The sequence below is a fragment of the Noviherbaspirillum agri genome, assembly GCF_054780595.1.
Map to the genome: position 1 here is coordinate 1 of NZ_BAAGWA010000002.1, position 57671 is coordinate 57671.

The following is a 57671-nucleotide window of genomic DNA, read 5'->3' on the forward strand; positions in this document are numbered from 1 at the left end:
AACCGCGTCAGGCCGCATTCCAGCTTGAACTACGAAACCCCGGAAGCGTTCAGCAAGAAAGCAGCAACAACTTTATCAACCGGAGCTATCCCAAGTTAGCGTGGTCCGAAAAAACCGGGCAGGTCACTTCCTCAAGAGCCCGTGTCAGCCAATCCTTCAAATTTCCAATGCATCCAACGGTTTTCATTAAAAAATACTCGACGTGATCGACCAGACCATCCTCTTTTTGAAGTGGAATGGCTTCAAGCAATGACGCGACGGCATCGTGAAATGATGTTCCATATTCTGTGCCGTCGAAAAGGTCCTCTGGCAGATATCTCGAAAAGTGAAAAATTTCTGTCCGCCGAATCAGCTGGCCATTAAATTCCTGAATCTTTAAAAGGTCATATGCACCGCAAAGAAGCATCGGGAGACCAAAATCATTAGCAGCGGATTTAAGCAGCTCGAATTGCAAGAGATATTTGTCCTTGGACGACGATGAAAATAGACTAGACGCTTCATCAAGCAACATAACTTTTGTTCGCCGGTGATGCACACAGTTTCGCACTGCTCTTCGCAAATCGGACCGTACTAAACCGCCAATGTTCGTGAGCACATCACCATCGAGTTCAACCTGCTGTTTTGGTATTACTTTTCGGCGGATTAATGGTTCACAAAACTGTTCAAGAATTCGGATAAAGCCGTCTCTCCAATCAAAGTCGCCGCTTATACCCGTTGGCATTGCCAATTGAATCGCTGGTACGAAACTGAGATCGCTTTTCATCTCCTCCCAGTATTCCTGATTAAATAGTCGAAAGAAATAGCTGAGCGCCGTCGATTTACCAGAACCAGCTGGCCCCACTAAGACAATCACCTTCCCTTTATATGAGGGCAGTTCGATGAAACTCATTTCCTCGATGAGTTCTCTTAACTTCAAGTGCATCACCCTCTTCTTCGCAAAGGCTTCAACAATTGCTAACTCTTCTGCAGAAAGATTATTCTTCATCAAATGACTCCAGTATTTTCGGCACGTATTTTTTCTTTAGCTCGGCATTAGCAGCCGAATCCTTTTTATCGTTTCTTATATCCTGATCGATAGACGATGCATCCAAAGGAGCTGCCGATGCTTTTCTGACCACCTGTGCTTCGCCATCGTGTAGACGTTGTAAATCCAGCACTTCGTCGGCCTTGGTAGACATAAGAAATTCCGCAAGGCGCTGTGCCGTCATTTCGCTTTTTTTTCCTGCTTCTCTGTCACGGAGGCGTAGAAACTCTGACGCAATAATGATTTGACGCTCCGTATGTGACTTAAAAATGGAGTGGTATTCGGAAATTACTTCTTCCCATCGCCCATTCACATATACCATCGCAGTTCCCAAGTCATATGGGTCATACCTCACTGGCAACGATTTACCCCGTAGGGACAAACTGGCGAGTACCGGCGAGGTGTGATACCGATACAAAATTTTTACCCCTCGGTTTGTAACTGTGGCATCTCCCTTTTTAGTCCCAGGCATAGTCATGATTAGAAAATCCCTGTCGTATGGTATGAAGACATGAGAGCGCAGCCCTGACTGCTCTATGCTTTCCAAATACTTTTGCTGGGGAGTACATCCGAGCGTCGTATGAAAGTTGTTGTGATAGACGTTGTCGAAGTACTGATCAAGACGTGTATGGATACGCTCATAGGTCCAGATTGCAAACTTGGTTGGGTTTACCGACGAAGAGACTTTTCTCCAATTTTTCTCCGCTTGCGTATTCCCGAGAAGGTTGTATATAAAGGCTTCCTGTGTGGTGTTAAACACTCTTTCAATCGGCGATCCGCTCCTTGGACGTGACGCTGGCCGTTCCTTCTTATTGGATTTGAAGCGAGCAAGAAGCGTCTCGTAGTAAACCGATCCGAACTCTGGCCCTTGGTCGGAGACTATGAATTGAGGTAGTCGCCCATGTCTCCTTACGCAGTCGCGAATGACCATCATATTGCTCCGGTACGATGGTTTATCGAACGTGAGGTAAAAGGCGAGAATTTTTCTTGTAAATGCGTCGATGAGTAACGTTAACCATAGAGACTTCACTACACGGCTAAGTGACTTGTCGAGAAGTTTCAAGTCTAGCGGCGTGCTATCAATGTGAGCGATGTGGAAAGCGTGCGTACCATGCACCGGGGTCGTTTGCTCTATCCACCAATGCTGAATAGACTCCTCTTCGTATGCCATCCTTGCCCCAAGGCGTTCTTTAAGCTTTCCTATGTCGTTTCGTCTATTCAACTCTTTGATAAACGTTTTCCGACGAGGCACAGTTAGACCGTTCTCCTCACACCGAGACATCAAAGTCCCGTACAGGCTTGTCAAAGTGGCTTGCCTCGGATCCGGCCAATCTGTATCAATGATCTCGTGCATCAAGTTAATGACAGCTGGATCAAGCTTGCGTTGTTTATTACCCTGCGTCTTGTCCGGATTCGAGAATAATCCAATGAATCCATAACCCTTGGTTAGCTCACATTTCTTCCATTCAGCCAACCAATACTTTTGCGCGCGAATCGATCTTGACTGTAATGGGTTATCTTTTTCAGGGCTACCAAACAACACTTGGTAACGCCAAACGGCTATCTGTAATTCTTCGGCGGAGTACCGAGAAAGATCGCACCACACATTAGTAAGCGAGACATCCGTTGTACGAGTAGGCACGATCTTGCCTGCGCGAGCAAGGCCGGACACATGTTCATGTGGTAGCTCAATAATTGAGGGGCCAAGTTTTGGGGCGCTATTTAGTGACCTAGCTGCAATCGCTCTATCGCCGGTATTTAAGACTTCCCACGGCTGCCCGTCCCACTGAAATCTAGCACCGGGTTGAAGTGAGAGCGAAGCACATGAAAATCGATCATCTGCTCGAGAGTTAACAAACAGCCTATAGGCAACGCTCGCATCGTGATCCCGAAAAACTCCGGAGCTTTCCACGTCTGTCAGACGGTCCCGCGTTAGGTCAAAGTAAACTTCATTTTGCGTAATCGCGGCATACAACGTATCGGGATTAATTTTTTCCGAATGAAGTAACTCGTCGATGGATATCCACGCTCGCTCCGTGAGTATTTCTCTAAGTCGGTTGAGCTCGGCTGCGTCGATGTTACTTCGGACGATTAGATAGTCTCGTAGAAACTCGTAGTTTTCGATCAGAGTCCAATTATTTTGCGTGGAAGACCGTAATACGAATTCACAACCCAGTTCAGCTGCGGCAGCTTCAGCTGGTGGCGATCGCCAGTTTCCATTGGCATCAACGCTGTATCTCGTCGCATGTTTTTGGGCCAGTTCGTGAAGATCCTCTTCTAGCTTGCACTCCACGAATTGAAATCCCTTCCGACTAATGCGGAAAAAATCAGGTGTACTGTAATAGGCACGAGATGTTCCCTTTTTATCTCGCCAACGGATCAGCAGTTTCGTAGGCTGTGGATAATATTCAAATGTGTCGTCGTCATATTCCCATGTGACTGCAGCCGCATACTCCGTATGGCTGGCCTCCAAATCCAATACAAAGCCCATTTTCGTGCTGCAGTAACGCACCTTCACGCTCTTTGAGCCACCGTTTGTCATTCGAACAGGCAAGCCGCTTCGGATCGCTTTTATGCGCGCTCTTCCCGTATGCGGGATGTTGAATGACTCAAACATCTCCATTAGCTCTTGGTCCGTTAGCACAACGAGCCTCCGAGATGAAGTACTCGGCGGCGCTTACGCTTGAAGGTCAAAGCGAATAAATTCGGTTCGGCTTTGAAATAATCAAAGGAATTTGAATTACGACTGTTCCTCGCGCTCTTAAGAACACATGCCATTTTTTCTCCCGTTAAAGGCGATAGGAGGCCGCTGCTCCATTAGGGGCTGCCAGACTTTTAAAAAGGGATTGGTGGGAGCGTTGCGGGTCAGCAGAATTGAAAGGCAGAAGTTATCCCTGCCTTTCGCGTTGGACGTTGACATCCCGCGGGAAAGCATTAAAATGGTTCCATCCGGTCAGCACTGGATAGAATCAAGAAAGGCCTCTGTGTTAGCGCACTGAGGCCTTTCAGCTTTTTACGCTCACGATTCGTGTAGCAGCTACTTCATTTATCACCTCTCTTTTTGTCGCGTGCAAAGCTCGCAAGCCATGTGGCGACATCGACTGTGTACGCAAATTTCCCACGACGATTTGGGATATCAAATACCGGAACCGGTACTGTCCCTCTCGAGTGGGCCTGCCGAAAAGCAGAACTGTTTGGATAAGCTAACGCTTTAACCAATGCGCCGCCGCCAATAAGATGGCCATACTTCTCTTGTAGTGAGCGAGCAATCGATGAATATTTGGCTTCATGAGCATGCGGTGGTAAATCATTCTGCGAACGCATCTTTAGTCACACTTGGTTATAACTTTGTGAACCGGATAGTAATGTCGACTTGCAATCCGCGTCAATTTAATTTCTACATTAAGTGTTTGATTTTATTGTATATTTTTATCATACAGAAACGTTCGAAACAACGTTAAGTTATTGTTTTACGCGCGAATTTTGTTTATGAGAACGTGTTCTGCCGAACACTTTGTGTTGAGACCATTCCGGGGTTATGCGATTACTTCCTTTCATTCGTATCGGGTAATCGCACTGAAAGCGGTTCGGAATAAAAACAAATTATTCGAAGATTTCGGTAATCGCACCGATGTGGAGTCGCGTAGTCCGCGCTGGTGGATTCGAGGGGAGCAGCTAATGGGCTGCGTGAAGAAATTAAGTGCAGCGATATCGCGACCGGATAAATAAAGTGCAGTTATTTCAGTCTGAATCGAGACAAAGTATTAACGCAATATGGGCATAACTGCCTGCTGATATGCAACTTTATGATGCGCATTCGATGCAAAGATATGTATCCGGTCTCACACCATTCAGCACAGATCAACGCCGAGCACGCGCATCTCCTGATTGCCGGTCTGCAATGCAACGGCCGTCGTTTCTTCCGTTTTACTCGCCAAGCCGGTCCATTTCCCATAGTTGTCCGTCCGACGTGATCAAGGCGGCGCGGACGGCCTTTCCGGGAAAGACCTGCTGAGCCACCTGGCTATAGCGGGACAACTGCGCACGATAAGCCGCGCGTTCGCTTTCAAGCAGATCGCGCTTGTAGTCGAGGATCCAAACCTCGTCGCTGAAAACGACCGTGCGATCGAAACGCATCACGTCTTTTCCACCGCTGTTGGCAACCACTTCCATTTCGTTGCAGGCGTAATGGAAGTGCACGGGATTAAAGAAACGCTCCAGCTCTGGCTGGAAGAGAATCTGTAAAGCGCGCTCGCGTATCGTCTCCACCATGTCGGGCGCGCACCGCAACCACCGTGCAATCTGCGTCGCATCCGGCACGCTGACCGGCCACATCGGCATCTGCGTCAATCGCTCCAGCAAGGTGTGGAGTGCAACACCTTCGTCAACAGCAGTCGTGTGAAGTTCAGCCGGCACCCGTTCCGCATTACCGAACACAGGCGGATTGAATATCGGGATACTGAATTCCGCAATGGCTTCCGCCGCACGAACCGCCGTTTCGACCACATCTATCCCCTCCAATTCCGGGACAACATGCAACCGGTGATACCAGCTTCCCTCGATCGTGCCGTCTGCCTGCGCGCCGCGCGTCCCCGCAACGCCGCTGACGACGAGTATTTCCTTCGCACGTGTGGCGGCAACGTACAGCAGGTTCCAGTCTTCCTGCTCCCGGAACCGATCCTCTGCTGCAAATAGCGTGTCGCGCGCAGCACCGCGCTCCTGTTTTCGGCCGAAACACGAGAAGTGAGTGGGCGCATCCGCGTCCTGCGGCCAGTCGCACAGGATGCCACAGTCGTCACGCGCAGGCTCGCTGTGATTGGCGTCCACCAGTACGACGATGGGCGCTTCGAGTCCCTTTGCACTGTGGATGGTCAGGATACGAACCGTGTCCACCGAGGCGTCCACGGCGGCTTCGTCCGGCGCTTCGTTGTCGGCCCCCTTCTTTAGCGTTCGCAATGCGTCAATGAATTTGGGCAGGCTCGGATAACGCCCCGCATCGAGGTTCAATGCCAGTTCGGTAAAGGCATCAATATTGCCAAGGACCTGCGCCCGCACCACCGGCTGCGCCACCTGCGCATAACGCGCAACAAGCTGTCCCTGGTGCAGGATGCGGTCAAGAAGATCGTGCACCGGCAAGCGGGGTGCCACGTCCAGCCAGTCCTGCAACAAGACGGCGGCACGCCGAATTGCAGCCGAGGCGCCATCGGCGGCACTGGCCAGCATCCGCAACCACCATGTCGGCTCCGTGCGGCGCGCGAGCGCAATCAGATCGTTGTCGTCGGCGCCGATGATGGGGGACTTCAGTACATGGGCAAGCGAACGATTGTCGCCCGGTGTGATGAGGAAGTTCAGTAACGCAATCAGGTCGGCGACTTCCAGCGATTCCAGCAGTCCGCCACGCTTGTCTGAAATGAAGGGAATGCCAGCGTCACGCAACGCACTTTCATAAGCAGACAGATACTTGCGCTTCTTTACCAGCAGCATCACATCAGACCATGCGGCTTCGCGTCCATTTCGTGTGGACAGTTCACGCATCGCTTTCAATATAGCCTGCGCGACGGCGCGGCCCTCGTCGACTCGCCGTGCGTCTTCCTTTTCCTCGCGCGGGGTAGTCAGCGGATCACGCAAGGCGAAGCCGTCAGTTGCCACCTTTTCTTCCTGCTCGCTGCGGATCAAAGGCAAGCGCCAGACGACGCCGCCCTCCGAGCCGAGCGTCGTCTGTGGCGCAAAGATCGGGTTTCCGATGAAGCTTTGATTGAGTGCCCCGACAATTGCCGCGGCATTGCGTCGCGTCTGATTTGTGCGCAACACATCGGCACCAAGTCCGGCCAGCATTTCGCGGGCAGCTTCAAACACCCTGGGCTCGGCCCGGCGGAATCGATAGATTGATTGCTTCGGATCGCCCACTACGAACACACTGGGTTTTTGCGCGTCGTCGCCGTAGGCATTGAGCCACGCGCGCACGATGCTCCACTGAAGCGGATTGGTGTCCTGGAATTCGTCGAGCAGGATGTGCTTGTAGCGTGCGTCCAGCCGGCTTTGCAGATACGCCGCATGGTTCTCGTCGGTCAGCAGGCGGTATGCGTGCCATTCGAGATCGCTGAAGTCGAACACACGCTGCTCGGCTTTGACGGCCTGGTACTGCTCCAGCAGTGCCGAGCCGGCCTTGAACAAGGCTTCATTGAGCGCGAGCACCTGAGGTTCATAGCTGCGGGCCTGCAGAAGTAGAAGCTCCTCGCCGAGGGCAGAAAACTCGTCTTCGAAGATCGTTATACCCTGCGCACCATGCTGCTTTTCGATCGCGGCGAGCAGCTTCCCGCGCCGGTGGTCGTTACCCTTCGGTGCGCCTTTGTCGTCTCGGAACTGCGTGAGCAATGCCTCGAACTGATCAATCCCGGGACCAGCCGTGATCGCGCTCTCAATAGCAACGGCGCGTTCCTGGTTTCGCTTTGCCCCTTGGCCGAGCAGTGCTGCCATGTTTAACAAACGTTCGCGCAGCGCCTTATCGTCCCACAATGAGAGCCGTGCATCGACGATGCCATCCTCCCCGCAAAGCTGGTGCAGCGCTTCGAGTGGCACTTCACTGCCTTGCATCGTTGCTGCCCACCATTCCGCACGCTTGTCGACAAACGCATTGAGCAGCTTCTTTGTGTTCGAATCGCCGACCATTTCATACAGCAGCGAAAGTGCGTCCCTTGCGTCGCGTCCCTCTTCTTCATTCAGCAACTGCATGAAACGGCTATATGCCTCCATGGCCAGTTCGCCGGCCGACTCTGTGAGGGAATAACCGTGCGGCACCCCCGACGTCAAAGGGGCGATCTGCACCAGGCGGGCGAACCAGCTATGGAAGGTATCGATCGAGAGGCCTTGCGAACTTGCAAGAACGCGCTCATACAACCTGCGTGCAGCAGGCAGCATGCGTGGCAGTTCTTGCTCGCTGATGCCGCGCTCGAGCAAGAGATTGCGGACAGCCTCTTCCGGCTGCAATGCCAGGTCGTGCAACAAGTGAAGCAAGCGCTCGCGCATTTCCTGCGCCGCCTTGCGGGTGAACGTAATTGCCAGCATTTCGGCAGGCTCGGCACCCGCGAGCAACAGGCGCAGCATGCGTGCGACCAGCAGCCAGGTCTTGCCGCTGCCCGCGCAGGCCTCGACGACGACCGAACGGGCCGGGTCGCAGGCAAGCCGGGTAAATTGCATCGCGTCGACCGCTTCGCCGTTCGCCTCGTAGGCTCTTGCAGAAAGCTGCTGCATTACCACGCTCCCTTACGGCACAGCCCGCGCACTTCGCAATAGACACAGATCGCCTCGATGCCCGTCGCGGGCAGCGGCGCCCCTTGTCCAATTGCGCGAATGTTGTTCACGATTTGCTGCTCCAGCATTTGCTGCCATGCGGTGTAGTTCTTCGCTTCGGCATCGCCCGTCTGCTCTCGGCTGGCCTCTAGCGCAACGAAATGTCCGGCAGTGACAGGCAAGTCGGAGAGCACACCATAAAAGGCGAGCTGATGATCTTCGGCTTCCTTCAGCTTGTCGCGTAAGGCTTGAAGTGGCTTGGTCTTGTAGTCAAGCACCGCGCGTTCCCCGGCATCGTTTTCGTCAATGCGGTCGACACAGCCGTGCAGCGTGATCTGTCCGCCGGGCCACGACAAGGTCTTTTCAAACCATTGTTCACCGTATGTGAACTTCCAGCCTTTGCTTTCGCGCTCGTTGGCCCATGCGAGATAAGCGGGAATCACCTTTTGCCACCGGGCGTAATAACCCAGTGCCGCTGCGCTCTGGTCCAGCGTCTTGCGGAAAACCTTCTCCGAGATCTCGCGCAGGAGACTCTCGCGACGCTCCAACCCAATTTTCTGGTCGCGCACCGCTTCGTGATACGTCTTCAGGATAGCGTGGAGCCAATCACCGTAATCACGTTTTTCCGGCATGTCGGACAGCTCGTCCAGCCCATCCAGTCCCAGCATGCGCGTTGCAAAGAATTGATAGGGGCAGGCGACGAGACTGTTGTAACCGCTCGCGGAGAGTCGACGCGGCAAAAGATGCGGTGCCGACGGCGAAGGCATTGCAAGTGACTCCTGGCGCAGCGACTGCAACGCAATGTCGACCCGATGCTCCGGCATTACCGGCTGCCCCGCTCGCTCGAGCGTCAGTTGCAGTCGTTGTATCCATGTGCTGACGGGGTTGGGCTCGCCATCCTTGTGTGCCTGCCATGACAACACCACTTCCGCATTGGCCGTCAGGAGCTCTGTGAAATCCCGCATCTGCGTGCGCTGGCTCGTCTCGCGGGTTGCCAGGCCGAGCTCTCGCCGTACGGCATTCGCAAAGAACAGCGTTTCGGTTGATTGCGAAGGTAAATGGTCAGCATCCGCGCCGACCATCAGCACCGCATCGAAACTGCGCAACCGCGCACCATTCAGTTGCAGCATCACCACCCGCCGGTCAGCCTCTTCCGGCACGAATGGCGTCAACTCCAGTTGCAGGCTGAGGAATGCACGCCACTCAGGGAATGAAAACGGCTGCGACATTCCGTCGCAGTCCTGCATCAGCATGTCGAGCAGCTTCGTGACCTGCACACCGGCAGCGTCAGCCTCCAGCGCGGCGCGCATCCCAAGCGCCTCCAGCGCTGCGTTGGTCACTGCACCCCACTCCGGCAGCGTTTTACGTCCGGTAAAGAGTTTCGCCTGCCCGGCAACCAGGCGCAAAAAGTCACGGGCAAGCGGCGCGTCCGACAAGGCAGCTTCCGCAGCCTCCCAACCACCGAGGACATTGAAGCGCCGCAGCGCATGTTCGATTTCCATCACGCGCATGTCCTTGTCAGGCACATGCGCACAAAGGAAGGGGGATTTCAGCAAGTCGAGCAAGACGATGGTATCGGCGCGTGTGCCCACCACATCGAGCAATGCAGCGATTGCAGCAGCCGTGCGTGTCGTGGAGAGCTTCCAGCCAGTTTCATCCGCGACAAATACCTGCGCGCGCTCCAGCAATGCGCGGATACGGCGCGCCACGACCCGGTCCTGGGCGATGATGGCGACGCGCGTCTTGCCCCCTTGGAGCCAGTCGATCACTGTTTGCGCGCCGTGCTGTGCCTCCTCTTCAAGACTGCCGGCGGCGCGCAGCGACAAGCCGTTTGGCAAGGCGACGTCAAGCGGCGCATGGGCAAAGTAGGCGTCGCGTCCGTCCTCATCGAGCATTTCCGTCCAGGCGCTGGCAAAGATTCCGACAACCGACGGCGCATGCCAGTCGAGCGTGACGGGCACTACCTCCTGTTGTTCCCCATAAGCTTTCAGGAAGGCTGCTTCCAATGCTGTCGCCTCTACTGGAGTGACCCAGATCAATGGAGCGTCCGCCCTCTCGGCAAGGTGCATCATTTGCGCGAAGCGGGTAACGACCGGATCATTCTTCCCGAGCTGGCTCTTCCAGAGCGACCAGACCAGCTGAGCCTCGTCGGAAAGTAGTGTGCGCACTGGCGGGGGTAACTGTTCTAGCGCCGCCTGCCAGCGCTCCTCGGCTGCGCCTGGAGAAAGCTGCATCGTAGGCAACAACGCCTCTGTCAGCTCATCGAACAGCGTCAGCAGTACCTGGGCCAAAGGTAGCAGATCGGTATTGCGGCGCGCGGAAAAGAGCTTTTTCAGCCAGGGATGCTGCCGCAACTCCGCATACAGGGACATCATGCGCTCGCTGTGCGAGGTGAATGTTGCGTCTTCTGGCGGCAGCATTGCCAGCCATGCCGGCAGCGTCGTGATCCTCGGCGGGATGAATGCCTTGCGCAGTTGTGAAGAGATCGCCGTTTTCAGATGTTGAGCATGAGTAAAACTTGGCACAACGACACGCACGCCGGAAAAGTTCTGCAAGGCCGGGTCGGCGCGCTCAAGCGGACCGGCTTCGAGCATGGCGCGCGCCACTTCGTCCCAGAGTGCGGCAGATGGCGGAATCAATAAGGGACTGTGCAGCATGAGGACTCAAAAGACGGGATGATTCAGGCAGGGAAATATAGCGTAAAGCCGTTCGTTCCTGATTTGTCAGGCATTTTATGCGAGCTGGGGCAAAAAAAAGGCTTGCCGACTACACTTTTCATGAAAATCGGTTATGATTTACCAACATCCCGCCGCACTGCGTCTTGCCGCCCCCGCAATATCCTTGAACTCGCGCACGACGTCTCCACTTGCTTACTGCAATCCCGGACAGCCTTTCCGAAGGATTGAGCAAGACTTAGCAAGTCTGCAGGCGCTTTAAACCAGATTCCTTTTTATACCCCTCTCGCAGAGGAAACCATGAGCGAAAATATTAAATACATCACTGATGCCTCCTTTGATTCGGACGTTCTGAAATCCGACAAGCCTGTTCTGGTCGACTTCTGGGCAGAATGGTGCGGCCCGTGCAAAATGATCGCTCCCATCCTCGAAGAGGTTGCCAAGGAATATGACGGCAAACTGCAGGTCGCGAAAATGGATGTCGACGCCAACCAGGCGATTCCGGCCAAGTTCGGCATCCGCGGCATCCCGACGCTGATCCTGTTCAAGAATGGCGTTCCGGCAGCCCAGAAAGTCGGCGCAATGGCAAAAGGCCAGCTAACCTCGTTCATTGACAGCAATATCTAATAGCAGCGCGGCGGTGCACTCGTACCGCCGCTTTTACATTTCACTTTTTCCATCCTCGTAGTTCCCTCCCCCACCTGACTATTCCCATCACGGGACACTCACTATGCATTTATCTGAACTCAAGCAGCTCCATGTTTCTGCACTGCTCGACATGGCCATCAGCCTCGAGATCGACAACGCCGCCCGCCTGCGCAAGCAGGAACTGATGTTTGCGATCCTGAAGAAACGCGCCAAGGCCGGTGAACAGATCTTCGGCGACGGCGCCCTCGAAGTACTGCCGGACGGCTTCGGTTTCCTGCGGTCGCCGGATGCGAGCTACATGGCGTCCACCGATGACATTTATATTTCGCCCTCGCAAATCCGCCGCTTCAACCTGCACACCGGCGATTCGATCGAAGGCGAAGTCCGTACGCCAAAGGATGGAGAACGCTACTTTGCATTAGTGAAGGTCGACAAGGTCAACGGGGAACCGCCGGAGGCGTCGAAGCACCGCATCCTGTTCGAAAACCTGACGCCGCTGCACCCGAACAAGCTGCTGCACCTCGAGCGCGAAATGCGCGGCGAAGAAAACATCACCGGCCGCATTATCGACATGATCGCGCCGATCGGCCGCGGACAGCGCGGCCTCCTGGTTGCATCTCCGAAATCAGGTAAATCGGTGATGCTGCAGCATATTGCGCATGCAATCACGACCAATCATCCGGATACCACACTGATCGTCCTGCTGATCGATGAGCGCCCGGAAGAAGTGACCGAAATGCAGCGATCGGTACGTGGTGAAGTCGTCGCATCGACCTTCGACGAGCCGGCAACCCGCCATGTGCAAGTCGCGGAAATGGTGCTCGAAAAGGCCAAGCGTCTGGTCGAAATGAAACGCGACGTCGTGATCCTGCTGGACTCGATTACGCGCCTGGCACGTGCTTACAACACCGTGATTCCCGCCTCCGGCAAGGTGCTGACCGGCGGTGTGGATGCAAATGCGTTGCAACGTCCGAAGCGCTTCTTCGGTGCCGCGCGCAATGTGGAAGAAGGCGGATCGCTGACCATTATTGCGACTGCACTGATCGAAACCGGCAGTCGCATGGATGACGTGATTTACGAAGAATTCAAGGGCACCGGCAATATGGAAGTGCACCTGGAACGTCGCTTGGCCGAAAAACGTGTGTATCCGGCAATCAACCTCAACAAGTCGGGCACGCGCCGCGAAGAATTGCTGATCAAGCCGGACCAGCTCCAAAAGATCTGGATCCTGCGCAAGCTCTTGTACGGCATGGACGAGATCGAAGCGATGGAGTTCATCCTCGACAAGATGAAGTCTACAAAGAACAATGCCGAGTTCTTTGAGTTGATGCGACGTGGTGGTAGTTAATACTTTCCGACAACAAGCGAAAGCTGAAAAAGGCGCACTCCGGTGCGCCTTTTTGCGTTCATCGCAACGTTGGCGCAAGCCGCTGATTTTCTTGTATAATTTTGCGTTTTCACCGGCAAGTGACCGGCAATCGGGTCAAGAAGCGGTTGGACCGACGAAGTGCCGATTGGCTACCAAACTATCAAGAGGAAAATATGAAAGAAGGCATTCACCCCGATTATCGCGAAGTCGTGTTTCAGGACATGTCCAACGACTTCAAATTCATCAGCCGTTCCACGATCCAGACCCGCGAAACCATCAATTTCGAAGGCAAGGACTATCCGCTGGTGAAGCTGGAAGTGACCGCTGAATCGCATCCGTTCTACACCGGCAAGCACAAGATCGTTGACACTGCCGGCCGAGTGGAGAAATTCCGCCAGAAGTTCGGCACCCGTGGTTCCAAGACCTCGGCAGCAGGCTGATTCTGTCGCACTGTTTCAAAAAGGCAGCTTCGGCTGCCTTTTTTATTTCCGCCATCGGCGTGCCAGATGCTTTTCCGGCACAATATCGCCGAACTCAATAAGAACAAATCCTGTCCCACCCCCGACATGAAGCCCGTCCGACTTCCTGCCTCCGCAACGCATGCGCTTCCACGCTGGGTGTTATTTGCGCTCTGCCTGTTGTATATCCTCCCCGGCCTGTTCGGTCGCGATCCTTGGAAGCCTGATGATGCTGCCGGCTTCGGCATCATGTGGACGATGGCAAATGGCAGTCTGGATGACTGGCTGTGGCCACACATCGTCGGATTGCCAACCGCCGACGAAGGGCCGCTCGCCTTCTGGATTGGCGCGATTTGCATCAAGCTGTTCGGATGGCTGTTGGGCGAACCGTTGGCTGCGCGGATTGCAACCGCCGCCTTCTTCCTGCTCGGGTCAATGTCGGTCTGGTACACCACTTACCTTCTGGGTCGCAGGCCGGAGGTACAACCCCTGCGATTGGCATTTGGGGGCCAGCCGGAGGTGAGCGACTATGGCCGTACTTTGGCTGACGGTGCCCTCCTGATCTATCTCGGCAGCCTTGGCCTGCTTCTTCACAGCCACAGTACGAGTGCGGAAGCGCTCCATGTGTCGCTTGTTGCCTTCTCGCTCTATGCAGCGACACGCCTGTTCGAGTCGCACTCCTGGCGCTCCGCCGCCCTGCTTGGCCTGGCTCTCGGCTTGCAGATCCTGACGCGTGGCTGGGTTGTTCCGCTCGCATTGCTTTTTGGCTTGCTGGTGCTGTCACTGTTACTCGCACGCCCTCTTGCGGCGCGGCTTATATTGATCGCCCTGCCGGTTGCACTGATCATTGCCAGCACATGGCTATTGGCGAATCGTATGGTTCGCCCGTTCAACAGTTCACCGTTTGACGCATGGATGCTGTGGAACTATCGCCAGCTGGATGTCCCCTCCGGGACGTCCCTGAAACACCTGTTAAAGAACGGCATCTGGTTTACCTGGCCGGCATGGCCGTTTGCCGGTTGGGCGGTCTACGCATGGCGCCGCCAGTTCCAGGAGCCGCATGTCACCCTGCCACTCACCTTTGCCGTCGTGGGCACGTTGCTGGCACTCTTCCACGCAAGAACCGATGAAGCGGTACTGTTGCCGCTGCTTCCGGCACTCGCGATCCTGGCGGCATTCGGTCTGCCGACGATGAAACGCGGTGCGATCAATGGTGTCGACTGGTTCTCGGTGATGACGCTCACATCCACCGCCGCATTCATCTGGCTCGGATGGATTGCGAAACAGACAGGCTGGCCGACAAAACTCGCAAAGAATGCATTCAAGCTTGCCCCCGGGTTCAAGCCTGAATTCAGCCTGATTGCGTTTGGAATAGCGGTTTTTGCCACTGTCGGCTGGGTGGCGCTGGTGCATTGGCGCGTCTCGCGCCGGCCGACCGTCCTGTGGCGCGCGGTCGTGCTCTCGTCGGGCGGGGTCATTCTATGCTGGGTACTTCTGATGACGCTTTGGCTGCCATGGATTAATTATGGAAAGAGCTACGCCGGTGTCGCGCGACAACTTGCCCAGAAGCTTCCAGAGGGGCAATACTGCGTTGATACCAACGTTGCCCCGGCACAGAGGGCATCGTTTGCGTATTTCGGCGGTGTGCCGTTTTCACGATTCGACGGCGGGAAGTGTGATTTCCTGTTACTACAAGACAATCGGCGCGGCAGGGATGATTCTGAAGTGCTTCGACAATCCAAGGAAAAATGGCGCCTGCTGTGGGAAGGACGCCGTCCCTCGGATCGTCACGAACGATATCGCCTTTACCAGCGGCTGAATTGAACGATTCTCCCAGGCACACATTACAGATTGCAGCACTGGCTTGGCCGATCCTGATCGGCCAGCTGGCCGTCATCGCCAACGGCGTGATCGATACCGCGATGACTTCGCGTTTCTCCGCTACCGACCTTGCCGCACTCGCGCTGGGCTCGTCGATCTATATCAGCATCTTCGTTGGCCTGAACGGCGTACTGGCTGCGCTCGGCCCCATCATCGGCCAGATGTATGGCGCAGAGCGTTATGGCGAGATTGGTGCAGAACTCAAGCAGGGAACATGGCTGGCGCTGTTCCTGACGATTGCCGGCTGCCTTGTCCTGCTCTTTCCGCAGCCACTGCTGTCGCTTGCACATGCCTCGCCTGAATTGAATCAGAAGGCAACGCTATATCTGCGCACCTTGGGCCTGGCGCTTCCTGCCACGCTGGGGTTTCGCATCTACGCATCGCTCAATACAGCCATCGGACGGCCGAAGATGGTAATGATGCTGCAGATTACGGCGCTCCTCCTGAAGCTACCGTTGAATGCTCTTTTTATCTTCGGCGGATTCGGCATCCCTGCAATGGGAGGGCCAGGTTGTGCGGTCGCAACGTCGATGATCGCCTGGATCATGCTGATCACCAGTGCGGTCATTCTTCGCAAGGATTTGTCTTATCGGAGATTCCGCTTGTTCGGCAGCGGTTTTGCCGCTCCGAAATGGGCGTCGCTGCGAGACCTGCTCAAGCTGGGCGTCCCCATGGGAATGAGCTATCTCATCGAAGTAACCGCATTTGCATTCATGGCGATCTTCATTGCGCGGCTTGGCGATACGGCCGTTGCGGGACACCAAATCACAGCCAACTTTGGCACCGTGCTCTACATGCTGCCGCTGGCAATTGCGAGCGCGACCGCTACGCTCGTCGCTCAGTCCATCGGCGCACAACAGTGGGAAACGGCCAGGCGGATCGGGTTTGCCGGTATCCGGCTGGCGGCGATCCTCTCCGTCACGATCGGCTGCGTCGTATGGCTTCTGCGGGAATACATCGTGCGCGCTTATACGCCAAACGGCGAGATTATCGCTGCTGCTTTGCCGTTGTTCGTTTTTATCGCGTTCTACCAGCTGTTCGATTCAATCCAGGTAACAACGGCATTCGTGTTACGTGCATATAAGGTCGCCGTCGTGCCGACCCTCATGTATGCCGTCGCACTGTGGGGCATCGGCCTGGGTGGGGGATATATCCTGGGGCTTGATCCATTCGGCATCAGCCCGCCGTTATTCCAGGGTGCGGCAGGCTTCTGGATGGGGAATAGCGCCAGCCTGGGCTTGGTTGCCGCCAGTCTGCTCTGGTATCTGCGTATCGTGCAGCGGCATGCGACCCGCGACATCTGACATATGCGCCGCGGGTGACGGTCTCCGCCTATCAAGCTGAAGCGATCAGCTTCCCGCAAAGCCTGCCGATATTGGCGATCGCCTGCTCCACCTTTGCTGTCCACTGGCGGCCGATACAGATACGAAAGGTCGTATTGGCGCTGCCTGACGCAAAAAAGATGGGGCCGGGTGCGATCGAAATCCCCTCTGCCAACGCCGCAGAATACAGCGCCGCAATGCTGATCGGGGACGAGAGCTCGATCCAATATACGAAGCCGCCTTCCGGATGACTGACACGCGTCCCCTTGGGAAAGTGCTTCCTGATCAATGCATCCACTTTCGACGGGTACAAAGCGAACATGTCCCGTAATTTCGCGGTGTGGCGCTCGTAATAATCCTTGCGCAGGAATTCTGCCAGGACAAGTTGCGGCAGGCTGCTGATCGAGAGATTGCGCCCGAGGAAATCGGTCATCATCTGTCGGCGATAACGGCCCGGCAGGCACCAGCCTACACGATACCCCGGCGTCAGCACCTTGGAAAAGGATGAACAGTACAGCACCATCCCGTCCTTGTCGAAACGTTTCATCGCACCGACCTGACGTTTTCCCGCATGCAGGTCATGGAACACATCATCCTCAATCAGCGGCACACGAGCTTTGGCAAGCATTTCCACCACGCACTCGCGGTGTACAGCCGGCATGGTAAAGCCGAGCGGATTCTGCAAGGTCGGATTGAGCAGCACGGCAGCGATCTTCTGCGATTGCACGGCAAGCTCCAGCTGCTCGACGTCGATCCCGGTCGCGGGATCAGTCGGGATCTCCACCGCCTTCATTCCTGCTGCTTCGATCGCCTGCAGGATACCGAAATAAGTCGGCGTTTCGATCGCAATGTTGTCGCCCGGACGGGCAACAACGCGCAGTGCGCATTCAATGGCCGCGCTGTCGCCGGCGGTGATGATGATGTCATCAGGTCCGCAGAGCACGCCACGGTCTCCCATGAGACGCGCAATGCCGCATCGCAGCTCGAACAGGCCGGGAGGCGGCGTATAGCATGCACTCCTGTCGCCATCGCGTTTGGCAATCGACATCAGGATGCGGCTCAATTGACTCTGGGGGATGAGCAGACGATCAAGGACAGCCGAGCCGAGCGGCAGGATGTTTGCTGCCGCAGAGGTCTCCAGCATGTCCACCACAAGGTGGTTGATGGCAACCGGCACGCCATCGAAGCGGCGCTCCACCGTCTCACATGTCGGCGTCCAGGCAGCCTCTGAATTGCGCGGCCGGACGAAATAGCCGGAACGATGACGCGCATACGCCCGGCCGTTCTCTTCCAACGCACGGAACACGCGCAGTGCCGTGGTGACGCTGACGTTCTCACGCTGCATGAGATTGCGCACGGAAGGCAGGCGCTCATCAGGAAGGAACACACCGGCATCAATCTGGGACGTCAGTCTGGCTGCGATTTCCTTGTATCGGCTGGTGCGGCGTCCTTCAGAAACACTCATGTATGTAGTCCGGTGTGAATGGCAAAAACTGTATCGCAAAAATCGAAACGATCTGTATATTTGCCGGCGGACATTGTAATGCTACCTTGACAACGCTTTCAAGGCACTCATCTTTACATGGGCTATGCGTGACATGATCTATAAAACTCCGCTCGAACTGACCTTCGGTGACATCTTCCTGGAAGTCGCCGACCTGCTCCCGAAAAACAAGGTATTCGTCAAACTCGAAGGCCTGTCGATCACAGGCTCCATCAAGATCAAACCAGCCTTGCGCATGCTGCGCCGGATGGAACTAGAAGGCACGCTCAAGCGCGGCATGACCGTCATTGAAAGCTCTTCAGGGAATCTCGGCCTGGCACTCAGCATGGCGTGTGCGGTGAAAGGCTATCCCTTTATCTGCATTACCGATCCCAACATCTCGCCACAGACCGCTCGGCTCATCGAGGCTTACGGCACACGACTCATTACCGTGCGTGAGCGAGACGCCAATGGCGGATTTCTCGGCACACGCATTGGACTGATCAAGTCGATGCTGGAAGCCGATTGCCGACTGGTGTGGACCAACCAGTACGAGAACATCAACAACGTCGAAGCGCATTACATCACCACCGGAGCAGAAATCCTGCGCCAGTTTGCGCAACCGGATTACGTCTTCGTCGGTGCCGGGACCACTGGCACCTTGGGCGGCATAAGTCGTTACCTGCGAGAGCATTCTCCTGCCACGCGCATTATTGCGGTCGACAGCGTCGGCTCCGTCACTTTCGGTTTCCCCTCCGGGAAGCGGCATATACCGGGACTCGGCACCAGCCAGGCTCCCGTCATCCGCAAGCATTCGGACTTCGACGACATCATCATGGTGGAAGAAAACAAGGCGGTCGCCATGTGCCGCTCTCTCGCCCGGCGCGGCATCCTTCTCGGCGGCTCTTCCGGCACGGTCCTCGCCGGCGTCGCCCACATGGCAAACATCATCCCGGAGGGCGCCTGCGTCGTCGCGGTGTCACCGGACATGGGTGACCGCTACATCGACACGGTCTATGACGACACATGGGTCGAGCAACGCTTTCCTGGCGTCGCTACACAAAGACCCACACCACTTAACGATGCGCCACTAGCAGACGCACTCGCGTGAATCGCGGCCCTTCCCGACTTCCATTGTTAGCCGCGTGCGGCAGCAAGGCCCCCATGTCTCTTGAATTCGAATACACATCATGAAAATTCCCAGCTTCAAAGTAATAGGCGCATCCGTCATCAAGGAGTGGATGGACAAGCATCCGCAGAAAATTTTCGAACTGGTAAAGAACACCTATGTGCTTCATTCGACGGCACAAGCAATCAATCCGGACAGTTATTTCCTTCGGTTTCCAAATGAGCAGAAAAATCGCATCATCGCGCTGCCTGCCTCACTTGAAGACCAGGCTCCTGTCGCCGGCATCAAGTGGATTGCCAGCTTCCCGGACAATATTGCAGACGGCCTCGACCGTGCGTCGGCAGTACTGATCATCAACGATCGCAAAACCGGCTATCCGCGCGCTTGCCTGGAGGGTTCCCTCATCAGCGCCGGCAGGACCGCCGCATCAGCGGCGGTAGGCGCGCAGTACCTGCATCCGACGCCCGGCCGCATCAACCGTTTGTGCGTTGTCGGATGCGGGCTGATCGCCTATCAAAGTATCGAGCTCCTCGTACGACTTGGCTGGAAAATTGGCTGCCTGAGCGTCATCGACACGTCTGAACAGCGCGGCGCATTGTTTGCCATAAAATGCCAAAAGGCACTCAAGATCGAAGCCGACACGGACTTGCTGGGTAGGGCGATCCCCCAATCGGACATGGTGCTGTTCGCCACATCGGCTGGTACGCCGCACATTCGGGATCCCCTCATGTTCCGGCATGCGCCGACAGTGCTGCACATGTCATTGCGCGACTTGTCGCCGGAAGTCATTCTCGCCGCGCAGAACGTCGTCGATGATGTCGATCATTGCCTCAAGGCGCAGACATCCCTGCATCTGACAGAGCAGGAGGTCGGATCGAGAAATTTTGTAGCGGGAAATGCCGCCGACCTGATCGAAGGCCGCCTGCTGCCGGACAGGACTCGCACACGCGTCTTTTCACCGTTCGGAATGGGGATACTCGATCTCGCTGTAGCACGCGCCATCCTTGATGACATCAGCGAATCACAAGGCAATGCCATTCCCGATTTCTTTCCGGTTCCTTATGCCGCGTGAGGCCACCCTCACTTCACCTGTACGCCCATGACAAACATGAAAACACTCCGAGACGATTTCTCGGCATCGGCCCTTATCGCGGGGCTGATTGCCGTCACCGTATCGTATGCCGGTCCGCTGGTGATCGTTTTCCAGGCTGCGAAGACGGGACTTCTGTCGCCGGCGCAGATTTCGTCCTGGATATGGGCAATTTCCATCGGAAGCGGGGTCACAGGACTCATCCTCAGCCTTCGCTTCCGCACGCCGGTGATCACCGCCTGGTCAACACCTGGTGCAGCGCTCCTGGTGAGCGGGCTGACGCAGTACACCTACGCGGAAGCCATTGGTGCCTATCTGTTCTCCGCCGTGCTGATCACGCTGCTCGGCGTCAGCGGCCTGTTTTCGAAGATCATGGAACGTCTGCCAACCGGTGTGATTGCAGCCATGCTGGCAGGGATATTGTTTCGCTTCGGCGTTGGCGTATTTTCTTCGCTTGAGCAGGTTCCGGCATTAGTGCTGCCGATGTTCCTCGCCTATCTGGTCGGTCGCCGGTGGTTGCCGCGCTATGCAATCGTGATCACGCTCCTCGTCGGATTCAGTGCAGCACTCGGCCTGCATCAATTCGACCTTCGCGGCTTCTCTGCGACGCTCGCAACACCTTTGCTGACCACGCCGCAGTTCTCCTTGTCGGCATTGATCGGTCTTGGCATTCCACTTTGCTTCGTGACGATGGCTTCCCAGAATGCGCCGGGCATTGCCGTACTCCGCACCGCGGGCTACGCAACGCCGACCAATCCTCTGATTACCACGACCGGGCTCGCGTCCTTGCTGCTTGCACCATTCGGCGCACACGGTATCAATCTCGCAGCGATTACCGCTGCAATATGCACCGGCCCGGAGGCGCATCCCGAGCCGAGGCGCCGCTATGTCGCGGGCGCATCGTGTGCAGCTTTCTATCTGCTGGTTGGCTCCTTCGGCGCAACGATTGCCAGCCTGTTCTCTGCACTGCCCGCTGCACTGATTGCATCCCTCGCCGGCCTGGCCCTGTTCGGCTCGCTCGCCACGGGACTGGGAACAGCAATGTCGAACGACAGTAAGCGCGAACCTGCATTGATCGCGTTCCTGGTAACCGCATCCGGCATCTCCTTTCTCGGGATCGGCGCCGCTTTCTGGGGCCTTGGCGCAGGCGTGCTGGCCGACTGGTTGCTGTTCGGCGCGATGACCAGACGCCGGCTCTCTCCCACAGCGAGCTGATTAGTTCATCTTCACAATGCAGGGCATAAAAAAATGGTTAAGAAGTGTGATTTTGTTGTTGTCGGCGCCGGGATCGCGGGCACATCGGCGGCCTATGAACTTGCTGCAGAAGGAGATGTCGTCCTGCTGGAGCGCGAGATGCATCCCGGCTATCACTCGACCGGACGTTCCGCCGCTATTTTTCTCGAAACATACGGAAGCGCGACCGTACGAGCGCTCACGCGTGGCAGCCGCGCGTTTTTCGAGAACCCACCTGAGGGCTTTTCCGAGCACACATTAGTCAGCCCGCGTGGCGCACTATTTGTCTCCACGCAGGCAACGCTGCCCAAACTCGCTGCGCATTTCATCGCTGTATCGAAACTTGTCGACACGGTCACCTGGTTTGATGGCGACGACCTGCAAAAACTGCTGCCTTGCCTGACCAAGGACACCTGGGTCGCCGGCGTCCTCGAGCCGCATGCACAGGATCTCGATGTGCACGCCATTCATCAGGGATATCTTCGCGGCTTCCGGCAGCGCTCCGGAGAATTGGTCGTAAATGCCGAAGTGATGTCGGCCACTTATCAGGCAGGCGCATGGCGCGTACAGACGACTAACGGCGTGTTCGAGGCGCCGTATCTCATCAACGCCGCCGGCGCTTGGGCGGATGAACTGGCCAGCCTCGCAGGCGTCAGGCCGATCGGCCTGCTCCCGCAGCGGCGCACAGCGGTGATGCTTGACGCGCCCAAAGAAGCGCAATCGTGGCCGTACTTCGGCGACATTGGCGAGTCGTTTTACGTCAAGCCGGACGCCGGCCGCCTGCTCGCATCTCCATGCGACGAAGTGACCGTGCCTCCGTCTGATGTTGCCCCGGAAGAGTATGACGTCGCCGTCATCGCGAATCGCATTGAGACCATGACGACCCTGCCGGTCAATCGCATTCTCAGCAAATGGGCTGGGATCCGCACCTTTGCACCGGACCGCACGCCCGTCGTCGGCTGGGCACCCGGAGCAAAAGGTTTCTTCTGGCTGGCCGGACAGGGTGGTTATGGCATCCAGACCGCGCCCGCAATGGCACGCTGCTGTCATTCGCTCATTACAGAGAAAAGGATACCGCAGGCGCTCGCCGACCTCGGCGTCACATCCGAGGCCCTGTCTCCGGTGCGATTCACATCACATGTGACTGCACCGGGCAACGCACTCGACATTGGCAATCTTCTTACACCAACCCGTTGAGCAGTTTCGAAAGGAGTCACTCATGCAAAAAATCCAGATCCATACCGATAAGGCGCCCAAGGCAATCGGTACTTACTCCCAGGCGATTCGTTCCGGACAAACCGTCTACCTTTCCGCACAAGCGCCGCTGGTGCCGGAAACTATGGATGTGGCCCCGGGCGGCATTGAAGCGGAAATCGCACAAGTCTTCGACAATCTGAATGCTGTCGCCACCGCAGCGGGCGGCAGCCTCGACAATATCGTCAAACTGACCGTCTACCTGACGGACCTGGCGCACTTCCCCCTTGTCAATCGAATCATGGAGCGCCGCTTCAACGTCCCCTATCCGGCACGCGCAGCAGTCGGCGCTGCTGCCTTGCCCCGCTCTACCAATGTAGCCGTTGAAGCAATCATGGTGCCTCCGGGTTAGCAACGATGTCGAGCTCCCCTTCCCTTCGCCGGCGCATGCCGCTTCCCTCGCTTCCCGAGCATGTTCTCGGTCTGCGCTGTCTCATTTGCGGGACGACGCATGCCCCGGATGAGCAGGCTTATGTCTGCCCAAAGCATGGCAATGAAGGCGTTCTGGACGTTGTCTATGACTATGACTTCATGCGGGAGCGGATCCGGCATGACCTCGCCAGCACCGCAGAGCCGGGCATGTGGCGGTTCAAGTCCTTGCTGCCATTGCCGGCAACCGCGAGCGTACCGGCGCTGCAGGTGGGCGGCACTCCGTTGTATCGGGCGCAACGTCTCGCGCGTGACCTGCGGCTTGCCGAGTTATGGATAAAGGACGAAGGCAGGCAACCGACTGGCTCACTGAAAGACCGGGCAAGCGCCCTGGCAGTGGCAATGGCGGGCTCGGCCGGCATCCGCACCATTGCAACGGCCAGCACCGGCAATGCCGCCGCCGCGCTGGCCGGCATGTGTGCAGCATCCGACGCAAAGCCGGTCATCTTTGTGCCGGCGACCGTATTGCCGGCCAAGATCGCGCAGTTGCTTGTCTACGGTGCAAAGGTCGTGCTGGTGGATGGCAGCTACGACGATGCTTTCGAACTCTGCCTCTCGGCCAGCGCACATTTCGGCTGGTACAACCGGAGCACCGGCTACAACCCTTTCATGACAGAAGGGAAGAAGACCGTCGCATACGAAATCGTCGAGCACCTCGCCAACGAAAACGAAGCAGTTGACGCAGTTATTGTTCCTGTGGGCGACGGCTGCATCCTGGGTGCCGTGCACAAGGGCTTCCGGGATATGCAGGCATTGGGATGGGTACATCGCATCCCAAGGCTGATCGGCGTGCAAGCCGCAGGCAGCGACTACTTGTATCGCGTATGGAAGGAAGGCGGCGACGTCGTCACGGCCCCACCGATTCGCACCAGCGGCATTGCAGACAGCTTGATGGCAGGGCTGCCGCGAGATCGCATCAAAGCCATGGCCGCGGTCCGGTCAACCGACGGTGCGTTCACCAGAGTAAGCGATGCGGAGATTCTTGCGGCCATTCCCGGCCTTGCACGAGGCAGCGGCGTCTTTGCCGAACCTGCGGCAGCCGCTGCGTACGCCGGCTTGCTCCGGGCACTGGACGAGGGACTGATCCGGCGCGGCGAGCGCGTGGCGATCATTTCTACCGGGACTGGATTGAAGGACTTCGCGAGCGCGATCAAATCGGTTGCTCACGAATCCGGCGCGGTCGTACGGTGCAGCCCGAATCTGGAAAGCCTGCAGCAGGCATGGACGTAACTTGACGCCTGCCCAACGGTGCACACACTCCCAGTGACGCCGTTGGGGCGGGGATACAAGGGTTCAAACCTTCATCGGCAAAATGACCATCTGCAGGCTCTCGAAGTGCAGGCGCCGCTGAATCGCCAACGCTGCCTGGTTGTGCAGCAATCGGGTGAACCAGTTGTCGTGTTCAAAGATCAGCTTACTGGTAAAGAAGATCGAATTCGGATATTCCTTGCTGACGGTTTCGCACAACTTGGTCACCTCGACCACAACGTCGGTGCCGAACCCGAGGTAGGCCGCGGATGCCATGCCATGGCTGTGGCAAAAATCGACAAAGAACTTGAGCGTCGCATTTGCCTCCGCGCGCATCTGCTCGACGGCGCCCTCACCGCCGTAGGCATGCGAGTCGACGGTGCGTGCATTGACGAAAATGAAGTTCTTGAAATGGCCGGGGAACATCCTTTGCACCCACAGCAAAGCATGCAAACCACCGCCGCGAGACGAACCGACGATGAATACTGCTGTCTGGTCATTTGAATCTGGTTCGACCGGGCCGACATGCGGGCCAAATGGCTGATTCGCGAAGACCTGGTCTACCGCGTGGATGGCATCTTTTGCGTCCCGGTAGTGGTTACGAATGTAGATGCACAGGCAGGCAATTGCGCCAATGATCACCGCTGCCGCCCAGCCGCCATGCGCAAACTTATTTACCAGCAGAACCGCAAGAATCCCTGCGCAGGTTATAAATCCCAGCATCGACAACGTGAAGCGGCGCAACCAGCGCGCTTGTTTATGCCGATTGCGCCACCAATAGAGGCAGAGGCCGAACAGCGAAATGGCGAATGTCAGGAATACGGACACGGAATACAGCACGACCAGCAAGGTTACGCTGCCCTGAGTCCAGTACAGGATGCCGAGCGCCGCAATACCCATCACGAGGATGCCGTTCTGTGTGACCAGCCGGGTGGACAGATAACGGAATTTGTGTGGCACCCACGAATCTGCGGCCATATTTGACAGTACGGCCGGACCGCCGAGAAAGCCCGTATTGGCGGCAACAAAGAGCAGTCCGGCTTCGAAGGCCAGCACGAAGGTCAGTACGATCTTGTTGCCCAAGGCACTACCGAAATCGAAGTTGTCGATGATGGCCCTGAAGGTCGATGCATTGAGTGTCTGCCCCTCAACAGGGCTTGCATCCCACAGCAGGTACAGCAGGATGATGCCGCTGGCTGTGAAGGCCAGTGACAGCGCCATCAAAGTCATCGTCAGCTTGCCGGTGCGCACCCGCGGCTCGGCAAGGATGTTGACGTTGTTGGATACCGCTTCCAGGCCGGTGTAAGTACCGCCGCCTTGCGAATAGGCGAGCAACAGCATGCCGGCGACGCCGATCCAGCCGATGTCATCGGCCAAGGTACTGGTTGCATCCAGCGTATGCGGCACCAGATCGGGAAGGTACGAGGCGTGTGCAAAAATGCCGTAGACGATCAGCAAGAAGTGCGTGATGACAAAGCCGAGGAAGATCGGCAACAGGACGCGGATTGCCTCTTTCATCCCGCGCAAGTTCAGGATGATGAGCAAGCCGATGAACACGACTTCTGCAGCCAGTTTGTAGGGATGAAATCCCAGTGGCAACAGCGAGGCGAGCGCCTCGACACCGGCCGCGACCGAGATCGCGATGGTCAGTACATAATCGAGCACCAGCGCGCAGCCGGCGATCAGCCCCATATACGGCCCCACCAACCGTGATGCCACCCGATACCCGCCGCCGCCTGTTGGAAAAAGCTCAATGACCTGGTTATAGGCCATTGCAATAATGAACACGGTGACTGCTGTCGCAAGCGCCAGATACAAACCCAGTTCCGTGTGCCCGCCCAGCGCGCGGAATGTTTCTTCCGGACCGTAAGCTGAAGACGACAACCCGTCCGCACCCAGCCCCACCCAAGCGAAGAAGGTAATCAGCGCCAAAGAGTGGCGTGTCTCGGTCTTCAGCGGATCAAGCGCCTTGCCGATGACGATCTCGCGGATTTTGGCGTACTTCATTGTTGTGCGGCGTTTAAATCAAAGTAGGCGATGATACGCCTTTCGATTCCCCCATGACAATTTGGATTGGGACGAGTCTGTTGCTCGAACGCCCTAAATCGGTGATAATGCGCGCTTGTGCCGCCGAGATGGCGGAATAGGTAGACGCGCGGGACTCAAAATTATTGCAGTCCCGTCTCAATATTGCCCGGGTGGTGAAATTGGTAGACGCGCCGGACTCAAAATCCGGTTCCGAAAGGAGTGCCGGTTCGATTCCGGCCCCGGGCACCAATAGCGGCACAACTCAGAGACGGACCCATTCAGCGCACCCATTGTGGTGCGTTTTTCTTTTCAGCATGATCGCTTCGCGCTTCAAGCGCACCTTTCCCGGCTCGGCTTATACTGTGCGCACTTTTGCAAAGCCGCTGTCCTGAGCCAGGTTCGGCCCCGTGACTCTTCCGTACCGCGCGATCAACTACGCTATGCCTTTTTCCCTGGATAACCTGCTTGTTGTCGGCATTTCTTCGCGTGCCTTGTTCGACCTGGAAGCGGAGGAAGCAATTTATCGCACGCAAGGCCTGGATGCCTATCGCAAGCACCAGATCGATAATGAAGACGAAGTCCTGAAACCCGGGGCCGGATTTGCGTTGGTTCGAGCGTTGCTGAAACTGAATGCACTCGTTCATAACCAGCGTTTCGTCGAGGTGGTGATCATGTCACGCAACTCCTCCGAAACGTCGATGCGCATCTTTAACTCCATCAAGCATTTCGACCTCGACATCACGCGGGCCGTGCTTTCAGGCGGCGCTTCGCTGACGCCGTATCTGCGTGCTTTTAATGTCAGCCTGTTTCTATCCCTGCATGAGGATGATGTGCAGGCGGCGGTCGATTCCGGTGTGGCAGCCGCCCTGCTGTACCAAAAGCCGGACAACGCCTTTGAAGACCTCGACCAGATCCGGATCGCATTCGACGGCGACGCCGTAATTTTTTCCGATGAGTCCGAGCGCATCTTCCAGAGCCAAGGCATTGAAGCATTTGAACACCACGAACGCGAGAATGCGCTGAAGCCCTTGCCGGAGGGGCCGTTCGCGCGGCTGCTGAAGGCCCTCTCCTACATCCAGAACAACTTCAAGTCCGCAGACGGCAAGGCCGCGCCAATCCGTACAGCCCTGGTAACGGCACGCTCATCGCCTGCGCACGAACGCGTGATCCGGACCCTGCGCGCGTGGGACGTCGCCATTGATGAGACGTTCTTCATGGGCGGCGTCGCAAAGTCGGATGTGCTGGCCGCGTTCAAGCCGCATATCTTCTTCGACGACCAACCGGGGCATTGCGACCGGGCAGCGCCGCTGGTACAGACTGGCCTGGTCCCGGTCAAGAACCTGCTTCCGCAGGTCGACCAAGGCAAATAAGAAATTCACCAACAACAAAAAGCCGTCCTCCTTTTACGGAGAACGGCTTTTTTGTTGATGCAGTAACGGCGCGTTATCGCTCTGCCACGGCGTCCATGACGCACAATGCCGTCATGTTCACGATGCGCCGCACAGTCGCCGACGGGGTGAGGATATGAACCGGCCTGGCGCAGCCGAGCAGGATCGGTCCGATCGCAATGCCGTTGCCCGCAGCGTTCTTGAGCAGGTTGTACGAGATATTGGCGGCATCGATATTCGGCAGGATCAGCAGGTTGGCATCCCGCTTGAGCGTCGAATCCGGCATGATCGTTTTCAGGAGCATCGGATCAAGCGCTGCATCGCCGTGCATCTCGCCGTCGATTTCCAGTTCGGGTGCGCGCTGGCGAACGATGTCGAGCACCGCACGCATCTTCCTCGCCGACTCGCTGTTGCTGGTGCCGAAGTTGGAGTGCGACAGCAGCGCTGCACGCGGCTCCAGGCCGAAACGGCGCATTTCATCTGCAGCAAGAAGCGTGATCTCCGCGAGCTGTTCCGCGGTCGGATTTTCGTTGACGTGCGTGTCCACGAGTGCCACCTGGCGATCCGGCAGGATCAGCACGTTCATCGCCGCATTGACGTTGACACCCGGCCGTTTGCCAAGCACCTGGTCGACGTAATGCAGATGGAGCGGCACGGTGCCGAAGGTGCCGCAGATCATGCCGTCCGCATTGCCCTTGTGGATCATCATCGCGCCAATCAGCGTATGGCGACGACGCATTTCCAGCTTTGCCCACTGTTCGGTGACGCCCTTGCGGCGGGTCATCGACAGGTATTCCTGCCAGTACTCGCGGTAACGCTCGTCGTATTCCGGATTGATCGTCTCGAAGTCGACCTCGGGGCGCATGCGCAGGCCAAACTTCTGAATGCGCTGGGCCAGTACCGACGGACGGCCGACCAGGATCGGCTTGGCCAGCTTTTCATCGATCACGATCTGCACTGCCCGCAGGATGCGCTCTTCCTCACCCTCGGCGAACACGATGCGCTTCTTGCCGGCCGGTGCCTTCTTCGCAATCTGGAAGATCGGCTTCATGAAGGTGCCGCTGCGATAGACGAAACGCTCGAGGCTGGCGACATAGGCTTGCATGTCGGGAATCGGGCGCGTCGCTACCCCCGAGTCCTCCGCCGCACGTGCGACAGCCGGTGCGATCTTCATCATCAGGCGCGGGTCGAACGGCTTCGGGATCACATAGTCCGGGCCGAACGACAACTCGCTGTTGCCGTAGGCCGTGGCAACGATATCCGACTGCTCCACTTGCGCCAGGTCAGCAATCGCGTGCACGACCGCAATCTCCATCTGGCGTGTGATGGTCGTTGCGCCGCAATCGAGCGCGCCGCGGAAGATGTACGGGAAGCACAGGACATTGTTGACCTGGTTCGGATAGTCGGAGCGGCCGGTGGCGATCACGGCATCGTCGCGTACTGCCTTCACTTCTTCCGGCAGGATTTCCGGCGTCGGGTTCGCCAGCGCCAAGATCAGCGGCTTGGCATTCATCTGCTTGACCATCTCCGGCTTCAGGACGCCGCCGGCGGACAGGCCGAGGAAAATGTCTGCGCCCGGGATCACTTCCGACAAGGTGCGTGCGCTGGTGTCCTGCGCAAAGCGTTCCTTGTCTGGGTCCATCAGTTCGGTGCGGCCTTTGTAAACCACACCTGCCAGGTCGGTGACGTAGATGTTTTCGATCGGGAAGCCCAGGTCGACGATCAGGTCAAGGCAGGCGAGTGCCGCTGCGCCTGCACCGGAAACAACCAGTTTGCAATCGGTGATCTTCTTGCCGACGACTTTGAGGCCGTTGAGGATCGCTGCGCCGACGATGATTGCCGTGCCATGCTGGTCGTCGTGGAAGACCGGGATCTTCATCCGTTCGCGCAGCTTGCGCTCGATATAGAAGCACTCCGGCGCCTTGATGTCTTCCAGGTTGATGCCGCCGAAGGTTGGCTCCAGCGCCGCGATCACATCGCACAGCTTGTCCGGGTCGTTTTCGTTGATTTCGATATCAAACACATCGATGCCGGCAAACTTCTTGAACAGGACGCCCTTGCCTTCCATCACTGGCTTGGAGGCGAGCGGACCGATGTTGCCAAGCCCGAGCACTGCGGTGCCGTTGGTGATCACGGCCACCAGGTTGCCGCGTGCCGTGTACTTGAAGGCATTGGCCGGATCGATGACGATTTCTTCGCAGGCGGCCGCTACACCTGGGGAATACGCCAGCGCAAGGTCGCGCTGGTTGGTCAGCTGCTTGGTCGGGGTAACACTGATTTTTCCGGGCGTGGGGAATTCATGGTATTCGAGCGCCGCCTGACGTAATTGCTGGCGGAGCTGCTCTTTGGGGTCAATGGGCGATTCCATGATGCGGCGTTCCTTTTAGCTTACGGAAAACTTACGATTTTATCAGAGGGAATCCTCTAGATTTATACGTATTTGCCCCAAGTACCTTTGCGGCAAGAAAACTGTCTCAAGAAGCACGGATGAGCACGCAAAGGGCATTATCGTTTATATAAATCGCAGATTTCTTTATTGGTAAATTTCATCTATTGATTTCACCATGTCGATTGCATGATGTGACTCCCTACCGATAGTTGTGCCGTCGCAAGCCGACGCTGCCGCGCATGGTGTCTGGCGAGACGTGCCGCCAGGCGAACCGTGGAAGCATGGCGTTGAACTCAGCCTGATTTGCCCTCTCCCATGCGCAACAACGCTGCGACGATGCACCATTCGGTACAATCGCGACATGTTGTCCGAATTCGACCTGATTGCGCAGTATTTCACCCGCCCGATTCGAAACACCCAGCGTATACCATTGGGCGTGGGAGATGACTGCGCGCTCCTTTCACCCACGTCCGGCATGCAGCTCGCGATCTCCACTGACATGCTGGTCGAGGGGCGTCATTTCTTTCCCGACCCCGATCCCTTTTCACTGGGCCATAAATGCCTGGCCGTCAACCTGTCCGACCTGGCCGCCATGGGCGCAGAGCCAGTCGGATTTTCACTGGCGCTGGCCCTGCCGGATGCACGCCCCGAGTGGCTCGCTCCCTTTGCAGAGGGAATGCTCACGCTCGCCGATCTGCATCGCTGCGAGTTGATCGGGGGCGACACCACCAAGGGGCCGCTCAATATCTGCATCACCGTGTTCGGCGAGGTTCCGCCAGGACAGGCATTGCGGCGCGACGGTGCACGCGCCGGTGACGACATATGGATTTCCGGAACGCTGGGCGATGCACGACTGGCACTTGCCGCGTGCAACAGGGAAGTGATGCTCGATGCCCCGCAATTCGAACAGGCATCCGCCCGCCTGCATGCTCCAACACCGAGAGTGCCCCTGGGCATTGCGCTGCGAGGCATTGCCAACGCAGCGATCGACCTTTCCGACGGACTGGTCGGCGACCTCGGTCACATCCTTGAGCGTTCCCAGGCAGGCGCAACACTGGCCGTGGATGCGCTGCCCTTCGGGCCTGTGCTGTCGCAACAGACGCAGGACATGCGCCGTCATTTCGCGCTTGCCGGTGGCGACGATTACGAGCTGTGTTTTACGGTACCACAGGCACGACGCGATGCAGTGCTTGCGGCTGCACAACGCGCCGGCGTTGCGGTGACACGGGTGGGAAGTATTGACGCCGCTCCCGGGTTACGGCTGGTTGACGGTACCGGCGCCCTGCTGGACCTCCGATTGCATTCCTTCGATCATTTCGCTTCCCCATGACCACACTGGAATCCGGCCAAACGGCCTACGTCACAAAGCCCGACGCCCGTTTCATGCTGTCCCATCCGGCACATGTCCTTGCACAAGGCTTCGGTAGCGGCCTGTCGCCCATCGTTCCGGGAACCTCCGGCACCCTGTTTGGCTGGCTCTCCTTCGCCGTTCTCTCCGCAAGGTGGCCTGAGATATTTACGCCGCTGAACTGGACGATCATCATCGCTGTCGGTTTCGTACTCGGCATCTGGGCCTGCCACCGCACCGGGCGCGACATGGGCGTCGCCGATCACGGCAGCATGGTGTGGGATGAAATCATTGCCTTCTGGCTGGTGCTGCTGATCCTGACGCCGGCCAGCTTTGCTACGCAGTTCTGGGCCTTCTTGTGGTTTCGCTTTTTCGACATGGTGAAGCCGGCGCCGATTGCCTACTTCGATCGTCGCTTCAAAGGCGGTTTCGGTGTGATGTGGGATGACCTTGTCGCAGCGTTTTATACATTGCTGCTGTTTGCGGTGTGGCGCACGATCTGAGACTGGCAAAAAAAACGCGGTCATTGGGGATGACCGCGCCAAGCTCGAAACTTCACGCCGCTGCTTGCTCGCACCGTCAAACCGTTGGATTTGACGTCTGCTGAAAACCATTCTGCTGCAGGTGTGCCAATAGTCTGTTGAGAAAAGTCATAAAACAATGTACGCCTGCTTCCGGGCGACCGGGCGACCATGCGCAATCACGCAGCCCATACACAGTATGTCAGCCAGCAAGGAGAATCGTCGCATGAACAACATCATCGATCTCGCAACACGCGTCGGACACGCGCTCCAGCAACAGGGACTGCTGCTGACCACTGCAGAATCCTGCACCGGCGGTGGCGTTGCTCAAGCGATCACTGAAATTGCGGGCTCTTCTGGCTGGTTCGATTGCGGCTTCGTTACCTATTCCAATGCCGCCAAGACCGCAATGCTGGATGTGCCGGCAGCGGCGATCGCCCAATTCGGCGCGGTCAGTGAAGAGGTCGCCGGCGCAATGGCGGAGGGCGCACTTGCCAACAGCAACGCCCATGTCAGCCTCTCAACGACCGGCATCGCCGGCCCCGGCGGCGCCGTTCCCGGGAAACCGGTAGGCACCGTCTGTTTTGCCTGGTCCATGGACAAGCATGCACATCCGCATACCTTGACCGAACGGCTGGTATTTTCAGGCGATCGTCATGCGGTACGCCAGCAGGCGGTCGCCCATGCCTTGCAAGGCTTGCTGCGCTTCCTCGATCAGAAATAGCCGTTTTCCAACGGCGTACCTGCGTGTTTTAACGGAAACGGTTTATCGCGTCTCGCGTTTCCATGGCCACACGACGTGCTGCCTGCGTGAAGTCTTCACCCGCCTGCGCGTCCGGCTTCGCATACAGGATTGCGCGCGACGAGTTGATCATCATGCCGGTTCCGTTCCCGGTTTTCCCGGCCAGCACCGTTGCGCGCACATCACCACCCTGCGCACCTACGCCGGGCACCAGCAAGGGCATCTCGCCCACTATGCGTCTTACCTGGGCCAGTTCATCCGGGAAGGTCGCGCCGACCACCAGGCCGCACTGACCATTGGTGTTCCACTTGTCAGCGACCAGTTGCGCGACATGTTGATAGACGGGCTTGCCGTCCGCGTTCAGGAACTGCAAATCGGAGCCGCCGGGATTGGACGTGCGGCAAAGGATGATCACGCCACGGTCCTTCCATTCGAGATAAGGCGCAACCGAATCGAAGCCCATGTACGGATTCACGGTGACCGCATCGGCGCCATAGCGCTCGAATGCTTCGCGCGCATATTGCTCGGCGGTTGCGCCGATGTCGCCGCGCTTGGCATCGAGCACGATGGGAATCTTCGGATAATTGGCGCGCAGGTACTCGCAAATCGCTTCGAGCTGGTCTTCCGCGCGCAATGCCGCAAAGTAGGCAATCTGCGGCTTGAATGCGCAGGCCGTTGCCGCAGTGGCGTCGATGATGGCCTTGCAGAACGCATAGATCGCATCCGGCTGACTCTGCAGATGGGCGGGGAACTTCGCGATATCGGGGTCGAGGCCGACGCATAGCAAGGAGTTGTTTGCCGTCCAGGCGGCGGTAAGTTTCTCGATGAAAGTCATGGCTGAGCCCCAATGTTCGAACAGTGCGCATTGTAACGTGCCATGCTATCGTTTCGGCATGACTTCTCTTTCCCGCAAGGACTGGATCCTGCTTGTCCTGCTGACGCTATGCTGGGGCATCAACTGGCCGATCATGAAAATGGGCGTGCGCGATTTTCCACCGATTACCTTCCGCACACTCGGCATGCTAGGCGGTATTCCGGTACTGTGGATCGCGGCACGCGCGCAAGGTGCATCGCTTGCCCTACCACGAGGCAGCGTACGGAGCATCATGGCGCTCGCCGTTCCGAATATGCTGGTCTGGAACATCTTCATGATTCTCGGCGTAAAGATGCTGTCCTCCGGCCGCGCCGCCATTCTCGGTTACACCATGCCGGTCTGGGCCGTCCTGGCGGGCATGGTGTTTTATGGAGAACGTCCGGCACGCTCCGCATGGTTCGGCCTTGCATTTGCGTTGGGAGGCGCCCTCCTGCTGCTGTCCAGCGAGTTTGCGTCCTTGGCCGGCAATCCCTTCGGCACGCTTTTCATCCTGATCGCCGCCGCCAGCTGGGGCTACGGCACCGTGGCAATGAAACGCTCCGCGCTCGACATGCCGACCATCTCCCTCACCTTCTGGATGCTGCTATTGACCACGCTCGTCATGCTGGCGGTTGCCGCCATCGTTGAAGGCCATGCGTGGCACTTGCCCGATGCAGCCGCCCTGAGTGCAATCGCCTACAACGCACTCGTCATCTTCGGCTTTGCCCACGTGGTATGGTTCAAGCTGGCGCGCACGCTGCCGCCGGTTGCTTCCAGCCTGTCGGTCATGATGATCCCGGTGCTTGGGGTTTTCTCCGGCGCATGGTTGCTAGGCGAAACGCCCCACTGGCAGGATTACGCTGCAATGGGCCTGATCCTGGCGGCAATGAGTACGGTGCTATTGAAACCGCGCCTGCGGGACCTCAAATAACGACGCGTCATTTCCAACAACGCATTCAATAAAGGAAATTCGATGAAGACATGGATGAAATGGCTAGCGATTGCTGCCTTTACTTCGATGCTGAGCGCTTGCGGCTACAACGAATTCCAGGACAAGGACGAGAACGTGAAGGCCGCGTGGGGTGAAGTCGTGAACCAGTACCAGCGCCGCGCCGACCTGATCCCTAACCTGGTCAATACAGTCAAAGGTTATGCTTCCCATGAAAAGGAAACCTTGGAGGCTGTGACGCGCGCACGTGCCGCTGCGACCAGTTTCCAGATCACGCCGGAAGTGCTGAACAACCCGGAAGCCTTCAACAAGTTCCAGCAGGTGCAGGGAGAACTGTCGAGCGCCCTGTCGCGCTTGATGGCCGTTTCAGAAAACTATCCGCAACTGAAGGCGGACACGAGCTTCCGCGACCTGCAGTCGCAACTGGAAGGCACGGAGAACCGCATTACCGTCGCCCGCCAGCGCTACATCCAGGCGGTACGGGAGTACAACGTGCTGGCGCGCAGCTTCCCGACCAACCTGACGGCGATGATGTTCGACTACGAGGTCAAGCCGTCGTTTACCGTCGAAAATGAAAAGGCGATCTCCAATGCGCCTGCGGTCAATTTCGGCAAGTAAGCCTGGAACGCAGCCATGACGACTCTCCGATGGCTAGCCGGCTTCATGCTGGCCTTGCTGGTGGCAACTGCAGGTGCGCAGGAGTTCGTTCCTGTTCCGCCGTTGCAGAAGCGGGTCACGGACAAGGCCGGCATGCTGACCGAGAATCAGGAAGCGACGCTGGAAAATGTGCTAAAGGACTATGAAGAACGTACCGGCAGCCAGATCGCGATCCTTCTGGTCAGCAAGACGGAACCGGAAGCCATCGAGCAGTACAGTATCCGCGTGTTCGATACCTGGAAACTCGGACGCAAGGGCGTGGATGACGGCGTGCTGCTGATCGTCGCAAAAAACAATCCGCCGTCTCTGCGTCGCATGCGCATCGAAGCCGGGCGCGGCGTGCAAGGTTCGCTGACCGACGCACAGTCCAAGCGCATCCTGCAGGACGTCATTGCACCGCATTTCCGCCAGAACGATTTTTACGGCGGCCTGGCTGCCGGCGTCTCCGCCATCACCAGCCTGCTGGACAAGGAACAATTTCCCGCCCCTCCCGGCGCGAAACAAGCGCAAACGGCACAGGTTGATGAGGAGTCGGATGGCATCTCCTTCGGCCTGTTTGTCTTTTTCGTGATCCTGTTCCTGCTGATGTCACGCATGCGCTCCCGCCAGTATGCGCGTCACCGCCATAGCTGGGGCCGCTCGACACCCGGCATCATCCTTGGCGGCGGATTCGGGCATGGCAGCCATGGTGGCTTTGGCGGCGGAGGTTTTGGAGGGGGAGGATTCGGCGGCGGTGGCGGATTCGGTGGTGGCGGTGGCAGCGCCGATGGTGGTGGCGCCTCGGGGAATTGGTAATGAACACATTCGCTCGCCTGTTCAGGCATTTGCGCACCACGACGGCCTCCGGTCGGCGTGCTTTTCCGGAATCGACGCTGAAGGCGATCGAGGAAGCCATCACGCACGGCGAAACAACGCATCGTGCCGAGGTCCGCATCGTGGTCGAGCCGTCCCTGCCGATGCAGGCAGTTCTGAACGGCATGTCGCCGCGCGAACGTGCCCGCGAACTGTTCGCGCAATACCATGTGTGGGATACGGAAGAAAACTGCGGCGTGCTGGTCTATATCAACCTCGCCGACCATCAGGTGGAAATCGTGGCCGACCGTGGCGTCGGCCGTGTTGTCGGCGTCGACGAATGGGAAGCGATCTGCCGCACGATGACCAAGGGATTTGCACACGGCGAATACCACCGCAGCGTCATCGCCGCACTGGAAGCGTTGAATGCATTGCTGCAGAAGCACTACCCCGACGACGGCTCGATGCATAACCAGCTTTCCAACAAGCCGGTCATGCTGTAGGACCTGTAGTACGCCCCCGACCCTGAATACGCCCCGTCCTGACCGCGCGCCCCGCATGCGAAAGCGCTAGCAGGCCTTGCTACTTGCCGGCGTCGCCGGCACGCAAACGCGCAATGCGCTCCTCGTCGCTTGGATGTGAACTGAGGTATTCCATCGAGCGCTTGCGGCGCGTCTTGCCGTTCGATGGCTTTTCCTGCGGCGCCATGTCCTCATCATCCTCATCGTCCCGGGATGCCGAATCCCGGCCCTCATCCGTATGGTCGTGGTCGTGCATTGCCCCCATCTTCTCGAACAGGTCGGCCATCGGCGACAGTGGCAGCTTGTTCATCTGCATCATGTCGATGGCGTACCGGTCCGCCTCGCGCTCGAAGTCGCGCGAGTACTTCTGGTCCAGCAGGAAGGTGGGCGCGGCAGCCAGCACGCTCGACACGTCGCCGACGAGGAGGTTGATCACCACCCCGACACCGAGCGCCTGCAGCATGCGGCGCAACGAGTGCCGCCGCTGGACATGCCCGAGTTCATGGCTGAGCACGCCGAGGACTGCATGGTCGTTACGCGCGAGCGTCACCAGCTCGTCCGTCATGATGATCACGCCGTTAGGCAATGCAAAGGCATTCGGCCCCATCTTGCTTGCACGAAACTCAAGACGGTAAGCAGTCTTTTCGCCGCGCGGATGCTGCATTTGAGCGAACAGTTGACGCAGGCGGGCCTGTTCCTCGGCACCAAGCCGGGAAGGCTTGAAATAGCCATCATCGATCAGCTGCAACTGCTCGTCGCCGATCCGCTTCTCAAGTGATGCCGGCAGCCGCTGCGCGATGCTGTCGGCTGCCCACGGCAATCCCCACTGATACCCGGAGATCAGCAGCATCACCAGCGAAACTAACGCCAAGAGCGACATCGGCCAGTTGTTCTGCCAGCGGACGACACGCGGCTCTCGATAACCGTTCTTGCGCAGCAGCCTTTCAATTCCCGAATCGGTGACATGCAGCGCACCGCCGTCCGGGAGGTGCAGGATCCGCGGAGCCGTATCGAGCCGCTCGGAGATATTCAGTTTCGACAACCTGATGCTCCGGCGGATGCCTTCACCGCTGATGGCGACGATACGCTTGTGGATCAACACAGTGACTTCGTGCCGCCGCGCCGTCTGCCCGTCAAAGTAGATCGCTGAAATCATAGGGCGATGTCGATATCAAACAAGTCACCGGCCTCCTGCCCCACTGCACCGGCAGTGTCCACATTGTTGTCCGCAAAAAATTCCTCGAGGTCTCCATCGGGTACCAGCATCATACTTTCGACGCGGTACTTGGCCAGCCGCACTGCGGCGAAGGGCTTGTACAGGCCGAAGGTCAAGGTAATCAGTATCAGGTTCGTTGCGTGGATCCACAGCAGCGAGCGAGCGCTGGCATTGCTCTCGAATTTATGCATGCCCAGCTCGGTGTGGTTCCACACCAGGTTCTGGATACGGCTTTCCAGAAACGGACGCACGAAGAGGTAGAACGCATACGCGCTCAGCAGGCCATACAGCAGCGCAAACAGCCAGCCGAACACCGTATCGAGCAAGTAGGCATAGATGTCTGCGGTGAGAAAACCGAAAATGCCCGCAGGGATCGAGCCGAGAAAGAAGAATGCGACCGCCTTGCCGTAAACGTCGAAGAACTGGGACGCACGTGCGTGGAAGAAGAACGGCGTGTGGCCGAAATCGGCATGCTCGTGCTGGTAGCGCTTCAGGAAATAATGTGCGAGTGGCACAGTGGCGGCGAGTGCCACCAGGGGGAGCAGCGTGGCCAGGAGAATTACGCCGACACCGGGGCTGCGTGAATACGACGCAATCAGCGTCCAGACGAAGAATCCGATGATGGCCAGCACGACTGGAAACAGAATCAGCATGCGGTACGCTTCACCCACCGTGCCGCGAAAATGGAAACGCAGCCCGCGATAGCTGGAATTGGCCATCTTGAAGCGGAAGGAACGTGCCAGCAGCCAGGGCGTGATGCCCGCCAGGACCAGCGCAACGAAGACAGCGGCGAGCGCCGAGACGTCGAACGAGACCTTGTATGCAGCGACCAGGACGAAGGCAAGGATGCGCCCTTTCAGGATCGCCTTCGGCTCTCCGTGGTAGTCGAACACTGCGCCCGCTACCCTGGTATTGCGATAGAAGTACTGGAGCCGCCGTACCTTGGCCCAGGCAGAGTAGATACCGAGCGTAAGAATTGTCAGGAGGAGGTTAACCACCCAGATCCGAAAATATTCGGCGCCGGTTCCGGTGAAGGCAAATTGCTGTGGTTCGGTGAGGTCCTGCGTCGTCGGCGCAGCTTGGACACTACGATTCTCAATGTGGCGCGGCGGTATGGTATCCAGAAGGCGGAGCGGCTGCGCGCCAGTCATGCCGTCGATAATGGCCTCGGCCATCTCCAGTCTCCCTGTTCTTTGTTATGTTGCCGCGCAAACCCATGAACCGGCTCAACGTCAATTGCCCGCAAGAATATCATTACTTGCCAGCTGGCATGCGGTACCTGAAAGTACCTGCACTGCTCCATTGTCAGTTCTTATCCGTTCTCATAGATCCACTGCAGCAAGATATCCTGCGCCTCCTGTCCGTGTAGTGCATTGGGATGGTTGATCATGAAGACGACCACATAACGCTTGCCCGATGCGGCGAGGACATAACCCGCAATATTCCTCACTTCGTTGAGCAGACCCGTCTTGATATGGGCGCGCCCGGCAACTGCCTGGCTCACGAGGCGTTGGCGCATCGTCCCGTCATACCCGGCCAATGGCAATGACGCAATGAACTCCGGCATGGTTGGCGCAAGGAATGCGGCATCCAGCATTCGTCCCAAGGTCAACGGTGAAAACCGTTCGATCCGCGAAAGTCCGGAACCATTCTCAATGCTGAGTTCCGGGGCATCGATGCCTTTTCCGCTCATCCAGGTCCGCACCACCGCTGCGCCGCGCTCGGTGTTGGCGGGAAGCTGCAGCATCGTATTGGCCAGCGTCAGCAGCAGTTGGCGCGCCATGACATTGTTGCTGTACTTGTTGATGTCCCGGATGATTTCCGCGAGGGGTGCCGACTGCCATTCAGCGACCAGGCGGGCCGATGCCGGCACCACGCCGGTTCGCAACTCGCCTTTCAGGACGCCGCCAAGGTCGGCCCATATCCGGCGGAAGGCAAGGTGAAAATACTCGGCGTGGGACATCTGGTAAGGATGGACATGCCAGAACCGCTCCCCGCAAGAAATCGGAAACACGCCATCAAAGCGGGCATCCATGCCATTGATGGCGGGCGCGAGGCTTGTACGCCAATCGCCGCAATCGCCATTTGCCAGCCTCGGCGGGTACACAGGGTAGGCAGCCAGCGGCGGATCGACCGAGACAGCGACCGCAGATTGCGCCGCGTCCGGCACAAAACGGAAAGTGAGTGCCTTGTAGTTCAGTAACAGGGCATCAGGTCCTACGTTATAGGGCTTGAGCGGATCATTGTCGAACAAGGCCGGGTCGTACGGTACATCTTCAAATGCACTGCGGTCCAGGACCAGGTTCCCGCTGATCTCGCGTATCCCCTGCGCGCGGATGCGGCGCAGGAAGAGCCAGAAATTCTCCAGAACCAGCTTCGGGTCGCCGCTGCCTTTGATGTAGAGGTCGCCCTGGAGCACGTCACCTACGAGCGGCCCTTCGGCATAGGCCTGGGTTTTCCATGCGAACGTGGGTCCGAGCAGCTCCAGTGCCGCATTGCTCGTCACCAGTTTCATAGTCGACGCCGGATTGAACGCTACGTTCTCATTCGCTGCCACGAGCACCGAGTCGCTGCCAGCCTGCCTCACCCAGACTCCGACGGCGGCCTGCGGTATCTCGGCCCGCTGCAACGCATCGGCAACCGGGATTGGCAGTTGTTTCGCTGTCGCACAACCGGCAAGCACAATTGCCATGCCGACCGCGCAGAGCATCTTCAGGATTCGCATAGGATGGGAAAATACGGCGTACACAATATAGAATCATTATCCCACGCCATCGTCGCCCATTATGTCCACCTGCCCCGCCCCGACCGACGCCACGGATTTTGACCCGCTGGCGCTGGATAACCAGTTCTGCTTTGCGCTGTACTCGGCGTCCCTGGCGATGACGAAGGCATACAAACCCTTTCTCGACACGCTCGGACTGACTTATCCGCAATACCTTGTCATGCTGGTCCTGTGGCAACAGGACGATGTGCTGGTCAAGAGCATCGGCGAGAAGCTATTCCTTGATTCCGGCACGCTGACACCCCTGCTTAAGCGGCTTGAAGCGTCGGGGCTGGTGGCACGAACCAGGGACGAAGCGGATGAGCGGCAGGTGAGGATTACCCTGACCAAGGAAGGGCGGGCCCTCAGGGAAAAGGCCCAATCGATTCCGCGCCAAGTCCTGTGCGCCAGCGGCCAGCCGCACGAAGCGCTCGAGCATCTCCGCACCCAGCTCGCCGCCATTCGCGACGACCTCATCAAGAGGATTCCCTAATCTGCCTCACTACGATTTCCAGCAAGAAGCACGGCGCGGGTTTAAATTACGCACAATTTAATTGTGTGCTACATTAATTCTTCCTCAACCAACAAAGGAATATGCGATGCAGATCCTGTACAAAGCCCAGGCCACCGCCACCGGCGGCCGTGACGGTCGCGCCGTGTCCAGCGACAACAAGCTTGACGCCAAGCTGAGCATGCCCAAGGAGCTCGGCGGCCCTGGCGGAGATGGAACGAACCCGGAACAGCTGTTTGCTGCCGGTTATTCCGCCTGTTTCCTGTCCGCCCTGAAGTTTGTCGCGATGCACGCCAAAGTGGCATTGCCGCCTGAGACAGCCGTGACTGCAGAAATCGGCATTGGCCCGAATGGCCAAGGCGGCTTCGGCTTGGCCGCCGACCTGCGCGTCTCCCTACCGGGAGTGGAGCGCGAAGCTGCCCAGGCATTGGTCAACAAGGCGCACGAAGTTTGCCCCTACTCCAATGCGACGCGCGGCAATATCGCGGTTGAGGTCGCATTAATGTGAAGTTTGAAGTTCCTCCTATTTTCCCCAGCCCCCGGAACCAACCGGGGGTTTTTCATATCTGACTGTATTAAAGCCAATAACAATAATGCACGCCTGCGCCTTGAAAAATGAAAAGGCCGCCCATATACTTAGCACTCGTTAGGGGAGAGTGCTAACAACTCCTCCTGGCTTCAATACATTCCCAGTGCGGCAGTGATGCACCGTGAAGACCGCTTTGCAGCATTTCTGCCGCAAATAAACATAACTTATTGATTTTAAGGAGTTTGTATGAACCTTCGTCCATTGCACGATCGCGTCATCGTCAAGCGCCTCGACCAGGAAACCAAGACTGCGTCTGGCATCGTTCTCCCGGAAGCCGCTGCTGAAAAGCCGGATCAGGGCAAGGTCCTCGCCGTCGGTAACGGCAAGATCCTCGAAGACGGCAAGGTCCGTGCGCTCGACGTCAAGGTCGGCGATGTTGTCCTGTTTGGCAAGTACTCCGGCCAGACCGTGAAAGTCGAAGGCGAAGAAGTGCTCGTGATGCGCGAAGAAGACATCATGGCAATCGTCCAGAAGTAATACGAATATCCATTACATATTAGGAGCTACAACATGGCAGCTAAAGAAGTTGTATTTGGCGATTCCGCTCGTCACAAGATGGTAGAAGGCGTCAACATTCTTGCCAACGCCGTTAAAGTCACCCTCGGCCCGAAAGGCCGCAATGTCGTGCTCGAGCGCTCCTTCGGTGCCCCGACCGTTACCAAGGACGGTGTTTCGGTTGCCAAGGAAATCGAACTGAAAGACAAGCTCATGAACATGGGCGCACAGATGGTCAAGGAAGTCGCTTCCAAGACCTCCGACAACGCCGGCGACGGCACCACCACTGCAACCGTGCTGGCTCAAGCGATCGTTCGTGAAGGCATGAAGTACGTTGCTGCCGGCATGAACCCGATGGATCTGAAGCGCGGCATCGACAAGGCTGTCACCGCAACGGTCGAAGAACTGCGCAAGATCGCCAAGCCCTGCACCACCTCCAAGGAAATCGCTCAAGTTGGCGCGATCTCCGCAAACTCCGACGCTTCCATCGGCGACCGCATCGCTGAAGCAATGGAAAAAGTCGGCAAGGAAGGCGTGATCACCGTTGAAGACGGCAAGTCCCTGAACGACGAGCTCGACATCGTTGAAGGCATGCAGTTCGACCGCGGCTACCTGTCCCCGTACTTCATCAACAACCCGGAAAAGCAAGTTGCCGTTCTGGAGAACCCGTTTGTCCTGCTGTTCGACAAGAAGATCTCCAACATCCGTGACCTGCTGCCGGTTCTGGAGCAAGTTGCCAAGGCTGGCCGTCCGCTGTTGATCATCGCTGAAGACATCGAAGGCGAAGCACTGGCAACCCTCGTGGTGAACAACATCCGCGGCATCCTGAAGACCTGCGCCGTCAAGGCTCCGGGCTTCGGCGACCGTCGCAAGGCCATGCTGGAAGACATCGCTATCCTGACCGGTGGCCAGGTGATTGCTGAAGAAGTCGGCCTGACTCTCGAAAAAGCAACCCTGAACGACCTCGGCCAAGCCAAGCGCGTCGAAATCGGCAAGGAAAACACCACCCTCATCGACGGTGCTGGCCAAGCTAACGCGATCGAAGCACGCGTCAAGCAAATCCGCGTCCAGATCGAAGAAGCGACCTCCGACTACGACCGCGAAAAGCTGCAAGAGCGCGTTGCCAAGCTGGCAGGCGGCGTTGCAGTGATCAAGGTTGGTGCTGCGACCGAAGTCGAAATGAAAGAGAAGAAGGCACGTGTCGAAGATGCACTGCACGCAACCCGCGCAGCCGTGGAAGAAGGCATCGTTCCTGGCGGTGGCGTTGCCCTGTTGCGCGCCCGCGCCAACGTGCTGAACCTGAAAGGCGACAACGCCGACCAGGAAGCAGGCATCAAGATCGTCCTGCGCGCAATGGAAGAGCCGCTGCGCATGATCGTGACCAACGCCGGCGAAGAAGCATCCGTCGTCGTGAACAAGGTCATCGAAGGCAAGGGCAACTTCGGCTACAACGCTGCTAACGGCACCTATGGCGACATGGTCGAAATGGGCGTGCTGGATCCGGCCAAGGTCACCCGTTCGGCACTGCAAAACGCAGCGTCGATCGCTGGCCTGATGCTGACCACCGACTGCACCGTGACCGAGCTGGTAGAAGAGAAGCCGGCTGCTGGTGGCATGGGCGGCATGGGTGGTATGGGCGGCATGGGTGGCATGGAAGGCATGATGTAATTCATGTCGGCCAGTGAGAGGGCGGATGCCCTTTCACGCCCCTCGCTTCATCGAGCACCTCAAAAACGCTCAAAGAGAAAACCCGCCACATGGCGGGTTTTCTCTTTTACATTCCGTGAACAAAACAAGTCGAACAGAACGACTTACTTTCTCCAGCTGGGCTCGCGCTTTTCGATGAATGCCTGCACACCTTCCAGCGCCGCCTCATCCATCATGTTGCATGCCATGGTCTGCCCCGCCAGCTGGTAAGCAGCACCGATGCCGAGTTCGATCTGCTTGTAGAACAGCTGCTTGCCCATCGCTACCGCAACGGCCGGCTTGGCCAGAATGCTTGCGGCCAGCTTGCCCACCTCGTCGTCGAGCTGTTCTGCAGGCACGACACGGTTGACCAATCCCCGTTCCTTTGCCGTCACTGCGTCGATGAATTCGCCGGTCAGCAGCATCTCCATCGCCTGCTTGCGCGAGACGTTGCGAGAAAGCCCGACGGATGGCGTCGAACAGAACAGTCCGTAATTGATCCCCGACACGGCAAACTTCGCTTCGTTCACCGCTACCGCGAGGTCGCACATCGACACCAATTGGCATCCTGCAGCAGTTGCTATCCCCTGTACCCGCGCGATCACCGGCTGCGGCAACTGCTGGATCGTCAGCATCAGTTTGCTGCACTGGTTGAACAGCCTCTTGTAATACTCGTCAGATGGCTGGGCGCGCATCTGCTTCAGGTCATGCCCTGCACAAAATGCCTTTCCCGTCGCGGCCAGCACGACCACGCGCACGCTTGAATCGTCTTTCAGCGCATCGAGCTCTGCCTGCAGCGCGGTCATCATTTCTTCGGACAGCGGATTGAATTTCTCGCCCCGGTTGAGCGTCAGCGTGGCGGCGCCGTTGTTGCAGGACTTCAGGACGTAAGGTGCTTCAGTTGTCATCGTCAGTCTCCTCCTCTAAATCCTTTGGCAGCCCCAGCGATTCAGGCGCCTGATATGTCGCCAGTAGCGTCTTGCGACTTTCCGGCGTCTCCAGGCTGATACGCCCGAGCGCGCCGCTGCGGTAGTCCAGCAGCAGCGTATGCGCGGCTTTTTCGAAATCCAGGTCGCCTCCCTTCAGGCGGAAGGCGCGGCGTTTGGCGATGCCTTCAATGACGCTCACCCCATCAATTCCTTCGGTCGGAAAGCCGTACCGTGCAGTGATCAGCTGCGGATAGCGCAACAGCAACTGGTCAGCGAGGAAAGTCGCGACCTCCTCCTCGATCACGGCATTGACGCCAACGGCATGGCTCGCGGCGAGCATCAGGCCATCGGTCGGATGCTCGATCTTCGGCCATAGCATGCCGGGCGTGTCGACCAGCACCATATTGTTGCCGAGGTAGAGACGCTGCTGCGTCTTGGTCACCGCCGGCTCATCGCCGACCGCGGCCACCCGCTTCTTGAGCAAGGCATTCATCAAGGTCGATTTGCCGACGTTGGGTATGCCCATGATCATCATGCGCAATGGCTTGAGCGCCGTTCCGCGGTGCGGCGCCAGTTTCATCGCGAATCCCGGCACCTTGGCGACATCCGCCGGTTTCTTGCAGCTCAGCGCAACCGCGCTCACGCCCTTCTGGCTGTTGTAGAACTCCAGCCAGGCCTTCGTTGCGACAGGATCGGCCAAGTCGGCCTTGTTGAGGATTTTCAGGCAGGGGCGCTGACGCTGCTTGCGCAGCTCTTCGATCATCGGATTGCAGCTGGCCTGCGGCAGGCGAGCATCGAGCACCTCGATGACCAGATCGGTCTTTTCCATGGATTCCGCCGCCTTCTTGCGGGCGGCGTTCATGTGACCGGGGAACCATTGAATGGACATGCGAGACTTTATCTGTAGAGGCAAGCCGCTATTTTAACCGGTGGCCACCCGACGCCATGCCTCGTGGGCGGGGCAAAGCGAACTTCACTGACGCTCAGTCAAGTTCGGCCAGCGCCTTTACATGCGCAACGACACTGCGTGCGAGCGCTGACAGGTTGTAGCCGCCTTCGAGGCAACTAACGATGCGTCCCTGCGCATATTGCGTGGCGATGCCCATGATCTGCTGGGTCATCCACGCGTAATCCGCCTCAATCAGGCCGAGTTGACCGATATCGTCTTCGCGATGGGCATCGAAGCCGGCGGAAATAAAGATCATCTCCGGCTGGTGTGCATGCAGCGCCGGCAGCCATTGGTCGCTGACCAGCTTGCGCACCGCATCGCCCTTCGTATGAGCCGGCACCGGCACATTCACCATGTTGGGGACGGATTCGAGCACCTCTGTGTACGGATAGAACGGATGTTGGAAGAAGCTGGCCATCAGCACCCGCGGCTCGTTCAGGAAGGCTTCTTCCGTGCCGTTGCCGTGATGAACGTCGAAATCGACGATCGCGACGCGTTTCAAGCCATGGACTTCAAGAGCACGCCTAGCGGCGATCGCAACATTGCCGAAGAGGCAAAATCCCATCGATTCGCCCGGACGCGCATGGTGCCCGGGTGGGCGAATCGCGCAGAAGGCATTGGTCACTTCACCGGCAATAACCGCATCCGTGGCGGCCACCGCCGCACCTGCTGCCCGTAACGCGGCTTTCCAGCTGAACGGATTCAGCATGGTGTCGCCGTCCAGTGGATAGTAGGCGATGCCATTCCTCTCCAGCGCCTCCACGTTATCGCGAACCCGGTCGATGGTGGCGGGCGTGTGCACGCGTGCGATATCCGCAACATCGGCTTCCGGCGCCTCCCGGTATTCGAGAAAATCGGCAATGCGGCTGGCAAGCAACTGGTCTTCAATGGCTTGCAGCCGCGCAGGAGACTCCGGATGCCAGCCTCCCATTTCGTGGCGTTTACAGTCGGGGTGGGAGTAGATGGCGGTAGTCATGTGGGGCAAAGCCGGTGCGACGTCGTGTTCTCGAATAGAATCTAAGCCGCATTCGTTCTCGACGGAGCCCGTGTGGAAGGAATGGCAGCGCAGTGGGTTTTGGTAGTGTAACGAAGAAAATGAGGTATTACATTGTCTTCGTCGAAAGCGGAAATTGCGCTCTCTTTGATAATCAAACAACAATCGCCGACCAGCATTGCGTCGGCCAGTGAGGATTCATGTTCGCCAAAGTCCATGCCGTTGCAAAGCAGGTCAGCCAGATTGTCGTCGGCAAAGATCAGCAGATTCGCCAGTCGCTCGTTTGCCTTCTCGCCGGCGGGCACTTGCTGATCGAAGACGTTCCTGGCGTCGGCAAGACGACACTGGCGCATGCGCTGGCCATTTCCTTGGGACTAAAATTTAACCGGTTGCAATTTACGAGCGACCTGCTGCCGGCGGATGTGGTGGGCATCTCCATCTTCGACCGCGAAAAGAACGGCTTCGTCTTTCACCCTGGCCCCGTCTTTACGCAAGTGCTGCTGGCCGACGAAATCAACCGTGCCACGCCGAAGACGCAGTCGGCACTGCTCGAGGCGATGGAAGAACGCCAGGTCACTGCCGATGGCGTCACCCGCGATCTGCCTCAACCGTATTTCGTGATTGCAACCCAGAACCCGACGCACCAGATCGGCACGTTCCAGTTACCCGAATCCCAGCTCGACCGCTTCCTGATGTGCCTGTCGCTCGGCTATCCGGATGCTGCCGCTGAACGCGCCCTGCTAATGGGAGAAGATCGCCGCACCATGCTGAAGTCGCTGCCTACAGCGATGCAGCCGGAAGAGCTCCTTGCCGCTCAGGCAGCGCTCAAGAACATCCATGCTGCACCATCCCTGATTGACTATGTGCAGGCGCTGGCGCAGGCATCCCGTCAATGCGGATTGTTTGCGGAAGGCATGAGCCCGCGTGCCACCATTGCGCTGCTGCAGGCAGCGCGCGCCTGGGCTGCGCTTGAGGGACGAAATCATGTGATTCCGGAAGACGTGCAGGCCGTGCTTGTGCCGGTGGCAGCGCATCGCCTGAGGCCGCTGAAGTCGGCCGGCAGCTCTGCACTTGGCAGCCGCGACCTGGTATTGCAGCTGATGAAGTCCGTCCCGGTCTGATTGCATGCTGAGCGCGCTGGAACACCACCTTCGCAAACGCGCCAGCAAATGGCTGTGGCGCAGGCACGACGCGGAAGCCGGGGAAGTGTATCTTCACCAGCGGCGTGTCTACATCATGCCCACACATCCGGGGCTACTGTTTTGCGTCATGCTGGCCGCGCTATTCATCGGGTCCGTCAACTACAACCTGAGCCTTGGTTTCGCCTTTACCTTCCTGATCGCCGCCTGCGCACTGGTCGACATGATCCTGACGTTCCGCAACCTGGCGCACCTCTACCTGTCAGCCGGGCGCGCAGCCCCGGTTTTCGCCGGAGAAGACGCGCAGTTCGAACTGCATCTGATCAATCGCAGCCGGCATGACCGCTATGCAATCTGGCTCGACTTCGTCGCCGACGACCGGCCGGAACTGGCCCATGCCGTCGATGTTGCCGCGCATGCAAACACCAGCACCGTCCTGTCCACGCCGACACATGAACGCGGATGGCTGCCGGCACCGAGAGTGCGACTGCAAACCCGCTTTCCGCTTGGCCTGCTGCGCGCATGGAGCTACTGGCAGCCAGATGCAAAGACACTGGTCTATCCCCGGCCCGAAGACGATGCACCGCCGCTTCCGATCGCAGGTGTGGAACAGAGCGACGGGCAAGGACTGGCCGGACAGGATGACTTCGCCGGCATTCGCGGTTATCAGGCAGGAGACTCCCTGAAGCGGCTCGCATGGCGCCAGATCGCGCGTATCGATGCCGAGTCCGGCGGCACGTTGGTGACGAAGCACTTCGAAGGCGGCTCGGCAACCGAAATCGCTATCGATTTTTCCCGCTTGCCGTATCAGATGGACACCGAGGCGAAGCTATCCCGCATGACCCGCTGGGTAATGGAAGCAGAAGCCCGCGGCATCGCCTATGCATTCCGCCTTGGCGACGTGATCCTGCCCGCCGCGTTCGGTTCCGCACACAGGGAAGCATGCCTGCGCGCCCTGGCTCTGTATCAGAAGGCAACATGAACGCATCCGGCATATCCGCGGTAATCCGGTCGCTCACGGGTCGCGCATCGCGGCCCATGTCGCGCGACAAGGCTGACACCCTGCTATTGCTGACTGCATGCACGCTGGTGCTCTTCCCGCACATCGGCCATCTGCCTGGCTGGGTCTTCCCGGTCTGCGCCGGCTTGCTACTGTGGCGCGGATGGATCACCTTCCAGGGTAGCCGCATGCCACCGCGCTGGCTGCTGCTGCCGCTCGCGATTTTGGCCATGGCGGGCGTGTATGCAACACACAAGACGCTGTTCGGGCGCGATGCCGGCGTGGCGATGCTGACGCTGCTGCTCGCACTGAAACTGTTGGAAATGCACGCCAAGCGCGATCTCTTTGTCGTGCTGTTTCTGAGCTTCTTTCTTATCCTTGCCAGCTTTTTCTATTCGCAATCGATCGGCAGTGCTGCGATCACGATCGCCGCAGTACTAGTCATCCTGACCACGCAAGTGTCCTTTCAATACACGGGGAAAGTTCCACCGTTGAAGCAGCGATTGCGCGTAGGCGCGATGATCCTGGGATTGGCGGTGCCGCTGACACTGGTGCTGTTCCTGCTGTTCCCGCGCATTCAGGGCCCGTTATGGGGTTTGCCAAGTGACGCGCATGCCGGCCGTACCGGCTTGTCGGACACCATGGCGCCGGGAAATATCTCTCAGCTTGCGCTGTCCGATGACGTTGCGTTTCGCGTCAAGTTCCCCGACTCCGCACCGCCGCAATCAAAGTTGTACTGGCGCGGCGTGGTGCTTGGCAATTTCGATGGCAGGACCTGGACCTCACTGAAGTCGAGCTTCGGAAGAAATCCGCCGCTCGAAGTCAATCTTCGTGGTACACCCGTGCGCTATCAGGTCACGCTGGAACCGCACAGCCGCAACTGGGTGTTTGCCTTGGAAGCCCCGCAGTCATTGCCGCGCCTGGCGGATAATCCGACCGGGATTTCCTCCGACATGCAACTTCTCTCTTCGCAACCGATCAATGCTCGGGTGCGCTATGAGGCGGTGTCGCATCTGGAGTTCGACTTGCAGCCGAATGCACCCAAGCGATATTTGCAGCAATGGCTTGACTTGCCTCCCGGCTTTAATCCGCGCGCGTTAGCGCTTGCGTCCCGTTTGCGCAGTGAGTCAAATAGCAATGCAGAGAGGATCAATGCAGTCTTGCGCATGTTCCGCGAGCAGAATTTCCGCTATACGCTGGAGCCACCTCCACTCGGTCGGCACTCCGTCGACGAATTCCTGTTTGATTCACGCGCGGGCTTTTGTGAACACTATGCCGGCTCGTTCGTGGTACTGATGCGCGCAATGGGCATTCCATCGCGCGTCGTCACCGGATACCAGGGCGGAGAACTCAATACGGCCGACGGATTCTTCACCGTACGCCAATCCGATGCACATGCGTGGACTGAAGTGTGGGTCGAAGGCCGCGGATGGCTGCGTGTCGACCCCACCGCTGCCGTCGCTCCGTCCCGGATCGAACGCAACCTGTCGAGTGTCATTCCGCGGCAGATGCTTGGCGGCCTTGTCACGCTGGATGGCAGTCGCAGCACATGGGCGGCCGCCTGGCTCAAAATGCGTCAGAACTGGGATGCAGTCAACAATGCCTGGAACCAGTGGGTGTTGAACTACACCCCGGAAAAACAGAAGAGCTTCCTCCAATCGCTCGGCTTCGACGATGTCGACTGGCGGACAATGACCGCTGCCATGGTGGCGTTGGGCGCACTCGCGATGGCAGCGGGCGTGTTGCCGCTCATGCTGAGAGAGAGAAGGCGCGATCCGCTGGACGCACTCTACGAATCGTTTTGCCGCAGCCTCGGACGGCATGGCCTGCCCCGTGCGCCGCATGAGGGACCACGCAGCTATGCAGCTCGCCTGACAGCGATTGGCTCGCCGCTCCCAGCGCAACGAAAGGCTGCAGTTGCCCGCTTTCTCGAACGTTATGAAACAGTCCGGTATGGCGGCACCGGAAAAACGCCAACCTCCGCAATCTCCGAACTCAAAACCTTGTTAGCTGAATGCCGATAACTTTTTTCAAGCAAACTGCCGGCCTCGCCGCATTGACCTCCCTGCTTCTCGCCCCGCCCTTGCAGGCCCAACTCGTGGCACCGACCGTGGTACAAACACCAGCAGATGCCGAGGTCAGCAAGGCGTTGGGGGAACCGAGAGACACCGCCGAATTTGCAAACCTCGCGCAATGGCGGGAGGTTACCGAGTTCATCGACCAGATGGTCGAAAAACACGGCTTCAACCGTACGGAGCTGGAAGATGTCTTCCGACAGGTCCGCTATGTGGATCGCGCGATCCAGCTAATCAAGCCAGCGCCGGCGACCAAGCCAAAAAACTGGCAAGCCTATCGTGCACGCTTTGTCGAACCGCTGCGCATCAAGGCCGGCGTTGCATTCTGGGATGCGCATGCCGATACACTGGCCCGTGCAGAAGAGCAGTACGGCGTTCCGGCGGAAATCATCGTCGGCATCATCGGAGTGGAAACAATCTACGGACGCAACACGGGCAGCTTCCGGGTGCTTGACGCGCTTGCCACACTTGGCTTCGACTACCCGCCTGCGCCGAACAGGACGAAGCGCATGGAATTCTTCCGGCGCGAGCTGGAGCAGACCCTGTTGTTTGCCCGCGAATCCCGGCTCAATCCATTTGAACTGCTTGGATCCTATGCGGGCGCGATCGGCCTTCCACAATTCATGCCGGGCAGCATCCGACGCTACGCAGTCGACTTCAATGGCGATGGCAAGGTTGATCTGCGCAACTCGCCCATCGATGCGATTGGCAGCGTTGCCAACTTCCTCGTCGACCATGGATGGCGGCGAGGTGAGCCTATCGTCTTCCCGGCAACAGTAGCCTCAAGTGACAATCCCGCCTCATGGGAGAAATTCATTGGCCAAGGGCTGGAAGCAAAATACTCGCTGGAAGAGCTTTCTGCGGCAGGTGTGTCGCCTGGTGCCGATTCCCCAGCAACACTGTCGTACGGCTTGGTCGACCTGCAAAACGGGACAGAGCCGACCGAGTACTGGCTGGGTACGGCGAACTTCTTCGCCGTCACCAAGTACAACCGCAGCTTTTTCTACGCGATGTCGGTCGTCGATCTTGGGCGCGCCGTGCGGCAAGCTCGAAGCCGCTAACCCACATCCGTCATGTGGTGCAGGCCGACATGCGCACTGAATGTGCAGTGACGTTCACTACTAGATGTACTACTTGAGCTCTTGCAGTTCCAGATTCACGGTTTGCTCATTACTGCTTAGCCAGATCTGCCCATCCTGTATCGTGCACTGCAACTGCATGGTGCGCTGCGCGAGTCTCGCCAGGGCCAGGCTCGTAGCCGGGTCAATGTTGAAGACGCGTAGGTTCTTCGCTCGCTCGACTTTGCCTGCGGTCTGCGCCCACCAGATGTGACATGTGGCGCCATAGCTGTACACCACCACCTTGGACGAGCGCCCACAGGCCTTGAGCATGCGTTTCTCGTCAGACTGTCCGACCTCGACCCACAGGTCAACCGCGCCTGTCAGGTCCTTCTGCCACAAGTCCGGTTCATCATCTGCACTCAGGCCCTTGCCAAATGCCAAAGCCTCATGTGCGTGCAGCGCAAAGGCCAGTACGCGCACCATCATCCGCTCGTCGGTCTCGGAAGGATGGCGCGCAATCGTCAGGGCATGCGTGCCATAGTAGTGACGGTCCATGTCCGCAACCTGCAGATCGGCCTTGAAAATCGTTGCTTTGAGTGCCATGGTCAATGATCGCCGATCGCCGCTTGAGAAACTCGAACCCGCATCGACCGATCCGTATCGTATAAAGTGAGCGGCAAATGTACCGCAAAGTGCTGGCGACTGCCACGAGCAGCTTCGGCGTCAGGCGCCCAACAGGAAATTATCTATGGACTGTCCCCTCTATGGAAATTAATATGATCGTTACTCAAGACATGAGCCCGGAAGCGCATCAGGCAGTCGAAGCGACTCGCCACTGGCTGGAGAAGGCGGTGGTGGGGCTCAACCTCTGCCCCTTTGCAAAGAGCGTATACATAAAGAACCAGGTCCGCTTTGCCATAAGCGACGGGCGGACTGCCGATGCTTTGCTTGCAGATCTCGTATCGGAGCTGCAGCTATTGCAGCAAGCTGCACCCGAGACGCTGGACACCACCCTTCTCATCCATCCCTGGGTATTGGCTGACTTCCTCGACTACAACGATTTCCTTGGAATTGCCGAGGCGGCGCTCACAACCTTGGGCTTGGAAGGCGTAATCCAGATTGCGAGCTTCCATCCTCAATATCAGTTTGCAGACACCTCGGCGGATGACATCAGCAATTACACAAACCGCTCCCCTTATCCCGTTCTTCACTTGCTGCGCGAAAGCAGTATCGACCGGGCTGTCGCAGCATTCCCGGATGCACATGAGATTTTTGATCGGAATATCGAAGTAATGCGGCGCCTTGGCCCGGACGGTTGGGCACAGCTCGGGATCGCCCAGAAGGTGAAATCCAGCAGAAATAATGAAAAGCAATAGAACTAAAACACCGGTGCTGATTCCAATCTTGGCGAATGTATTGCCAAAGAGCCAACCATGCATCTGACGGCTCAAGTTTCCCGGAATTAAGTTGCGTTATATCAATGTTTTGTAAAGCTGCATATTTACAATGCAGTTGAAAATTTGCAACTTTTTTCTATAGTGTCTATGAACTCCAAGATTCAGCAAGCTGCTGTACCAAATGCAGCTTAAATAACAGATCACTAAAGGATGGATTTAGATGCAATCAAGCAATTAAGCCTGTTTCAATTAATTGCATTGAGGGAAACATTTTTACCGTAGGGACCATCCGAAAGTTGACGTTTTAGATAAAAGTAGAAGTATTTCTCTGTATAATAATCTTGCATTACGGAATCATTGAGACTATGACCACTCAATCAGGCAATACTATGAACAGTACACGACTCGCCGATCAGGTCCATTACGACCCCAACAATCTGTTGGATGCGCTGATCGAAAAACTCAATCTGAAGAATGACGCCGCGCTCTCGCGAGCGCTTGAGGTGGCACCTCCTGTAATCAGCAAGATCCGTCATCGCCGCCTGCCCGTGGGTGCGTCGTTGCTGATTCGCATGCACGAGGTCAGCGACCTGAGCATCAAAGAACTTCGTACCCTCATGGGTGATCGTCGTGACAAGTTCCGCATCAGCGACAAGCAGTTCAAGCCGAAAGATCCAATTTCAGCCGGCGCGGATGCAGAACAGGCCGAAGCAGAGTAAAAGGCGCCTCTCTTCCTTCGGTTACGCAGGGAAGACGCCTGTCGACAAGTAGCGGTCGCCTCGGTCGCAGACGATAAAAACGATCGTTGCGTTTTCCACAGTTTGGGAAATACGTAACGCAACATCGCACGCACCGGCGGCCGAAATTCCGCAGAAGATCCCCTCCTCCATCGCCATCCGGCGCGCCATGCGCTCTGCAGCGGCTTGGCTGACATATTCAATCTGGTCCACGCAGGACTTGTCGTAGATCTTCGGCAAGTAAGCTTCCGGCCACTTCCTGATACCAGGAATCTGGGAGCCTTCCTCGGGCTGAGCACCGATGATTCGAATATCCGGACTTTTCTCTTTCAAGTAACGCGAGACGCCAACGATCGTGCCTGTCGTCCCCATTGCACTCACGAAGTGGGTGACACGCCCTTCGGTATCTCGCCAGATTTCTGGCCCCGTGCCTTCGTAGTGCGCGCGCGGATTGTCGGGATTGGAGAACTGATCAAGGATGATTCCCTTCCCTTCTTTTTGCATCTGCTCGGCCAAGTCGCGCGCGTACTCCATACCGCCAGTTTTCGGGGTCAGGATGATCTTCGCGCCGTAAGCGGCCATGCTCTGCCGCCGCTCTTCGCTGAGGTTTTCCGGCATCAGAAGAATCATCTTGTAGCCACGCATGGAAGCAGCCATGGCAAGTGCGATTCCCGTATTACCGCTGGTAGCCTCGATCAGCGTGTCTCCCTGCTTGATTTCACCGCGCGCCTCGGCATTCTTGATCATCGAAAGCGCCGGACGATCCTTTACCGAGCCGGCAGGGTTATTCCCCTCCAATTTACCGAGGATGACGTTGTTGCGACGCGCCGCGTCCTCTCCGGGAATCCGTTTTAGTTGCACCAGGGGAGTATTACCAATCGTATCTTCGATAGTCAGATAGGGCATGATCGTTTCAACTGCAGCAAAACCGCCATTGTAATCGCAGTAGCAAAGATGCGTAGTTCGCTCTGGCCGGCACGCACTTAAAAGAAAAAGCCCTGCCAGTCTGAGGTCTGGCAGGGCTTTTCGCAGGTATGCATTGTTTACTTTTTTGGTTCGTCTTTCTTCGCTACGGGCTTCACGTTCTTGTCGCCCTTGTTCACAGTCGCTGCACCGTCGTTCGGGCGGGACTGACCGTTTACGGTAAGGCCGGCCTCCGACAGCTTGACAGCGCTCTTCTCGCCCACGCCTTTCACTCGGCTTTCGAGATCAGCCCAGTCCTTGAACTCGCCACCCTTCTTGCGCTCGTCGAGGATTGCACCTGATGTCTTTGGACCAATTCCTCTTATACCGTCGAGCGCGGCCTGGTCGGCCTTGTTGACCTCCACCCCGGCGTGAGCCATGCCCATCGCCAAGCACAGGGCCGCAGCTGCCAGCAAGAGTCGTTTCAGCATTTTAATCATTCTCCATGTTCGTTAATTGACGAGCAGAAAATCTGCCCACTATAGTTGCAATAAAAACAACTAAAGCGTTGCAAAATTAACATCACATTGCGAAACTTGCAAGCGGGAATTAGCTGAAAAGCTCCTCTTGGGTAACCGTCGCGGTACCTAGTTTACCGACGACAATGCCGCCAGCGCGGTTAGCAATCGCCACAGCCTCCTCAAGTGGCTTGGCGCCACCAAGCATTGCCGCCAAGGTTGCAATGACGGTATCCCCGGCGCCGGAAACGTCATAAACCTCTCGCGCAACAGTCGGAATGTGTAGCACCCTGTCCGCTGTATAAAGACTCATGCCCTCTTCCGAGCGTGTCAGGAGCAGGGCTTCGAGCTCGAGGGTCTCGCGCAGTTGCTGCGCCTTTACGGTGAGATCCTCCTCGTTTTTCCATGAACCGACCACATGCCGCAATTCGGATTTATTGGGCGTGAGGATGGATGCTCCTTTATAGCGGGTGAAATCTTCTCCTTTGGGATCGACAAGAATTCTCTTTCCCAACTTCTTCGCCGCCGCGATCATTTCGGAGACATTGACTAGGCTTCCCTTCGCGTAGTCCGAGAACACGATAACGTCATACTGCGGCAGTAATGCGTTGAATTGCGTCAGCTTGTTGCGCAACACTGTGTCGGTTGGGGGGTGTTCGAAATCGATCCGCAGCAATTGTTGCTGACGGCCGATGACACGGAGCTTGATGATGGTGGAAATGGCTTCATCGCGGTTGAGGTAGCTGTTGACATTCAGATCGGTCAACAGCTTCTGAACGACATCACCAGCCTCGTCTTGTCCAACGACACCAAGCAGACCGGTTTGCGCACCAAGTGCTACCGCGTTACGTGCAACGTTCGCAGCGCCGCCCAACCTTTCCTCGCGTCGTTCGACTCGGACAACGGGCACCGGCGCTTCGGGCGAAATGCGATTCACCTCTCCGAACCAGTAGCGGTCCAACATCACGTCACCGACGACGAGTATCCGAGGGGAATTTTCCAATCTAACGTTCATGTCATTCAAGATGAGGCTTCTGTTATATCTTCCCGCCAACATCGGACCGGGCGGATCGTGAACAAGTGAAGAGACGAGGCACTCGCGGCACTATTTTCGAAGCAGAAGTGGCGAGGTCTGGTGCTCGTTAAGTGATGACATTCAATTCTTCTGTGCGACGCGGAGGATACGCCTCCCACTGACTACAGCCAGGGCACTGCCAGTAGAACTGCCTTGCCTTGAAGCCGCAATGACTACATTGGTAGCGCGCCAACTTCTGTGCATATCCATGCACCAGGTTTTTCACAAGCGACAGTTCCGGCCGCACTTCCGGCGGCGCTTCCATCAGGCGCGCTTCCAGCAATTTATCCAGGCCAAGAAGTGTTGGCGTGCGGCGGAGTTCGTCGCTTACCAACTGATTTGCTGCGTCTACGCCGTCGAGCTCGAGCACGGCTTTGAACACCACTTCGAGCAAATCGATTGAAGGCGCCTCTGCGAGGTAATTCTTCAACAGGTTAACGCCTTCCTGTGGCCTGCCTACGGACCGATATCCATCCATGAGGCGTTGAGCAACTAACGCAAGATGCGGCACGCTTTGTTGCTCGACTCGCCGCCATGCCTGCAATGCAGCCTCGATGTCGCCCTTTGCCGAATGCACGTCGCCAACCAGGATTGTGGCGCGCACGTTATGCCGATCAGCAGCCAACGCTTTTTCCAACAGCGACAGCGCAGCGTCGGGATGCGTATGCACCAGTTCATCCTGCGCGAGTTCGCAATAGAATTGCGCGATTTCCTTCTGGCGCGCACCAGCACCCGATTCCTGCAAAGCACGCGCCGCATCGATGGCGCGCAGCCACTCCTTCTCGCGCTGGTAGATTTCCAGCAAGGCTTTTCGTGCTTGAGCGGCATACTGGGTGTCGACCAGGAGGTTGAACGTCTCCTCCGCACGATCAAGCAAGCCAGCCTTCAGGTAGTCCTGACCAAGCTCATACT

The 57671-nt window shown here is 57.6% G+C and carries 49 protein-coding genes and 1 tRNA gene (1 of these 50 running past the window's edge); 30 read left to right on the forward strand and 20 right to left on the reverse strand.

The genetic code is table 11. The features are described from left to right. Positions 1–85 precede the first annotated feature (85 nt). The 5 genes from ACYVIA_RS02690 to ACYVIA_RS02710 all read right to left on the reverse strand — a co-directional run bounded on the left by ACYVIA_RS02690 (position 86) and on the right by ACYVIA_RS02710 (position 10971). Positions 86–985, reverse strand: a complete 900-nt coding sequence (locus ACYVIA_RS02690; protein ID WP_460837657.1) for an ATP-binding protein — start codon at positions 983–985, stop codon at positions 86–88. After that, a complete protein-coding gene (locus tag ACYVIA_RS02695; RefSeq protein ID WP_460837659.1) occupies positions 975–3641 on the reverse strand; it encodes a Mu transposase C-terminal domain-containing protein in 2667 nt (888 codons plus the stop codon). Before ACYVIA_RS02695 ends, ACYVIA_RS02690 begins: the two co-directional genes overlap by 11 nt. Positions 3642–4066: 425 nt before the next feature. Next, positions 4067–4348, reverse strand: coding sequence for a hypothetical protein (locus tag ACYVIA_RS02700; protein ID WP_460837661.1), 282 nt, complete (start codon positions 4346–4348; stop codon positions 4067–4069). A 603-nt stretch (positions 4349–4951) separates the two neighbouring features. Then, entirely contained in the window at positions 4952–8275 is a 3324-nt protein-coding gene (locus ACYVIA_RS02705) for a UvrD-helicase domain-containing protein (RefSeq protein WP_460837664.1), read from the reverse strand. Further along, on the reverse strand, positions 8275–10971 hold the full coding sequence (locus tag ACYVIA_RS02710; RefSeq protein ID WP_460837665.1) for a PD-(D/E)XK nuclease family protein: 2697 nt from the start codon (positions 10969–10971) through the stop codon (positions 8275–8277). Before ACYVIA_RS02710 ends, ACYVIA_RS02705 begins: the two co-directional genes overlap by 1 nt. A gap of 318 nt (positions 10972–11289) precedes the next feature. On the opposite strand from ACYVIA_RS02710, the gene trxA reads away from it, so the two are divergent. The 5 genes from trxA (at position 11290) to ACYVIA_RS02735 (ending at position 16649) form a co-directional block, all read left to right on the forward strand. Beyond that, complete coding sequence (trxA, locus tag ACYVIA_RS02715) at positions 11290–11616, forward strand: thioredoxin TrxA (RefSeq protein ID WP_460837668.1); 327 nt, start codon at positions 11290–11292, stop codon at positions 11614–11616. A gap of 103 nt (positions 11617–11719) precedes the next feature. Next, on the forward strand, positions 11720–12985 hold the full coding sequence (gene rho, locus ACYVIA_RS02720; protein WP_460837670.1) for a transcription termination factor Rho: 1266 nt from the start codon (positions 11720–11722) through the stop codon (positions 12983–12985). A 194-nt stretch (positions 12986–13179) separates the two neighbouring features. Further along, complete coding sequence (locus ACYVIA_RS02725; protein WP_460837671.1) at positions 13180–13446, forward strand: type B 50S ribosomal protein L31; 267 nt, start codon at positions 13180–13182, stop codon at positions 13444–13446. 126 nt (positions 13447–13572) lie between these two features. Continuing rightward, the gene (locus ACYVIA_RS02730) at positions 13573–15288 is read left to right on the forward strand and encodes an ArnT family glycosyltransferase (RefSeq protein ID WP_460838683.1); all 1716 of its coding nucleotides are present in this window, start codon (positions 13573–13575) and stop codon (positions 15286–15288) included. Further along, entirely contained in the window at positions 15285–16649 is a 1365-nt protein-coding gene (locus ACYVIA_RS02735; RefSeq protein ID WP_460837673.1) for an MATE family efflux transporter, read from the forward strand. Before ACYVIA_RS02730 ends, ACYVIA_RS02735 begins: the two co-directional genes overlap by 4 nt. Before the next feature lie 31 nt (positions 16650–16680). On the opposite strand, the gene ACYVIA_RS02740 is transcribed toward ACYVIA_RS02735, so the two are convergent. After that, the gene (locus ACYVIA_RS02740; RefSeq protein ID WP_460837675.1) at positions 16681–18132 is read right to left on the reverse strand and encodes an aminotransferase-like domain-containing protein; all 1452 of its coding nucleotides are present in this window, start codon (positions 18130–18132) and stop codon (positions 16681–16683) included. A gap of 133 nt (positions 18133–18265) precedes the next feature. On the opposite strand from ACYVIA_RS02740, the gene sbnA reads away from it, so the two are divergent. The 6 genes from sbnA (at position 18266) to thrC (ending at position 24515) form a co-directional block, all read left to right on the forward strand. After that, entirely contained in the window at positions 18266–19261 is a 996-nt protein-coding gene (gene sbnA, locus ACYVIA_RS02745) for a 2,3-diaminopropionate biosynthesis protein SbnA (protein ID WP_460837677.1), read from the forward strand. 79 nt (positions 19262–19340) lie between these two features. After that, positions 19341–20351: a 2,3-diaminopropionate biosynthesis protein SbnB gene (gene sbnB / locus ACYVIA_RS02750; RefSeq protein WP_460837678.1), complete on the forward strand. Its 1011-nt coding sequence runs from the start codon at positions 19341–19343 to the stop codon at positions 20349–20351. Positions 20352–20387: 36 nt separating this feature from the next. Then, positions 20388–21584: a benzoate/H(+) symporter BenE family transporter gene (locus ACYVIA_RS02755; RefSeq protein ID WP_460837680.1), complete on the forward strand. Its 1197-nt coding sequence runs from the start codon at positions 20388–20390 to the stop codon at positions 21582–21584. 33 nt (positions 21585–21617) lie between these two features. Further along, positions 21618–22799: an NAD(P)/FAD-dependent oxidoreductase gene (locus tag ACYVIA_RS02760; protein WP_460837682.1), complete on the forward strand. Its 1182-nt coding sequence runs from the start codon at positions 21618–21620 to the stop codon at positions 22797–22799. Between the two features lie 22 nt (positions 22800–22821). After that, complete coding sequence (locus tag ACYVIA_RS02765; protein ID WP_460837683.1) at positions 22822–23208, forward strand: Rid family detoxifying hydrolase; 387 nt, start codon at positions 22822–22824, stop codon at positions 23206–23208. A 5-nt stretch (positions 23209–23213) separates the two neighbouring features. Further along, on the forward strand, positions 23214–24515 hold the full coding sequence (gene thrC, locus ACYVIA_RS02770) for a threonine synthase (RefSeq protein WP_460837685.1): 1302 nt from the start codon (positions 23214–23216) through the stop codon (positions 24513–24515). A gap of 63 nt (positions 24516–24578) precedes the next feature. On the opposite strand, the gene ACYVIA_RS02775 is transcribed toward thrC, so the two are convergent. Beyond that, positions 24579–26540 carry an APC family permease gene (locus tag ACYVIA_RS02775; protein ID WP_460837688.1) on the reverse strand — a complete coding sequence of 654 codons (1962 nt, stop codon included), beginning with the start codon at positions 26538–26540 and terminating at the stop codon, positions 24579–24581. 185 nt (positions 26541–26725) lie between these two features. On the opposite strand from ACYVIA_RS02775, the gene ACYVIA_RS02780 reads away from it, so the two are divergent. Beyond that, a tRNA-Leu gene (locus ACYVIA_RS02780) sits at positions 26726–26810 on the forward strand. Positions 26811–27001: 191 nt separating this feature from the next. After that, entirely contained in the window at positions 27002–27931 is a 930-nt protein-coding gene (locus ACYVIA_RS02785) for a 5'-nucleotidase (protein WP_460837690.1), read from the forward strand. Between the two features lie 73 nt (positions 27932–28004). Here the strand turns inward: ACYVIA_RS02785 and ACYVIA_RS02790 are convergent, their stop codons facing one another. Beyond that, positions 28005–30317 carry an NADP-dependent malic enzyme gene (locus ACYVIA_RS02790; protein WP_460837691.1) on the reverse strand — a complete coding sequence of 771 codons (2313 nt, stop codon included), beginning with the start codon at positions 30315–30317 and terminating at the stop codon, positions 28005–28007. Positions 30318–30699: 382 nt separating this feature from the next. Between ACYVIA_RS02790 and thiL the strand changes: the two genes are divergently transcribed. The 3 genes from thiL (at position 30700) to ACYVIA_RS02805 (ending at position 32931) form a co-directional block, all read left to right on the forward strand. Beyond that, the gene (gene thiL / locus ACYVIA_RS02795; protein WP_460837693.1) at positions 30700–31668 is read left to right on the forward strand and encodes a thiamine-phosphate kinase; all 969 of its coding nucleotides are present in this window, start codon (positions 30700–30702) and stop codon (positions 31666–31668) included. Continuing rightward, positions 31665–32189, forward strand: a complete 525-nt coding sequence (locus tag ACYVIA_RS02800) for a phosphatidylglycerophosphatase A family protein (protein ID WP_460837695.1) — start codon at positions 31665–31667, stop codon at positions 32187–32189. The genes thiL and ACYVIA_RS02800 overlap by 4 nt, the downstream gene beginning before the upstream one ends. A gap of 244 nt (positions 32190–32433) precedes the next feature. Then, positions 32434–32931: a CinA family protein gene (locus ACYVIA_RS02805; protein ID WP_460837696.1), complete on the forward strand. Its 498-nt coding sequence runs from the start codon at positions 32434–32436 to the stop codon at positions 32929–32931. Between the two features lie 28 nt (positions 32932–32959). On the opposite strand, the gene pyrF is transcribed toward ACYVIA_RS02805, so the two are convergent. Beyond that, positions 32960–33784 (reverse strand): orotidine-5'-phosphate decarboxylase, encoded by an 825-nt coding sequence (gene pyrF / locus ACYVIA_RS02810; RefSeq protein WP_460837699.1) that lies wholly within the window; start codon positions 33782–33784, stop codon positions 32960–32962. A 58-nt stretch (positions 33785–33842) separates the two neighbouring features. Between pyrF and ACYVIA_RS02815 the strand changes: the two genes are divergently transcribed. The 4 genes from ACYVIA_RS02815 to ACYVIA_RS02830 are packed head-to-tail and all read left to right on the forward strand — an operon-like array spanning position 33843 to position 36703. Continuing rightward, positions 33843–34733 (forward strand): DMT family transporter, encoded by an 891-nt coding sequence (locus ACYVIA_RS02815; protein WP_460837700.1) that lies wholly within the window; start codon positions 33843–33845, stop codon positions 34731–34733. Positions 34734–34775: 42 nt separating this feature from the next. After that, positions 34776–35369: a LemA family protein gene (locus ACYVIA_RS02820; protein WP_460837702.1), complete on the forward strand. Its 594-nt coding sequence runs from the start codon at positions 34776–34778 to the stop codon at positions 35367–35369. 15 nt (positions 35370–35384) lie between these two features. Beyond that, positions 35385–36203, forward strand: a complete 819-nt coding sequence (locus tag ACYVIA_RS02825; protein WP_460837705.1) for a TPM domain-containing protein — start codon at positions 35385–35387, stop codon at positions 36201–36203. Continuing rightward, positions 36203–36703, forward strand: a complete 501-nt coding sequence (locus ACYVIA_RS02830; protein ID WP_460837707.1) for a TPM domain-containing protein — start codon at positions 36203–36205, stop codon at positions 36701–36703. The genes ACYVIA_RS02825 and ACYVIA_RS02830 overlap by 1 nt, the downstream gene beginning before the upstream one ends. Positions 36704–36782: 79 nt before the next feature. Here ACYVIA_RS02830 and ACYVIA_RS02835 read toward each other — a convergent pair whose 3' ends face one another. From ACYVIA_RS02835 to dacB, 3 genes are all read right to left on the reverse strand, one after another. Continuing rightward, the gene (locus tag ACYVIA_RS02835; RefSeq protein WP_460837711.1) at positions 36783–37877 is read right to left on the reverse strand and encodes a M48 family metallopeptidase; all 1095 of its coding nucleotides are present in this window, start codon (positions 37875–37877) and stop codon (positions 36783–36785) included. Then, the gene (locus ACYVIA_RS02840) at positions 37874–39112 is read right to left on the reverse strand and encodes a YjgN family protein (protein WP_460837712.1); all 1239 of its coding nucleotides are present in this window, start codon (positions 39110–39112) and stop codon (positions 37874–37876) included. The genes ACYVIA_RS02835 and ACYVIA_RS02840 overlap by 4 nt, the downstream gene beginning before the upstream one ends. 137 nt (positions 39113–39249) lie before the next feature. Further along, a complete protein-coding gene (gene dacB, locus ACYVIA_RS02845) occupies positions 39250–40629 on the reverse strand; it encodes a D-alanyl-D-alanine carboxypeptidase/D-alanyl-D-alanine endopeptidase (protein ID WP_460837715.1) in 1380 nt (459 codons plus the stop codon). A 94-nt stretch (positions 40630–40723) separates the two neighbouring features. On the opposite strand from dacB, the gene ACYVIA_RS02850 reads away from it, so the two are divergent. The 4 genes from ACYVIA_RS02850 to groL all read left to right on the forward strand — a co-directional run bounded on the left by ACYVIA_RS02850 (position 40724) and on the right by groL (position 43964). Then, positions 40724–41194, forward strand: a complete 471-nt coding sequence (locus ACYVIA_RS02850; protein WP_460837716.1) for a MarR family winged helix-turn-helix transcriptional regulator — start codon at positions 40724–40726, stop codon at positions 41192–41194. A 106-nt stretch (positions 41195–41300) separates the two neighbouring features. After that, a complete protein-coding gene (locus tag ACYVIA_RS02855) occupies positions 41301–41720 on the forward strand; it encodes an organic hydroperoxide resistance protein (RefSeq protein ID WP_460837718.1) in 420 nt (139 codons plus the stop codon). A 267-nt stretch (positions 41721–41987) separates the two neighbouring features. Beyond that, positions 41988–42278, forward strand: coding sequence for a co-chaperone GroES (gene groES, locus ACYVIA_RS02860; protein ID WP_040041505.1), 291 nt, complete (start codon positions 41988–41990; stop codon positions 42276–42278). A gap of 33 nt (positions 42279–42311) precedes the next feature. Then, entirely contained in the window at positions 42312–43964 is a 1653-nt protein-coding gene (gene groL, locus ACYVIA_RS02865; RefSeq protein ID WP_460837719.1) for a chaperonin GroEL, read from the forward strand. Between the two features lie 143 nt (positions 43965–44107). Here groL and ACYVIA_RS02870 read toward each other — a convergent pair whose 3' ends face one another. The 3 genes from ACYVIA_RS02870 to ACYVIA_RS02880 all read right to left on the reverse strand — a co-directional run bounded on the left by ACYVIA_RS02870 (position 44108) and on the right by ACYVIA_RS02880 (position 46836). Then, positions 44108–44890: an enoyl-CoA hydratase gene (locus tag ACYVIA_RS02870; RefSeq protein WP_460837721.1), complete on the reverse strand. Its 783-nt coding sequence runs from the start codon at positions 44888–44890 to the stop codon at positions 44108–44110. After that, on the reverse strand, positions 44880–45800 hold the full coding sequence (ylqF, locus tag ACYVIA_RS02875; RefSeq protein ID WP_460837723.1) for a ribosome biogenesis GTPase YlqF: 921 nt from the start codon (positions 45798–45800) through the stop codon (positions 44880–44882). Before ylqF ends, ACYVIA_RS02870 begins: the two co-directional genes overlap by 11 nt. Before the next feature lie 94 nt (positions 45801–45894). Then, positions 45895–46836 (reverse strand): histone deacetylase family protein, encoded by a 942-nt coding sequence (locus ACYVIA_RS02880; RefSeq protein WP_460837725.1) that lies wholly within the window; start codon positions 46834–46836, stop codon positions 45895–45897. Positions 46837–47054: 218 nt separating this feature from the next. On the opposite strand from ACYVIA_RS02880, the gene ACYVIA_RS02885 reads away from it, so the two are divergent. The 4 genes from ACYVIA_RS02885 to mltB are packed head-to-tail and all read left to right on the forward strand — an operon-like array spanning position 47055 to position 52129. Continuing rightward, complete coding sequence (locus ACYVIA_RS02885; protein ID WP_460837727.1) at positions 47055–47975, forward strand: AAA family ATPase; 921 nt, start codon at positions 47055–47057, stop codon at positions 47973–47975. A 4-nt stretch (positions 47976–47979) separates the two neighbouring features. Continuing rightward, positions 47980–48975: a DUF58 domain-containing protein gene (locus tag ACYVIA_RS02890; RefSeq protein ID WP_460837729.1), complete on the forward strand. Its 996-nt coding sequence runs from the start codon at positions 47980–47982 to the stop codon at positions 48973–48975. Next, positions 48972–51017, forward strand: a complete 2046-nt coding sequence (locus ACYVIA_RS02895; protein WP_460837730.1) for a transglutaminase TgpA family protein — start codon at positions 48972–48974, stop codon at positions 51015–51017. Before ACYVIA_RS02890 ends, ACYVIA_RS02895 begins: the two co-directional genes overlap by 4 nt. Next, positions 51008–52129 (forward strand): lytic murein transglycosylase B, encoded by a 1122-nt coding sequence (gene mltB / locus ACYVIA_RS02900; RefSeq protein WP_460837732.1) that lies wholly within the window; start codon positions 51008–51010, stop codon positions 52127–52129. The genes ACYVIA_RS02895 and mltB overlap by 10 nt, the downstream gene beginning before the upstream one ends. A 69-nt stretch (positions 52130–52198) precedes the next feature. Here the strand turns inward: mltB and ACYVIA_RS02905 are convergent, their stop codons facing one another. Further along, positions 52199–52732 (reverse strand): YaeQ family protein, encoded by a 534-nt coding sequence (locus ACYVIA_RS02905; RefSeq protein ID WP_460837734.1) that lies wholly within the window; start codon positions 52730–52732, stop codon positions 52199–52201. Positions 52733–52923: 191 nt separating this feature from the next. Between ACYVIA_RS02905 and ACYVIA_RS02910 the strand changes: the two genes are divergently transcribed. Together ACYVIA_RS02910 and ACYVIA_RS02915 are read left to right on the forward strand one after the other, a co-directional pair. Next, positions 52924–53505 (forward strand): DUF1415 domain-containing protein, encoded by a 582-nt coding sequence (locus ACYVIA_RS02910; protein ID WP_460838685.1) that lies wholly within the window; start codon positions 52924–52926, stop codon positions 53503–53505. A gap of 386 nt (positions 53506–53891) precedes the next feature. Then, positions 53892–54245 (forward strand): hypothetical protein, encoded by a 354-nt coding sequence (locus ACYVIA_RS02915; protein WP_460837735.1) that lies wholly within the window; start codon positions 53892–53894, stop codon positions 54243–54245. Positions 54246–54266: 21 nt separating this feature from the next. On the opposite strand, the gene cysM is transcribed toward ACYVIA_RS02915, so the two are convergent. The 4 genes from cysM to lapB form a co-directional block, all read right to left on the reverse strand. Then, on the reverse strand, positions 54267–55169 hold the full coding sequence (gene cysM / locus ACYVIA_RS02920; RefSeq protein WP_460837736.1) for a cysteine synthase CysM: 903 nt from the start codon (positions 55167–55169) through the stop codon (positions 54267–54269). Positions 55170–55306: 137 nt separating this feature from the next. Continuing rightward, positions 55307–55657, reverse strand: a complete 351-nt coding sequence (locus tag ACYVIA_RS02925; protein WP_460837738.1) for a ComEA family DNA-binding protein — start codon at positions 55655–55657, stop codon at positions 55307–55309. 118 nt (positions 55658–55775) lie between these two features. Then, entirely contained in the window at positions 55776–56699 is a 924-nt protein-coding gene (rfaE1, locus tag ACYVIA_RS02930) for a D-glycero-beta-D-manno-heptose-7-phosphate kinase (RefSeq protein ID WP_460838687.1), read from the reverse strand. Positions 56700–56826: 127 nt separating this feature from the next. Further along, positions 56827–57671: the 3' portion of a lipopolysaccharide assembly protein LapB gene (gene lapB, locus ACYVIA_RS02935; protein WP_460837739.1), read on the reverse strand. The gene runs 331 nt beyond the window's last position; the window shows 845 of its 1176 coding nt (coding positions 332–1176); its start codon lies off the right edge, out of view — the gene reads right to left on this strand; its stop codon occupies positions 56827–56829.

What these genes read in the sequence shown, in the direction of transcription:
- ACYVIA_RS02710 (WP_460837665.1), bottom strand. Translation starts at nt 10,971, where the DNA reads ATGCTGCACAGTCCCTTATTGATTCCGCCATCTGCCGCACTCTGGGAC.
- dacB (WP_460837715.1), bottom strand. Translation starts at nt 40,629, where the DNA reads ATGGCAATTGTGCTTGCCGGTTGTGCGACAGCGAAACAACTGCCAATC.
- ACYVIA_RS02925 (WP_460837738.1), bottom strand. Translation starts at nt 55,657, where the DNA reads ATGCTGAAACGACTCTTGCTGGCAGCTGCGGCCCTGTGCTTGGCGATG.
- ACYVIA_RS02805 (WP_460837696.1), top strand. Translation starts at nt 32,434, where the DNA reads ATGAACAACATCATCGATCTCGCAACACGCGTCGGACACGCGCTCCAG.
- ACYVIA_RS02910 (WP_460838685.1), top strand. Translation starts at nt 52,924, where the DNA reads ATGAGCCCGGAAGCGCATCAGGCAGTCGAAGCGACTCGCCACTGGCTG.
- rfaE1 (WP_460838687.1), bottom strand. Translation starts at nt 56,699, where the DNA reads ATGAACGTTAGATTGGAAAATTCCCCTCGGATACTCGTCGTCGGTGAC.
- sbnB (WP_460837678.1), top strand. Translation starts at nt 19,341, where the DNA reads ATGAAAATTCCCAGCTTCAAAGTAATAGGCGCATCCGTCATCAAGGAG.
- ACYVIA_RS02880 (WP_460837725.1), bottom strand. Translation starts at nt 46,836, where the DNA reads ATGACTACCGCCATCTACTCCCACCCCGACTGTAAACGCCACGAAATG.
- ACYVIA_RS02800 (WP_460837695.1), top strand. Translation starts at nt 31,665, where the DNA reads ATGACCACACTGGAATCCGGCCAAACGGCCTACGTCACAAAGCCCGAC.
- ACYVIA_RS02775 (WP_460837688.1), bottom strand. Translation starts at nt 26,540, where the DNA reads ATGAAGTACGCCAAAATCCGCGAGATCGTCATCGGCAAGGCGCTTGAT.
- ACYVIA_RS02790 (WP_460837691.1), bottom strand. Translation starts at nt 30,317, where the DNA reads ATGGAATCGCCCATTGACCCCAAAGAGCAGCTCCGCCAGCAATTACGT.
- ACYVIA_RS02740 (WP_460837675.1), bottom strand. Translation starts at nt 18,132, where the DNA reads ATGAGTGTTTCTGAAGGACGCCGCACCAGCCGATACAAGGAAATCGCA.
- ACYVIA_RS02695 (WP_460837659.1), bottom strand. Translation starts at nt 3,641, where the DNA reads ATGTTTGAGTCATTCAACATCCCGCATACGGGAAGAGCGCGCATAAAA.
- cysM (WP_460837736.1), bottom strand. Translation starts at nt 55,169, where the DNA reads ATGCCCTATCTGACTATCGAAGATACGATTGGTAATACTCCCCTGGTG.
- ACYVIA_RS02855 (WP_460837718.1), top strand. Translation starts at nt 41,301, where the DNA reads ATGCAGATCCTGTACAAAGCCCAGGCCACCGCCACCGGCGGCCGTGAC.
- ACYVIA_RS02690 (WP_460837657.1), bottom strand. Translation starts at nt 985, where the DNA reads ATGAAGAATAATCTTTCTGCAGAAGAGTTAGCAATTGTTGAAGCCTTT.
- ACYVIA_RS02840 (WP_460837712.1), bottom strand. Translation starts at nt 39,112, where the DNA reads ATGGCCGAGGCCATTATCGACGGCATGACTGGCGCGCAGCCGCTCCGC.
- mltB (WP_460837732.1), top strand. Translation starts at nt 51,008, where the DNA reads ATGCCGATAACTTTTTTCAAGCAAACTGCCGGCCTCGCCGCATTGACC.
- ACYVIA_RS02905 (WP_460837734.1), bottom strand. Translation starts at nt 52,732, where the DNA reads ATGGCACTCAAAGCAACGATTTTCAAGGCCGATCTGCAGGTTGCGGAC.
- ACYVIA_RS02835 (WP_460837711.1), bottom strand. Translation starts at nt 37,877, where the DNA reads ATGATTTCAGCGATCTACTTTGACGGGCAGACGGCGCGGCGGCACGAA.
- ACYVIA_RS02895 (WP_460837730.1), top strand. Translation starts at nt 48,972, where the DNA reads ATGAACGCATCCGGCATATCCGCGGTAATCCGGTCGCTCACGGGTCGC.
- ACYVIA_RS02815 (WP_460837700.1), top strand. Translation starts at nt 33,843, where the DNA reads ATGACTTCTCTTTCCCGCAAGGACTGGATCCTGCTTGTCCTGCTGACG.
- ACYVIA_RS02825 (WP_460837705.1), top strand. Translation starts at nt 35,385, where the DNA reads ATGACGACTCTCCGATGGCTAGCCGGCTTCATGCTGGCCTTGCTGGTG.
- ACYVIA_RS02915 (WP_460837735.1), top strand. Translation starts at nt 53,892, where the DNA reads ATGACCACTCAATCAGGCAATACTATGAACAGTACACGACTCGCCGAT.
- ACYVIA_RS02785 (WP_460837690.1), top strand. Translation starts at nt 27,002, where the DNA reads ATGCCTTTTTCCCTGGATAACCTGCTTGTTGTCGGCATTTCTTCGCGT.
- sbnA (WP_460837677.1), top strand. Translation starts at nt 18,266, where the DNA reads ATGATCTATAAAACTCCGCTCGAACTGACCTTCGGTGACATCTTCCTG.
- ACYVIA_RS02705 (WP_460837664.1), bottom strand. Translation starts at nt 8,275, where the DNA reads ATGCAGCAGCTTTCTGCAAGAGCCTACGAGGCGAACGGCGAAGCGGTC.
- ACYVIA_RS02725 (WP_460837671.1), top strand. Translation starts at nt 13,180, where the DNA reads ATGAAAGAAGGCATTCACCCCGATTATCGCGAAGTCGTGTTTCAGGAC.
- trxA (WP_460837668.1), top strand. Translation starts at nt 11,290, where the DNA reads ATGAGCGAAAATATTAAATACATCACTGATGCCTCCTTTGATTCGGAC.
- ACYVIA_RS02820 (WP_460837702.1), top strand. Translation starts at nt 34,776, where the DNA reads ATGAAGACATGGATGAAATGGCTAGCGATTGCTGCCTTTACTTCGATG.
- ylqF (WP_460837723.1), bottom strand. Translation starts at nt 45,800, where the DNA reads ATGTCCATTCAATGGTTCCCCGGTCACATGAACGCCGCCCGCAAGAAG.
- rho (WP_460837670.1), top strand. Translation starts at nt 11,720, where the DNA reads ATGCATTTATCTGAACTCAAGCAGCTCCATGTTTCTGCACTGCTCGAC.
- ACYVIA_RS02890 (WP_460837729.1), top strand. Translation starts at nt 47,980, where the DNA reads ATGCTGAGCGCGCTGGAACACCACCTTCGCAAACGCGCCAGCAAATGG.
- groES (WP_040041505.1), top strand. Translation starts at nt 41,988, where the DNA reads ATGAACCTTCGTCCATTGCACGATCGCGTCATCGTCAAGCGCCTCGAC.
- ACYVIA_RS02755 (WP_460837680.1), top strand. Translation starts at nt 20,388, where the DNA reads ATGAAAACACTCCGAGACGATTTCTCGGCATCGGCCCTTATCGCGGGG.
- thiL (WP_460837693.1), top strand. Translation starts at nt 30,700, where the DNA reads ATGTTGTCCGAATTCGACCTGATTGCGCAGTATTTCACCCGCCCGATT.
- ACYVIA_RS02760 (WP_460837682.1), top strand. Translation starts at nt 21,618, where the DNA reads ATGGTTAAGAAGTGTGATTTTGTTGTTGTCGGCGCCGGGATCGCGGGC.
- ACYVIA_RS02700 (WP_460837661.1), bottom strand. Translation starts at nt 4,348, where the DNA reads ATGCGTTCGCAGAATGATTTACCACCGCATGCTCATGAAGCCAAATAT.
- ACYVIA_RS02870 (WP_460837721.1), bottom strand. Translation starts at nt 44,890, where the DNA reads ATGACAACTGAAGCACCTTACGTCCTGAAGTCCTGCAACAACGGCGCC.
- ACYVIA_RS02730 (WP_460838683.1), top strand. Translation starts at nt 13,573, where the DNA reads ATGAAGCCCGTCCGACTTCCTGCCTCCGCAACGCATGCGCTTCCACGC.
- ACYVIA_RS02885 (WP_460837727.1), top strand. Translation starts at nt 47,055, where the DNA reads ATGTTCGCCAAAGTCCATGCCGTTGCAAAGCAGGTCAGCCAGATTGTC.
- ACYVIA_RS02765 (WP_460837683.1), top strand. Translation starts at nt 22,822, where the DNA reads ATGCAAAAAATCCAGATCCATACCGATAAGGCGCCCAAGGCAATCGGT.
- pyrF (WP_460837699.1), bottom strand. Translation starts at nt 33,784, where the DNA reads ATGACTTTCATCGAGAAACTTACCGCCGCCTGGACGGCAAACAACTCC.
- thrC (WP_460837685.1), top strand. Translation starts at nt 23,214, where the DNA reads ATGTCGAGCTCCCCTTCCCTTCGCCGGCGCATGCCGCTTCCCTCGCTT.
- groL (WP_460837719.1), top strand. Translation starts at nt 42,312, where the DNA reads ATGGCAGCTAAAGAAGTTGTATTTGGCGATTCCGCTCGTCACAAGATG.
- ACYVIA_RS02830 (WP_460837707.1), top strand. Translation starts at nt 36,203, where the DNA reads ATGAACACATTCGCTCGCCTGTTCAGGCATTTGCGCACCACGACGGCC.
- ACYVIA_RS02850 (WP_460837716.1), top strand. Translation starts at nt 40,724, where the DNA reads ATGTCCACCTGCCCCGCCCCGACCGACGCCACGGATTTTGACCCGCTG.